General features: G+C 62.2%; 38 protein-coding genes and 1 tRNA gene (1 of these 39 only partly in view). 16 read left to right on the plus strand and 23 right to left on the minus strand.

Going from position 1 to position 45,646, the window contains the following annotated elements:
- A protein-coding gene (locus AC2VNO_RS15150; RefSeq protein ID WP_486934899.1) for a hybrid sensor histidine kinase/response regulator crosses the window boundary here: on the plus strand, positions 1 to 3,540 show its 3' portion. The gene continues 414 nt to the left of window position 1, outside the view; the window shows 3,540 of its 3,954 coding nt (coding positions 415–3,954); its start codon lies off the left edge, out of view; its stop codon occupies positions 3,538 to 3,540.
- A gap of 95 nt (positions 3,541 to 3,635) precedes the next feature.
- On the opposite strand, the gene AC2VNO_RS15155 is transcribed toward AC2VNO_RS15150, so the two are convergent.
- Entirely contained in the window at positions 3,636 to 4,298 is a 663-nt protein-coding gene (locus AC2VNO_RS15155; RefSeq protein WP_228578817.1) for a response regulator transcription factor, read from the minus strand.
- A 337-nt stretch (positions 4,299 to 4,635) separates the two neighbouring features.
- Here AC2VNO_RS15155 and AC2VNO_RS15160 point away from each other — a divergent pair, with 337 nt between their 5' ends.
- The 3 genes from AC2VNO_RS15160 (at position 4,636) to AC2VNO_RS15170 (ending at position 6,468) form a co-directional block, all read left to right on the plus strand.
- The gene (locus tag AC2VNO_RS15160) at positions 4,636 to 4,920 is read left to right on the plus strand and encodes a con-10 family general stress protein (protein WP_486934900.1); all 285 of its coding nucleotides are present in this window, start codon (positions 4,636 to 4,638) and stop codon (positions 4,918 to 4,920) included.
- 149 nt (positions 4,921 to 5,069) lie between these two features.
- Positions 5,070 to 5,906, plus strand: coding sequence for a manganese catalase family protein (locus AC2VNO_RS15165; protein ID WP_486934901.1), 837 nt, complete (start codon positions 5,070 to 5,072; stop codon positions 5,904 to 5,906).
- 43 nt (positions 5,907 to 5,949) lie between these two features.
- Positions 5,950 to 6,468: a ferritin-like domain-containing protein gene (locus AC2VNO_RS15170; protein ID WP_486934902.1), complete on the plus strand. Its 519-nt coding sequence runs from the start codon at positions 5,950 to 5,952 to the stop codon at positions 6,466 to 6,468.
- A 152-nt stretch (positions 6,469 to 6,620) separates the two neighbouring features.
- Here the strand turns inward: AC2VNO_RS15170 and AC2VNO_RS15175 are convergent, their stop codons facing one another.
- Positions 6,621 to 8,663 (minus strand): CocE/NonD family hydrolase, encoded by a 2,043-nt coding sequence (locus tag AC2VNO_RS15175; protein WP_486934903.1) that lies wholly within the window; start codon positions 8,661 to 8,663, stop codon positions 6,621 to 6,623.
- Between the two features lie 18 nt (positions 8,664 to 8,681).
- Positions 8,682 to 9,971, minus strand: a complete 1,290-nt coding sequence (locus AC2VNO_RS15180) for an ATP-grasp domain-containing protein (RefSeq protein WP_486934904.1) — start codon at positions 9,969 to 9,971, stop codon at positions 8,682 to 8,684.
- Between the two features lie 276 nt (positions 9,972 to 10,247).
- Between AC2VNO_RS15180 and ligD the strand changes: the two genes are divergently transcribed.
- Genes ligD through ku (AC2VNO_RS15200) form a run of 4 tightly spaced genes read left to right on the plus strand, consistent with a single transcriptional unit; the run spans position 10,248 to position 14,954 of the window.
- Entirely contained in the window at positions 10,248 to 12,803 is a 2,556-nt protein-coding gene (gene ligD, locus AC2VNO_RS15185) for a DNA ligase D (RefSeq protein ID WP_486934905.1), read from the plus strand.
- A gap of 27 nt (positions 12,804 to 12,830) precedes the next feature.
- Positions 12,831 to 13,034 (plus strand): hypothetical protein, encoded by a 204-nt coding sequence (locus tag AC2VNO_RS15190; RefSeq protein ID WP_486934906.1) that lies wholly within the window; start codon positions 12,831 to 12,833, stop codon positions 13,032 to 13,034.
- Positions 13,034 to 13,810, plus strand: a complete 777-nt coding sequence (gene ku / locus AC2VNO_RS15195; protein WP_486934907.1) for a non-homologous end joining protein Ku — start codon at positions 13,034 to 13,036, stop codon at positions 13,808 to 13,810. The genes AC2VNO_RS15190 and ku (AC2VNO_RS15195) overlap by 1 nt, the downstream gene beginning before the upstream one ends.
- The gene (gene ku / locus AC2VNO_RS15200) at positions 13,803 to 14,954 is read left to right on the plus strand and encodes a non-homologous end joining protein Ku (RefSeq protein WP_486934908.1); all 1,152 of its coding nucleotides are present in this window, start codon (positions 13,803 to 13,805) and stop codon (positions 14,952 to 14,954) included. The genes ku (AC2VNO_RS15195) and ku (AC2VNO_RS15200) overlap by 8 nt, the downstream gene beginning before the upstream one ends.
- Positions 14,955 to 14,989: 35 nt before the next feature.
- Here ku (AC2VNO_RS15200) and acs read toward each other — a convergent pair whose 3' ends face one another.
- Entirely contained in the window at positions 14,990 to 16,939 is a 1,950-nt protein-coding gene (gene acs, locus AC2VNO_RS15205) for an acetate--CoA ligase (RefSeq protein WP_486934909.1), read from the minus strand.
- Between the two features lie 151 nt (positions 16,940 to 17,090).
- Complete coding sequence (locus AC2VNO_RS15210) at positions 17,091 to 17,660, minus strand: SprT family zinc-dependent metalloprotease (RefSeq protein ID WP_486934910.1); 570 nt, start codon at positions 17,658 to 17,660, stop codon at positions 17,091 to 17,093.
- 83 nt (positions 17,661 to 17,743) lie between these two features.
- Between AC2VNO_RS15210 and AC2VNO_RS15215 the strand changes: the two genes are divergently transcribed.
- A complete protein-coding gene (locus AC2VNO_RS15215; RefSeq protein WP_486934911.1) occupies positions 17,744 to 18,406 on the plus strand; it encodes a YecA/YgfB family protein in 663 nt (220 codons plus the stop codon).
- A gap of 49 nt (positions 18,407 to 18,455) precedes the next feature.
- On the opposite strand, the gene AC2VNO_RS15220 is transcribed toward AC2VNO_RS15215, so the two are convergent.
- Complete coding sequence (locus AC2VNO_RS15220) at positions 18,456 to 19,577, minus strand: phospholipase D-like domain-containing protein (protein WP_486934912.1); 1,122 nt, start codon at positions 19,575 to 19,577, stop codon at positions 18,456 to 18,458.
- Between the two features lie 124 nt (positions 19,578 to 19,701).
- Here AC2VNO_RS15220 and plsB point away from each other — a divergent pair, with 124 nt between their 5' ends.
- Positions 19,702 to 22,143 (plus strand): glycerol-3-phosphate 1-O-acyltransferase PlsB, encoded by a 2,442-nt coding sequence (gene plsB, locus AC2VNO_RS15225; RefSeq protein ID WP_486934913.1) that lies wholly within the window; start codon positions 19,702 to 19,704, stop codon positions 22,141 to 22,143.
- A 68-nt stretch (positions 22,144 to 22,211) separates the two neighbouring features.
- Here plsB and AC2VNO_RS15230 read toward each other — a convergent pair whose 3' ends face one another.
- From AC2VNO_RS15230 to ampD, 6 genes are all read right to left on the minus strand, one after another.
- On the minus strand, positions 22,212 to 22,907 hold the full coding sequence (locus AC2VNO_RS15230; protein WP_486934914.1) for a class I SAM-dependent methyltransferase: 696 nt from the start codon (positions 22,905 to 22,907) through the stop codon (positions 22,212 to 22,214).
- Positions 22,904 to 23,602 (minus strand): tRNA (adenosine(37)-N6)-threonylcarbamoyltransferase complex dimerization subunit type 1 TsaB, encoded by a 699-nt coding sequence (gene tsaB / locus AC2VNO_RS15235; RefSeq protein ID WP_486934915.1) that lies wholly within the window; start codon positions 23,600 to 23,602, stop codon positions 22,904 to 22,906. The genes AC2VNO_RS15230 and tsaB overlap by 4 nt, the downstream gene beginning before the upstream one ends.
- Before the next feature lie 120 nt (positions 23,603 to 23,722).
- Positions 23,723 to 24,379 carry an adenylate kinase gene (adk, locus tag AC2VNO_RS15240; protein WP_228579659.1) on the minus strand — a complete coding sequence of 219 codons (657 nt, stop codon included), beginning with the start codon at positions 24,377 to 24,379 and terminating at the stop codon, positions 23,723 to 23,725.
- 238 nt (positions 24,380 to 24,617) lie between these two features.
- Positions 24,618 to 26,639, minus strand: coding sequence for a pyruvate dehydrogenase complex dihydrolipoyllysine-residue acetyltransferase (aceF, locus tag AC2VNO_RS15245; RefSeq protein WP_486934916.1), 2,022 nt, complete (start codon positions 26,637 to 26,639; stop codon positions 24,618 to 24,620).
- Positions 26,640 to 26,700: 61 nt separating this feature from the next.
- Positions 26,701 to 29,373: a pyruvate dehydrogenase (acetyl-transferring), homodimeric type gene (aceE, locus tag AC2VNO_RS15250; RefSeq protein ID WP_486934917.1), complete on the minus strand. Its 2,673-nt coding sequence runs from the start codon at positions 29,371 to 29,373 to the stop codon at positions 26,701 to 26,703.
- 317 nt (positions 29,374 to 29,690) lie between these two features.
- Positions 29,691 to 30,263 (minus strand): 1,6-anhydro-N-acetylmuramyl-L-alanine amidase AmpD, encoded by a 573-nt coding sequence (ampD, locus tag AC2VNO_RS15255; RefSeq protein WP_486934918.1) that lies wholly within the window; start codon positions 30,261 to 30,263, stop codon positions 29,691 to 29,693.
- Between the two features lie 77 nt (positions 30,264 to 30,340).
- On the opposite strand from ampD, the gene nadC reads away from it, so the two are divergent.
- Positions 30,341 to 31,195 carry a carboxylating nicotinate-nucleotide diphosphorylase gene (gene nadC / locus AC2VNO_RS15260; protein WP_486934936.1) on the plus strand — a complete coding sequence of 285 codons (855 nt, stop codon included), beginning with the start codon at positions 30,341 to 30,343 and terminating at the stop codon, positions 31,193 to 31,195.
- 21 nt (positions 31,196 to 31,216) lie between these two features.
- Here the strand turns inward: nadC and AC2VNO_RS15265 are convergent, their stop codons facing one another.
- Positions 31,217 to 31,753 carry a GNAT family N-acetyltransferase gene (locus AC2VNO_RS15265; RefSeq protein WP_486934937.1) on the minus strand — a complete coding sequence of 179 codons (537 nt, stop codon included), beginning with the start codon at positions 31,751 to 31,753 and terminating at the stop codon, positions 31,217 to 31,219.
- A gap of 84 nt (positions 31,754 to 31,837) precedes the next feature.
- On the opposite strand from AC2VNO_RS15265, the gene tsaA reads away from it, so the two are divergent.
- Entirely contained in the window at positions 31,838 to 32,572 is a 735-nt protein-coding gene (gene tsaA / locus AC2VNO_RS15270; protein WP_486934919.1) for a tRNA (N6-threonylcarbamoyladenosine(37)-N6)-methyltransferase TrmO, read from the plus strand.
- Positions 32,573 to 32,632: 60 nt separating this feature from the next.
- Here the strand turns inward: tsaA and purC are convergent, their stop codons facing one another.
- From purC to dapA, 4 genes are read right to left on the minus strand one after another with little or no spacing between them, the layout of a single operon-like run.
- Positions 32,633 to 33,346: a phosphoribosylaminoimidazolesuccinocarboxamide synthase gene (purC, locus tag AC2VNO_RS15275; protein ID WP_486934920.1), complete on the minus strand. Its 714-nt coding sequence runs from the start codon at positions 33,344 to 33,346 to the stop codon at positions 32,633 to 32,635.
- A gap of 44 nt (positions 33,347 to 33,390) precedes the next feature.
- The gene (locus AC2VNO_RS15280) at positions 33,391 to 34,197 is read right to left on the minus strand and encodes an MBL fold metallo-hydrolase (protein ID WP_486934921.1); all 807 of its coding nucleotides are present in this window, start codon (positions 34,195 to 34,197) and stop codon (positions 33,391 to 33,393) included.
- A complete protein-coding gene (locus AC2VNO_RS15285; RefSeq protein WP_486934922.1) occupies positions 34,197 to 35,168 on the minus strand; it encodes a lipoprotein, NlpB in 972 nt (323 codons plus the stop codon). Before AC2VNO_RS15285 ends, AC2VNO_RS15280 begins: the two co-directional genes overlap by 1 nt.
- 49 nt (positions 35,169 to 35,217) lie before the next feature.
- The gene (gene dapA, locus AC2VNO_RS15290; protein ID WP_228579645.1) at positions 35,218 to 36,102 is read right to left on the minus strand and encodes a 4-hydroxy-tetrahydrodipicolinate synthase; all 885 of its coding nucleotides are present in this window, start codon (positions 36,100 to 36,102) and stop codon (positions 35,218 to 35,220) included.
- 183 nt (positions 36,103 to 36,285) lie between these two features.
- On the opposite strand from dapA, the gene AC2VNO_RS15295 reads away from it, so the two are divergent.
- Positions 36,286 to 36,762: a peroxiredoxin gene (locus AC2VNO_RS15295; RefSeq protein WP_486934923.1), complete on the plus strand. Its 477-nt coding sequence runs from the start codon at positions 36,286 to 36,288 to the stop codon at positions 36,760 to 36,762.
- Positions 36,763 to 36,824: 62 nt separating this feature from the next.
- Here the strand turns inward: AC2VNO_RS15295 and AC2VNO_RS15300 are convergent, their stop codons facing one another.
- Positions 36,825 to 37,931 carry an AI-2E family transporter gene (locus AC2VNO_RS15300; RefSeq protein ID WP_486934924.1) on the minus strand — a complete coding sequence of 369 codons (1,107 nt, stop codon included), beginning with the start codon at positions 37,929 to 37,931 and terminating at the stop codon, positions 36,825 to 36,827.
- Positions 37,928 to 38,176, minus strand: a complete 249-nt coding sequence (locus AC2VNO_RS15305) for a sulfurtransferase TusA family protein (RefSeq protein WP_486934925.1) — start codon at positions 38,174 to 38,176, stop codon at positions 37,928 to 37,930. Before AC2VNO_RS15305 ends, AC2VNO_RS15300 begins: the two co-directional genes overlap by 4 nt.
- A gap of 146 nt (positions 38,177 to 38,322) precedes the next feature.
- Between AC2VNO_RS15305 and AC2VNO_RS15310 the strand changes: the two genes are divergently transcribed.
- Positions 38,323 to 39,777: a M48 family metalloprotease gene (locus AC2VNO_RS15310; RefSeq protein WP_486934926.1), complete on the plus strand. Its 1,455-nt coding sequence runs from the start codon at positions 38,323 to 38,325 to the stop codon at positions 39,775 to 39,777.
- A 70-nt stretch (positions 39,778 to 39,847) separates the two neighbouring features.
- Here the strand turns inward: AC2VNO_RS15310 and nadA are convergent, their stop codons facing one another.
- The 3 genes from nadA to AC2VNO_RS15325 all read right to left on the minus strand — a co-directional run bounded on the left by nadA (position 39,848) and on the right by AC2VNO_RS15325 (position 42,810).
- Complete coding sequence (nadA, locus tag AC2VNO_RS15315; protein WP_486934927.1) at positions 39,848 to 40,876, minus strand: quinolinate synthase NadA; 1,029 nt, start codon at positions 40,874 to 40,876, stop codon at positions 39,848 to 39,850.
- 182 nt (positions 40,877 to 41,058) lie between these two features.
- Entirely contained in the window at positions 41,059 to 41,790 is a 732-nt protein-coding gene (locus AC2VNO_RS15320) for a Crp/Fnr family transcriptional regulator (RefSeq protein WP_486934928.1), read from the minus strand.
- A 186-nt stretch (positions 41,791 to 41,976) separates the two neighbouring features.
- Complete coding sequence (locus AC2VNO_RS15325) at positions 41,977 to 42,810, minus strand: Crp/Fnr family transcriptional regulator (RefSeq protein ID WP_486934929.1); 834 nt, start codon at positions 42,808 to 42,810, stop codon at positions 41,977 to 41,979.
- A gap of 300 nt (positions 42,811 to 43,110) precedes the next feature.
- On the opposite strand from AC2VNO_RS15325, the gene AC2VNO_RS15330 reads away from it, so the two are divergent.
- The gene (locus tag AC2VNO_RS15330; RefSeq protein ID WP_486934930.1) at positions 43,111 to 44,535 is read left to right on the plus strand and encodes a diguanylate cyclase domain-containing protein; all 1,425 of its coding nucleotides are present in this window, start codon (positions 43,111 to 43,113) and stop codon (positions 44,533 to 44,535) included.
- 141 nt (positions 44,536 to 44,676) lie between these two features.
- Positions 44,677 to 44,901: a hypothetical protein gene (locus AC2VNO_RS15335; RefSeq protein WP_486934931.1), complete on the plus strand. Its 225-nt coding sequence runs from the start codon at positions 44,677 to 44,679 to the stop codon at positions 44,899 to 44,901.
- A 669-nt stretch (positions 44,902 to 45,570) separates the two neighbouring features.
- Here the strand turns inward: AC2VNO_RS15335 and AC2VNO_RS15340 are convergent.
- A tRNA-Lys gene (locus AC2VNO_RS15340) sits at positions 45,571 to 45,646 on the minus strand.

Here is a 45,646-nt window from a genome sequence, read left to right on the forward strand (position 1 = left end):
GTGGCAACGTCGTTCGCCGTGCTGACCGATGCCGCCGACATTACCCACACACCGGTATTTGCCGATACGGCATTCTTCGTGGCGCTGGTCATGGCAGCCTTCGCCATTCTGTTCGGCACCCGCCACACGGACGCCACCGAGCACCATGAAGGTTTGATCCATGCGGTCGCCTTCGAGTCGATGGTCAAGCTGGTGGCCTTCCTGATTCTTGGCGCCTACGTTACCTGGGGCATGTTCGATGGCCTTGGCGAACTGATGGCGCTGGCCGACACCCAGCTCGAACTGCAGCGCCAACTGGCCGATCAGGACTTCGGTCGCGGCTTCTGGGCCCAGACGCTGCTGGCCATGCTGGCGATCTTCTGCCTGCCGCGTCAATTCCATGTGGCCGTCGTGGAGAATACCCACCCCAACGATGCCGCCAAGGCACGCTGGCTGTTTCCGCTCTACCTCGTCGCATTCGCTTTCTTCATTCTGCCCATCGCGGCGGCCGGGCTGACGCTGTTCCCCGACGGCTCGGTGGAGCCCGACACCTTCGTGCTGGCACTGCCCATGGCGGCCGATCAGCAGTGGCTGACCCTGCTGGCCTATATCGGCGGCTTCTCGGCCGCCACCGGCATGGTCATCGTGGCCACCGTGGCGGTCTCGATCATGATTTCCAACGAGATCGTGATCCCGTTACTGTTCCGCCTGCGCTGGCTGGATGCCCGCCCCCGCGACTATGGCCGCCTGGTGCTCCAGGCCCGGCGTATCACCATTTGCGTGATTCTCGCCCTGGCCTATGGCTTCTACCACCTGATCGGTGAGTTCACCTCGCTGGCCTCAATCGGCATGCTCTCCTTCGCCGCGGCGGCCCAGTTCGCTCCCGCCCTGCTGGGTGGACTCTACTGGAAGCGCGGCAACCGGCTCGGGGTCATCGTCGGCATGAACGCCGGTTTCGCCATCTGGGTCTACAGCCTCCTGATGCCGGCCATGATCCAGGGCGGCGTATTGCCGGCGCACTGGCTCGCCGGCGGCCCGTTGGGTCATCCCTGGCTGACGCCCACTGCGCTGTTCGGACTCAACTTTGGCGATGCCTTCACCCACGGCGTGATGCTCTCGCTCGGGGTCAACCTGTTCTGCTACATCTTCGTCTCGCAGATCACTTCACAGCGGGTCGTCGAACGCATCCAAGCCTCGCTCTTCGTCGACAGCGTGGAGACACGCCAGACCTCGGTCAACCGCCCCTGGACCGGTGCCACCACGGTTGGCGACCTCAAGGTACTGTGCGAACGCTTCCTTGGCGCCGGCCAAGTGGCGCGTGCCTTCGACGACTACGCCCGGCGCACCGGCAAGCCGCTCGAAGACGGTAACCGCGCCTCCATCGACGTGATCCAGTTTACCGAGCGCTTCCTGGCATCCGTGCTCGGAGCTTCCTCGGCGCGCATTGTGGTCAACTCGGCGCTGCAGGGTCGCGGCATCGGCATTTCCGACGTGATCTCCATCGTCGATGAAGCCTCCCAGGTACTCGAGTTCAACCGCGCCCTGCTGCAGGCCACCATCGAGAACATCAACCAGGGCATCAGCGTGGTCGATCAGAACATGCGTCTGGTGGTGTGGAACCAGCGCTACCTGGAGCTGTTCCGCTTCCCCGACCACTTGATCCGGGTGGGCGCACCGATCGACAAGATCTTCCGCTACAACGCCCATAACGGCGAGTATGGCCCCGGCGACCCCGAAGAGCACGTGCAGCTACTGATCGACAATATTCGCGACGGCCAGCCGCACCGCTACGTGCGCTACCGCCAGGACGGCAGCGTGCTCGAGGTACAGGGCAACCCCATGCCGGGGGGAGGCTTCGTCTACACCTACCAGGACATCACCCAGCAGAAGCGCATCGAGGAGGCGCTGATACGCTCCGAGAACAACATCCGGATCTATACCGACAACGTGCCGGCGCTGATCGCCTATTTCGACAAGGAGTGCCGCTACCTCTTTACCAACCGTGCCTATGAGCAGGCCTTCCACATCGACCGCAACGAGGTGATCGGCAAGCACGTCAACTCCGTCATCAGTGACGAAATGGCACGCGAGCGTGAGCCCTGGATACATCGCACGCTTGCCGGCGAACGGGTCAGCTTCGAGGTTTCGATGCGCTTGGGCGACGACCTGCGCTACATGCTGGTGACCTATACTCCGCACTTCGGTGAAAGCGGCGCGATTCTCGGTTTCTTCTCGCTTTACCAGGACATCACCGAGCGCCGCCTGGCCGAGATTGCGCTCAAGGAGACCAACGAGACCCTGGAAGAGCGCGTACGCGAACGCACCCAGGCACTCTCGGAAGCCAACACCGCGCTGCGCCAGGAGAACCGGGTACGGGCCGAAGCAGAGCAGGCGCTGCGCCAGGCCAAGCAGGTCGCCGAAGATGCCAACGCTTCCAAGACGCGGTTTCTCGCCGCCGCCAGCCACGACCTGCTGCAGCCGCTGAATGCTGCCCGCCTGTTCACTTCTGCCCTCTCCAACGAGATGGATGCGGTCGACATGAAACGTACCATCGGCCACATCGACAATTCGCTGCAGGCCGCCGAAGAGTTGCTTGGCACTCTGCTGGACATCTCCAAGCTGGATGCGGGCGCTCTCACGCCGAGACGCACGCATTTTGCACTGGCTGACATCTTCCGTCCGCTGCGGGCCGAATTCGAGGTCATGGCCGAGGAGCGCGGCCTCGATCTGATGGTGGTGACGACCAAGGCCTGGGTGGACAGCGACCCCCAGATGCTGCGTCGAATCGTGCAGAACTTCCTCTCGAATGCGCTGCGCTACACCCAGGAAGGGCGGGTGTTGCTGGGCTGTCGACGCCGGGGTTCGCGACTCACCATCGAGGTCTGGGACTCGGGTCCGGGCATTCCCGAATCCAAGCAGGCGGAGATTTTCCAGGAGTTCCGCCGCCTGGATCAGGCTTCACGCCACAAGGAGAGCGAAAAGGGGCTGGGCCTCGGCCTATCGATAGCCGACCGCATGAGCCGGGTGCTCGATCACCCGATCAAGGTTTTCTCCCGCGAAGGGATCGGCACCATGTTCTCGGTCAGCGTGCCGGTCGTGGCGCCGCGCAGCGAGTCCGAGCGCGCCGAGGATGCCGCCTCTCCACGTCGCGTGGGTAACAAGCTGGTAGGCACCCGCATTATCTGCATCGACAACGAGACGCTCATTCTCGAAGGCATGAAGGCGATGCTTTCGGGCTGGGGCTGCGAGGTATACACCGCCACCACCATCGGCGGCGCCAAATCGGTTCTGCGTAACCTAGATGGCGAGCCTGATGCCATTCTGGCCGACTATCACCTCGACAACGAAGTGACCGGGCTCATGGCGCTCGAGGCTCTGAGCGAAAGGCTGGAAAGTGCTGTGCCGGGCATAGTGATCACCGCCGACCGCACCGAGGAGGTCGCCGAGGAGATCCGCCGCAGCGGCTATCACCTGCTGCAGAAGCCGGTACGACCCGCCGCCCTGCGCGCCTTGTTGACCCGCACTCTGCAGGCCAGCCGCGCCACACGGCAGGAAGGCTAAGTCCCCTCGCATACCGTGTGCAGATGGCAAAGAAAAACCGCCGGATGGCTGCATCCGGCGGTTTTATGTTTTCGCTCAGTCCTGACGTGCGCCGCTCAGGATTCGACCTTGGGCGGTTCCACCTCGAGCTTCTGAGCAGCGATGACCGCCTGGGTACGGGAATGAACACCCAGTTTCCGCAGAATGGCCGTCACGTGAGCCTTGATGGTGGCCTCGGAGACGTTCAACTCGTAGGCGATCTGCTTGTTGAGCAAGCCTTCGGTCAGCATGTTTAGCACGCGAAACTGCTGCGGCGTCAGCGATGCAATGGCCTCGGCGAAGCGGGTCTCTTCCTCGTTGGCATCGCCCAACGTGTCGGCCAGCTCTTTAGGCAGCCACACCTCGCCATCGAGAATTTCACCCACCGCCTCGGCAATCAACTGCAGTGAAGAGGACTTGGGAATGAACCCTGAGGCGCCGTAGTCGATGGCGCGCCGGACGACGTGGGGCTCATCGCTGCCGGAAACCACCGCCACCGGAATGTCCGGCGTCTGTCCACGCAGCTGAATCAAGCCGGAGAAGCCGTGGGCGCCGGGCATGTGCAGATCGAGCAGGATCAGGTCGGCATCGGGATGACGAGTCACTACCTCGCTGGTCGCCTCCATGGTGTCGGCTTCCACGATTTCGGCCTGAGGTGCCAGCTGGCGCAGCGCCTGGGTCAGGGCTGCGCGGAACAGCGGATGGTCATCGGCAACGATGAATTTCTGGGCAAAGGCCATGGATTCTCCTCCGGTTCCTCGAGCACGGCGCCAACGGCCGCCACACATGGGGCACTTCGATTGTTCACCGCATGTTACCCCATGCTTGAGCGCTTCCCAAGCACGGGTACGGTGTTGTCGACAATTAACCCGATCTCCCTTCCTCCGACGCTGCCGCCCCCGAGCCTGAACGGACAACTTCCGTTGCACATGGATACAGCATCGTCCTTGTAGGTAGTGAAAGGCGCCACCTATCTTCAAGACGATGGCCAACGCCAGCAGTGCCGAAGACCCGGTAAATGGAAGTACGCAAGGCACGCAAGATTGTGTGCAGGAATGGAACCCCAAGGAGATTACCATGGCACAGCAAAATCAGAATCCCGGCAATTTTGCCAACGACCCGAAAAAAGCCTCTGAAGCAGGCAAGAAAGGCGGCCAGCGCAGCAGCGGCAATTTTGCCAATGACCCCAAGAAGGCCTCGGTGGCCGGACAAAAAGGCGGTCAGCGTAGCGGCGGCAACTTTGCCAATGATCCGCAAAAAGCGTCTCAAGCCGGTCAGAAAGGCGGCCAGAACAGCGGGGGCAACTTCGCCAACGATCGTCAGAAAGCCTCAGAAGCGGGCCGTAAGGGTGGCAAGCGCTGAGCCGAGCCTTACAGGCTCAATACAGATGGCCGGGAAGCGACCCGGCAATCTGTTTCAGACTGAGGGCTGCACCACCTCGGCAATTTAGACGGTGAGGTCCGATACGCGACTGCCGGGTTTCTAGCTGCCGGTAGACGCAAGGAGGCGTCATGTTCCACCATTCATCCAAGCTTCAATATCCCGTCAAGGTCGACAAGCCGAACCCGGAATTCGCCATGCTGCTGCAACAGGCCATTGGCGGGGTCGAGGGCGAAATACGTGTCGCCATGCAGTACTTCTTTCAGGCCATGGGTGCTCGCGGCGACGATCGTATTCGCGACTTGCTGATGTCGACGGCTACCGAAGAGCTATCTCATATCGAGATGCTCGGACACGCCGTAGCGCTCAACCTGGAGGGCGCCCCGGTTTCCTATCAGGAAGCGTCCGCCAAGGACCCGATCGTCAATGCCATTCTTGGTGGCACCAACCCGCGCCACTTGCTCTCCTCCGGCCTTGCAGCGCTGCCGGAAAATGCCAATGGCGTACCGTTCGACATGAGCCATATCTATGCCACCGGCAATGTGGGGGCCGATATGCTGGCCAATGTCACTGCCGAAGCGGGTGGTCGCGTGCTGGCATCGCGCCTGTACAACTGGACCGACGATCACGGCATGAAGGATTTCCTCTCCTTTTTGATCGCCCGTGACACCATGCATCAGCAGCAATGGTTGGCCGTGATCGAAGAGTTGGGCGGCCTCGAGGCGCAGCTGCCGATTCCCAACTCCACACCGGAAAATCACGAGGCAACGGAGCACTCCTACTACTACCTCAATACCCTACTGGATAAAGAGGCCCCCCAAGGCCGCTGGGGTGAAGGGCCGTCTTTCGACGGACGCGGTGAATTCTCGGTCAAGAATCAGCCGGAGCCAGAGGGCCAGGAGCCCAAGCTGGGCCCGGCCAAGCCCCATTCCGGCGCTCAGGAAGAGCAGATCAACCCGCCGAAGTGAAGAAAGCTGGCGGAATCATGGAAGTAACTGAAGGAGATTACCGATGGGTACACAACCGCAGAGCCCCAAGCATCTTGAAGATTGGCTACGCGATGCTCATGCCATGGAGAAGCAGGCGGAAAAGATGCTCGAAACCCAGGCCGACCGTCTGGAGCACTATCCGCAGCTCAAGGCGCGCATCGAGCAGCACATTACCGAAACGCGAGGCCAGGTCGAGAAGATCGAGCAGTGCCTATCGCTGCTGGGTACCGACACTTCGGCCATGAAGGACATGGGCGGCAAGCTGGCCGCATTCGGTCAAGGCATGAGCGGCATGATGGCAAGTGACGAGGTAGTGAAAGGCAACATGGCCAGCTACGCCTTCGAACACTTCGAAATCTCCAGCTATAGGGCGTTGATCCAGGCGGCCAACATGGTGGGCAAGCCCGAAATAGCGCGTATCTGCGAGGAGATCCTCAGGGAAGAGGAAGCCATGGCAGACTGGCTGTTGCAGAACCTTGACGACACCACTCGCCAATTCCTGGAGCGTTCCGAAGACGACGACCTGCGTGCCAAGACCTGAACCTGCCGGCAATTGATGCATAGTTTTCCGTAGGCCCCTCGATTCCCCCGGCTCCGACCGGGGGCTTTTTTTACATGTAGCCGTTTTATCAAAAAAAGCGTCGCAATCGAATGGAGTTGCGACGCTCACGAGACGTTCGAACAGTATTACGATTACATATGGTCGCGAGGAATCACCTTCTCCCAGTTCTTGGAAAACACCCGATAGTCATCCTCATAGGCGTCGAGCTGTGCATGAATGAAAAAGTGGCTCTCGTCGCAGCTCAATACCGTACGTGTGTATACCTCAACGTCCCAGTCATCCCGCTTGAAAGAGCGCTCGGTATAGGTTTCACCTCGGGCAGATGTGAAGTCGTCGTTGACGGCGGTGTACCACTCGCGGGTACTGCGTCGCACTTCGGTACCGATATCCTCGATACGAAAATGCCCCTGGTCGTTGATGACTTCCAGGGTCGACTCCTTGTTCGCCAGGTCACGATGCAGCAACCAATTGTGCGTGCTGGCGGCGAAGGTATGAACCTTCAACGGCGTGGCCACCTGCGGCTCCTCGAATTCGGGGAGGTGCGAGTCTTCCACGCCAGGCGTACGCACGGGGAGTCTCAGCGCGCTACTGTCGGGGTAGATATCGACTTGCGCGGGTTCCGGCGGCAGCCAGGCGAGGGGCCAGTAGGAGGTTGAAATCGACAGCCGCAGCTGATGCCCCGCCGGGAAGCGTTGGGCAATCCCATTCATCGGGATTCGTACACGGTAGCGACGATGGGGCACGAGGGGTTCGGGCTCGGCATCGCTGTCGCGATGAGACAGGTTGAGCAAACCGTAGGTGACGCGGGTCGCCTTGCCGTCCGGCGCCACGTCGGATAGCCGGACGGCAAGCATCGCCTGAGGCTTGTCGCAAGAGATCTCGAGCTCCACTTCCGGCATGCCGAAAATATCGACCGGTTCGGTCAGGGGCGGGCTGCTGAAGACCAGTGAACCACCGTCCTCTTCCCGCTGATCGCCAGGCAGATCCGGCGTGGCCGCGTAGGAACACCACTTGCCCGCGGCCATACCGACGCTGAGTGGCGACTGCAACGCCAGGCCACTCTCCGAGCCGCCGCCCTGATGCCGGTCGCCGGTGCCCTCACCCATGTGAATATGAGAGGGGCCGAGGCCGTAGCGACGCTGCTTGATATTGTCCGATGGCCAACTGGGCTCGCCGATCCAGCGCCCCGGACGCTCATCATAGGAGGTGTCGGGGGGAACGCTGTCCTGCTGCCAAGCCCGTAGCATGGGCTCGTCCATGATTCCCGTGTCTTGGCCCTTCAACCAGTGATCCCACCAGCGTAGTGCCTCCTGGAGAAAGCCGATGGCGGGACCCGGCAGGCCCTGATGCGGGTACTTGTGTCCCCAGGGGCCGATCAGCCCCTTGCGCGGCACCTCAAGATGCTGCATCAGGCGCAGAACGGTATTGGTAAAACCGTCGGCCCAACCGCCAATGGCATAGACCGGGCACTTTATCGCGGCATAGTTCTCGTTGACCGAGCTGGTCGTCCAGTAGGCGCTGCGCCGCTGGTGCTCGAGCCAGGGTTCCAGCCATAGGCCGCTGTTCTCCATACGGTCGAACCACATGTCGCGCCAACGGCTACCGACGATCCGGGGATCCGGCGGCAAGCTGTTGAAGGCGAACATCACGGTGGCCTCGGAGAGATTGTCGCCCAGCAGACAACCGCCCATGTAGTGCATGTTGTCGGCGTAGAGATCGTCGCTCGAACAGATGCTGATGATCGCCTTCAACTCGGGCGGCTGCTTGGCCGCCACCTGCAGGCTGTTGAAGCCACCCCAGGAGATGCCCATCATGCCGACATTGCCATCACACCAGGGCTGTTCGGCAATCCAGGCGATGGCGTCGACGCCATCCTCCTGCTCCTGTTGAGTGTACTCATCGGTGACCACGCCATCGGAATCACCGCTGCCACGCATGTCGACCCGCACGCAAACATAGCCGTGCCCCGCCATGTAGGCATGATTGGCGGCATCACGAGCACGGGTGATGTCACGTTTGCGATAGGGAATGTACTCCATGATCGCCGGCATCGGTGTCTGCTCGGCCGCCACTGGCAGCCAGATCCTGGCTGCCAGCTGAGCCCCATCGCGCATGGGGATGAAGACGTTTTCTATTTCACGAACCTGATAGGGAAATGAATCAATGACGCTCACGATTCCTCCTTGCTGGGTTCATACGATGGGTTCGATCTCGAACTCAAGCGCCTCCAGGCATGCCCTGTAGCGCTCCTCGATTTGTTCATGACTCTCACCCGCCACATAGAGCGTGCCCAGGCGGTAGCTGAAGCTGTCCTGGTGCAGCAGCTCGCCCAGCCGCGTGCCCGGCTCGACGTCGATACGAACCTTGGTGCCGGGGAAGCGCTCCTTGAGAGCCTCGATCTCCGCTTCGCTGGGGACTCGCTTGACGACGCCATCCCGATGCTCATAGGGGATATAACACTTGGCGGCTACGGCTGCGATACCTTGGCGATTGGCCATGGAAGGTCGCTCGCCGAAGGCGATGTCTACGGCCACTTCATGGTTCGACATGCCGTCGACCATGATGAATATTTCACTGTGCGATTGTGAAATGCGGGTATTGAATTCGATCAGCCACAGTTTGTCCATCTCTTCTTCCCACATGAATTCGGCGTTGAAGCAGCCATTGTCATAGCCGATATGCTCGAGGAACCGGCGCGAGACATCGATCATCTCGCGATGGATACGCTCAGGAAGGTTGCTCGGATATTCCAGGCGATCGTAGGGGATGTCTTTACTGACCGAGTTGGGTTGGGCGATGATGCCGTGCACGTTGAACTCGCCGTTGAAGACCGTTCCTTCAGGGGCGCCCTGCGCTCCCGAGACGATCTGCTCGGCAATGCAGGAATTGCCGTCCATCTTCTGGATTTCTGACGGTAGTTCGACATGTCGAAGGGCTTCATTGAACGGATCGCCCAATTGGCGAATGCCCTCCCGGATTTCCTTGATGGCAGCGTTGAACTGCTCCTCGTTTTCTATCCTGAAACCCAAATGCGACGAGAATGCCTTGATCGGTTTTATCCAGAAGGGATAGTCCAGCGTCACCTGGGACAGCGGATTCTCGGCAAAGGGGTCGACGCCACAGAACTCAGGCACGACCTCCGGTATGACCTTCTGCTGTTCAAGGCGGCTCCAGTACTTGTGTTCGCACTTGAGCACGCTTTCCACCGAAGGGGCCGGGATCTGATGTTCCCGGCATAGGATGGGAACCAGGACGCTGGTCGGAAAATCCCACTGTGCCACGATGGCATCGATAGAACCCTCGAACTCATCGAGTTTGCGGCGCGCCTCGTCCAGCAAGGCATTGAAGGAAAAGCTGGGCGATTCGACGGCTTCCTTGACCGACAGCAGGCTGTGTACCTCGAACTGCTCGGCATGCCGCAACGTTTCCAGCTCTTGGCGCTGCTGGTCTTCCAGCGCCACGACGAAAATATTCCTTTTCATTCATCACTCCATGACGATTCCGTTGGAAAGCGTGGCGGCAATGCCAGCTCTCCTTATCCCCATTCCCTTACTCCATCAAGATAGAAAGAGGACCGAAAGGTTCCATGATGAAGACGATTCTTTACTCTTCAGAACTCCGGGAAACAAAGCGGAACTCACCCTCACTTTTCGCTAACTCAACCCTAACTCACCCGTCAGGAGAGTTGCGCTTGAGGCTAGCGGAGCTAGGCTGAAAATGAGACTCGAATAGAGGTTCAGCGGCCAAGGACGATGCCGATGGAAAAACTCAAGGAGTATCGCCGTAAACGGGATTTCAAGCGCACCCAAGAGCCAGCCGGTGGGGATGCCACGGCTGCGTCGAAGGGTGATGCCTACGTGATGCACAAGCACGCGGCGAGCCATGACCACTTCGACCTGCGTCTGGAGCAGGAGGGTGTGCTGCGCAGCTGGGCGCTGCCCAAGGGGCCGAGCCTCGAGCCCGGTGAGAAACGTCTGGCAGTAGAAGTGGAAGACCACCCGCTGGAGTATGGCGGATTCGAGGGCGTCATCCCCGAAAAATCCTACGGCGGTGGAACCGTGATGCTATGGGATCGCGGTACCTGGCGGATCAAGGGCCGCCCCAAACAGGATCGAATCGATATCGAGCTCGACGGCGAGCGGCTCAAGGGCAGTTGGACCCTGACTCGCATGAGCGGCAAGCGTCAGGACAAGCATGGGCGCAACTGGCTGCTGATCAAACGCCATGACGACAAGCCATGCATGGACGCCGCGCTGACGGTCGACCTCGATGAAAGTATCGTCAGCGGCCGCAGCATGCAGGAAATTGCCGAGGATCGAGACAATACCTGGGGCACGACCAAGGAGACGGTTCAGACCGATCATGTCACGCCACCCGACTCGAAGGGCCTCGAAGGCGCTCGCAAGGCCAAGCTGCCCCGCAACGTGAAGCCTCAATTGGCCACACTGGCCCGAGGGGTGCCCGATAAGGGCAAGTGGATTCACGAGATCAAGTTCGACGGCTATCGCCTGCTCGCCCGCCTGGAAAAAGGCGAAGTTCACCTGTTCACCCGCAACGGCAAGGACTGGACACACCGCTTCCCCGATATCGCCCGGTCGCTTAAGGCACTTCCAATCGACACGGGGGTGCTGGACGGCGAGGTGGTGGCCATGGGCAAGGACGGCATCAGCCGTTTCGGCGAACTCCAGGAAGCACTTTCCAACGGGCGTACCTCCGCTCTCGTCTATCAGGTCTTCGACTTGCCCTACCTCGAGGGCCATGACCTTTCGAGGGTCGAACTGCTGGAACGCAAACGCACCCTAGCATCGCTGCTCGAGGCGGCGGAAACGACATCGGACACCATCCGCTACTCCGACCATATCGACTCTCAGGGCGAAGCCTTCCACGAACGTGCCTGCCAGATGGGGCTGGAGGGAATCATCTCCAAGCGAGCCGACAGCCGCTATCAGCAGAAGCGCAGCCGTGATTGGCTAAAGGTGAAATGCGTCAGCCATGAGGAGTTCGTAGTCGGTGGCTACACCGAGCCCGGCGGCTCACGTAGCGGCTTCGGCTCGCTGCTGATGGGCGCTTACGGCAAGGAGGGGCTGATCTATGCCGGCCGTGTCGGCACCGGTTTCAGCCATCGCCTGCTCGAACGGCTCAGCGCCACTCTTGAGGAGCTCGAAGTTAAGCGTTCGCCCTTCCATGGCAACGTGCCGGACAGCCGCTCGGCACATTGGGTGCGTCCCGAGCTGGTAATCGAAGTGGAGTTCACCGAGCGTACGCGCGACGGCCGCCTGCGCCATCCCGCCTTTCGTGGCCTGCGTGAGGATCGCAACCCTGAGGAGATACGCATGACCCCGACCAAGGAGAAGGCCGCAGACATCGCGCCGGAAAAGGACAGCAAGGCGGATCAGGCACCGCCTCGCAAGCGCAAGGGCGAGACCTCGTTGCTCGGGGTGCGCATCACCAGCCCCGACCGGATTCTGTTTCCCGAGCAGGGCCTCACCAAGCTCGACCTGGCCCGCTTCTACGATCAGATTCAGGAGTGGGTCCTACCCCACCTGATCAGGCGGCCGTTGTCGCTGGTGCGATGCCCTCAAGGGCGCAACGACGAATGCTTCTTTCAGAAACACCCGCGCAGCGCCATTCCCGACAGCGTGCCGCGCATCGACGTGCCTGAGAAGAAGGGCAGCGCCGAGTATGTCTATGTCGAAACCGCCGCCGACCTCGTGGGACTGGTACAAGCCGGGGCCCTCGAGATCCACCCCTGGGGCAGCCGCATCGACCATCTCGAGCAGCCCGACAACCTGGTATTCGATCTCGACCCGGACGAAGGCATGGCGTGGAAGGAAATTCTGCGTGTCGCCGGCACCCTGCGCGAGCGTCTCGAGTCGCTGGGGCTCACACCCTTTGTGCGCACTACCGGGGGCAAGGGACTGCACCTGGTAGTGCCGATCGAGCCCGCCGCCGAATGGGACCAGGCCAAGGCCTTCGCCAAGGGCGTAGCCGAAGCCCACGCCAAGGACGACCCTCAGCGACTGACCACCAACATGTCCAAGGCCAAGCGCGAGGGGCGCATCTTCATCGACTACCTGCGCAACGGCCGTGGCGCCACGGCAGTCGCCTCCTACACGGTGCGAGCCCGCGAGAACGCCCCGGTGGCGGTACCGATTCGCTGGGACGAGCTCAATGCCGCGCTGCGTGCCGATCGCTATAACGTCGAAAACCTGCGTCGCCGGCTCTCGGCTCTCCGGCAGGACCCCTGGGCGGGCTTCGCCGAGGCGGCGCGCCCCTTGGACGCCGACCTGCTCAAGCGCGTCGGCGTGAAATAGGTCGCAGCAAGGAACGAGGGAGAGGACATGAGCGAAGCGCCCTGGTGGCTTGAATCCGGACCCGAGACCTGCCAGTTCTGCCACCGAACCTTCTATTACGAGGCGGGCTACCACTGCATTTATTGCGACAGCCCGATCTGCCCCTCGTGCGTGGCGGCGCGCTTCGAGAGCCGCGATACGGTGTGTCCCGAATGCCATGAGGATGGTAACCGTCATGAGGAGGAAGACTGATGGCGGCACGAGCGATGTGGAAGGGGGTGATCCGCTTCGGCGAGGTCCAGGTTCCGGTCAAGCTCTACTCGGCGGTCCAGGACCGCAGCGTGCATTTCCGCCTGCTGCACGAGAAGGATCGCTCGCCTGTAAAACAGGCCATGGTCAACCCCGAGACCGACGAGGTCGTGCCCTACGCCGAGACCCGGCGCGCCTATCGTACCGACGAGGGCAGCCTGGTGGTGTTCGACAAGGAGGAGCTCGAGGCACTGGAACCCGACTCGGGGCGCGACATCGAAGTGATTCGTTTCATGCCCCCCCAGATTATTGACCACCGCTGGTACGACCGCCCCTACTACCTCGGCCCCGACGGCAGCGAGTCGCTCTACTTCGCCTTGGCCGAAGCGCTGGGCAACAGCGGCAAGGAGGGACTGGCGCGCTGGGTCATGCGCAAGAAGAGCTATGTCGGCGCTCTGCGCCTGCATCGCGGCGTGCCCATGCTGATGTCGCTACGTCACGAGGAGCAAGTGGTTTCGGCTGACGCCCTGGAACCGCCCCAAGGCAAGGCGCTGGACGCCAAAGAGCTCGACATGGCGCACCAATTGATCGGCATGCTGGAGGCGGAATTCGACCCCGAGGAGTACCGCGACGAGTACCGTGAGCGGGTACTCGAGCTGATCGAAGCCAAGCAGCGCGGCAAGAGCGTCAAGGTCACTCCGATTCGCCACCGCAAACCCTCCGACGACCTCTCCAAGGCCCTCGAGGCCAGCCTGAAGAAGGAGCGCAAGCGTGCCTAGAGAGAGCAAGAGCAAGCGCCAGGGCAAGGGCGACCGGAGCCAGGGTAAGAACCAGAAGGAGCCCAAGGGCGAGACATCGCAGAGCGAGGAAAAGAAACACTTTCACTCCAGCGGCCCACGCCCTTTGTGGTCGGGCACCATTACCTTCGGACTGGTCAGCCTGCCGGTCAACCTCTACCCGGCTAACCGACCCAAACCGGTGTCGTTGCGTATGGTCGACTCGCAGGGCACGCCGCTGGCGAGGCGTTACTTCTGCGAAAAGGAGGAGCGCGTGCTCGACCACGACGAACTGGTCCGAGGCTACGAAATCGATAAAGACGAATTCGTGGTGCTGAAGGATGATGAGCTTGAGTCGCTGGCCCCGGAGAAATCACAGGAGATCGATCTCAAGCGCTTCGTCGGCCTCGACGAGATCGATCCTATGTACTTCCAGCGCGCCTATTTCATGACACCCGACAAGGGTGTGACCAAGGCCTACCGCCTGCTGGCCCAAAGCATGGAGAACGCTGCGCGTGCGGGCATTGCCACCTTCGTCATGCGCGGCAAGGAGTACCTGGTCGCGATCATTGCCGAAAAGGGTATCTTGCGCGCCGAGACGCTGCGCTTTGCCGAGGAAATACGTGCCCCCGAGGACCTCGCTCTGCCCGCACCAACCAAACCCGACAAGCAGCGGGTCAAGGCCATGCAAAAGGCCATCGAAGCTTTAGCGGAAGATGCCTTCGAGCGCGAAGAGCTTCAGGATCTGCAGAGCCAGCGAATCATCGCGCGCGCAGAGGAGAAGCTAGAGCGCGGCGAGGATGTCATCGCCTTGGGTGAGGATGAGCGCGAACCCGACGGCGAGCCGGAACAGGGCGGCGAAGTGATCGATCTCATGCAGGTACTCAAGCAGAGCCTGGCTGAAGGCCGCCCACCCGGTCAGGAGGCTCGCAGTGACACCGAGCCTGCAGGCAAGAAAGGCAAGTCGAATGAACGCAAGCCTTCACCCAAGCGCCATTCCGAGAAGAAGCCGGGCAAGCGCCGCGTCACCAAGCTGGATACCCTCTCACGTGAGGAACTCTACGAACGCGCCAAGAAGCTCGACCTTCCCGGTCGCAGCCGCATGACCAAGGCCGAACTGGCCAAGGCCATCGCCGCCGCCGGCTGAAAACGAAAAAGCCGGCCCGAGGGCCGGCGGTTTTATCACTTGCTCGCGCGATTCTCGATCAGATCATCCACCACGCTCGGATCGGCCAAGGTGCTGGTATCGCCCAGGCCGTCGGTTTCGTTGGCGGCGATCTTACGCAGGATGCGGCGCATGATCTTGCCCGAGCGGGTCTTGGGCAGACCCGGCGCCCACTGGATGACATCGGGTGAGGCGATCGGTCCGATATCCTTGCGCACCCACTGGGTCAGCTCCTTCTTGAGCTCGTCGCTGGGCTCGACGCCATCGTTCAGGGTCACGTAGATGTAGATGCCCTGGCCCTTGATGTCGTGGGGGAAGCCCACCACGGCGGCCTCGGCCACGGCCTCATGCGCCACCAGCGAGGATTCGATCTCGGCGGTACCCATGCGGTGACCGGAGACGTTGAGCACGTCGTCGACACGGCCGGTGATCCAGTAATAGCCGTCTTCGTCGCGACGGCAGCCGTCGCCGGTGAAGTAGTAGCCCTTGTAGGTGGAGAAGTAGGTCTGGATGAAACGCTCGTGATCGCCCCAGATCGAACGCGCCTGACCGGGCCAGGAGTCGCTGATTACCAGATTGCCGTCCACGGCGCCCTTCAGTTCGTTGCCCTCGCTGTCGAGCAGGGCCGGCTGTACGCCGAAGAACGGCAGCGTGGCGGAGCCCGGCTTGAGGTCGATGGCACCCGGCAGCGGCGCGATCATGATGCCGCCGGTCTCGGTCTGCCACCAGGTATCGACGATCGGGCACTTGGAGTTACCGATCACGCGGTGGTACCACTCCCACGCCTCGGGGTTGATCGGCTCGCCCACCGAGCCGAGCAGGCGCAGGCTGTCGCGCTTGCTGGAATCCATCACGCCGTCGCCATGGGCCATCAGGGCACGAATGGCGGTCGGCGCGGTGTAGAGGATGGCGACCTTGTGCTTGTCGACGATGTCGCCCATGCGGCCATGGCTGGGGTAGCTCGGCACCCCCTCGAACATCAGCGTGGTGGCTCCGTTGGCCAGCGGCCCGTAAACGATGTAGCTGTGACCGGTGACCCAGCCCACGTCGGCGGTACACCAGTAAACCTCGCCGTCCTGATAGTCGAAGATGTACTGGTGGGTGAGGCTGGCATAGACCAGATAGCCGCCGGTGGTGTGCTTGAGTCCCTTGGGCGCGCCGGTGGAACCGGAGGTGTAGAGGATGAACAGCGGATCCTCGGCGTTCATCTCCTCGGCCGGGCAGTCGGTTGCCTGCTTGTCGACCAGATCGTGATACCAGACGTCACGGCTCTCGTTCCACTCGATCTCGCCGCCGGTGCGCTTGACCACCAGCACATTCTTGCACACCTCGGTGCCCTGGCGGGTGAGGGCGGCATCGACGTTGTCCTTGAGCGGCACGTGCTTGCCGCCGCGCACCGACTCGTCGGCGGTGATCACGAGCTTGGAATCGGCACCGATGACCCGCTGGGCCAGAGCATCGGGGGAGAAGCCGCCGAACACGACAGAGTGCACCGCACCGATACGGGCACAGGCCAGCATGGCAACGGCCGCTTCGGGGATCATCGGCATGTAGAGGGTCACGACGTCGCCCTTGCCGATGCCGAGCTCCTTGAGCGCATTGGCGAGCTGGCAGGTCTTGGCGTGCAGTTCACGGTACGTGACGTGCTTGGAATCCTGGGGGTCGTCGCCTTCCCAGATGATGGCGGTCTGGTCGCCACGTGTCTCCAGGTGGCGGTCGAGGCAGCTGACGCTGGCGTTCAGGGTGCCATCCTCGAACCAGCGGATATCGACATTGTGCGTGTCGAACTGCGTATGCTTGATCTTGGTCGGCGCCTTGAACCAGTCGATACGCTTGGCCTGCTCCGCCCAGAAGCCCTCGGGGTCGTCGACGGACTGCTGGTACATGGCCTGATACTTCTCGCGATCGATCCAGGCGTTGGCGGCGACGTCATCGCGTACCGGATAGACTTTTTGCTGCTCGGTCATTGGCTGGCCTCTTCCAGGAGATACACCCTCTCGGTGGATGTTACCGGCTGCCTTGTTATTGAATGCGCCGGCATCAGATTCGCCCCACAGCATATACCCTCAGGACAGGCCTTCCCCTTAGACCTTGGTATCACGATTTTTTCTTTTGTAATCATGCATTTGTAGCACTCTCCTCATGCGCTACAAAGGGCTGATAGACCAAGGTCTGAGCGCATGTAAGACAGCGATAGCGGCGCCCGTTGCGGGCCAGGGAATGGCGTCGGGACGTGAAGAAATGCACCTGGCAGCTGCAGTGGTAACGATGCGGCCTGGGGCTCGCCCGGGCGGTATCGAAGCTGTGGGTTACATTGGCAGCGAGGCCGAACAGTCGCTCCATCACGGTACGCCATTCGTGCCCATGGGGCCTGGCCTTGGGGCCGTCGCTCAGGTGACGGACCAGCCAGTGCGCCATTTCCTGCGGTACGACTTCGCTCAGAAATGCACAGCGATTCTCGCGAAAGAGCACCGGGTTGAAGCGCAGCCCACCCCGGCCATAGTGCGCCTGGCCGGCGCTCTTGCCACGCAGGTCGCACCAGACCTTGGGCTTGGGCAGCTCGGGATGGTAGCCGCGACACAGCTTCCAGGCGGCCTCCACCCGCTCCAGCAGGGCCTGGTGAAGAGCTGCGTCGTCGAGGCCGGCCAGCCATTCGGGCGAGGGTTCGGGAAGCACGGGTCGTCTCATGGGTGCTAAAATGACGTCCCGCCCCGGCGGTGTCCAGCCCCTGAGCGGCCACACTGCCTTCACGATGCCATGCGAGAGTCCCGATGTCCGATACTCCCCTGCCCCAGCCCCTGCTCGAGGACGAAGAGCTCGATCGCCTCGACGAGTTCCTCGACTCCGAGAGCGTCGACGCCGATGCACTGGATCTGATCTCGGCCCATGGCTTTCTCGTCGCGCTGGCCGTGGCGCCCCGCGAGATGGAATCCGCCACCTGGGTGGCCGAGCTGTTTCACGGCGAACCGGCGTTTACAGATGCCGGCGAACGCGAAGAAATCCTGGGTTTATTGGAAAAGCTGCGTCGCAACGGTATCGACACGCTGGAGCAGGGTGGGCTGCCTGAACTTCCCTTCGACCTGACGCTGGAAGGGCTGCCGCCCGAGGAGACGCCGGTCGGCGACTGGTGCGCCGGCTTCATGGAGGGCGTCTTTCTCGATGAGGCGGCCTGGTTCGAGCAGGACGAAGAGACCGTAGCCACGCTGCTGCTACCGTTCATGGCGCTATCCGGGCTGTTCGACGACGAACCGGACATGGCCGAGATGGCGGCGGACACGGCGCGCCTGGAGTCGCTGGTCGCCCAACTGCCGGACCTGGTGTTGGATCTCTATCTGCATTACCGCGTGCCGCCCGAGACCCCCAAACCCATGCCGCGCAAGAAAAAGCCTGCCGGCCGCGGCCCCGGGAAGGGCAAGCCCGGTGGCAAGCGGTAGTCTGTTGGCCAGCGACATCGAGGTGGGGTGCCATGCTCGCCATAGCCCCTCACCTCAGCCGTGTCAGCCAGGCATCTAAACTGCCGAACAGCCACTCCTTGAAACGCTGCCAGCGCGGGCGCTGCAACCACTCCCGATAGGTGATCTCGCTGCTGGCGGCAAAGTTGCGCTCGAACAGGGACGCTACTTCACCGGCGAATCGGGCATCGTCCACTTCCTGGTTGGCCTCCAGGTTCCAGTGCAGGCTCCAGTGATCGAAGTTGCACGAACCCAGGCTCGACCATTGGTCCACCAACGAGAACTTGGCGTGAATGAAGGTGGGCTGGAATTCGAAGATTCGCACCCCGGCGCGCAGCAAACGTCGATAGAAACGCTGGCCGGCATAGCGCACCCAGGGGTGGTCGTGGTCCCGGCCGGGCAACAGCAGCCGCACGTCGACACCGCGCTGGGCAGCCCGAGCCAGACGCATGCGCAGCCTTAACGTGGGAACGAAGTAGGGTGTGCAAAGCCAGATCCGGCGCTGCGCCGACGACACCCGCTCATAAAGGGAATGGCGAATGGCCTGATAGCGATAGCCCTGTCCCCACACCACCCGGCCGCGCATGCTCTGATAGTCGTGGCGAGGAGCGACTTCGAGTTCCAGATGGCGCACCAGAGCCGCCTCGCCGGCGCCCCGCGTCAGCGGCGAATCCCACAGTCGCGAGAACAACCGCACCCAGTCGGCCACCACGGGCCCCTCGATGCGTATCGCCACCTCGTACCAGGCCTCGAGAAACTCGTCGACTGCGCCGAAACCGCCGGTGAAGGCCACCCCGCCGTCGATCACCATCAGCTTGCGGTGATCCCGGGTCAGGTTACGCGTCAGCGAGCGTATACCCAGCGGATTGAACAAGCGCAGTGCCACGCCGGCCTGCTCCAGGCGACGCCGGTCCTCCCCGGAAAGCCCCATGGCACCGTAAGCATCGAGCATCAGCGCCACCGATACACCGCGCCCGGTGGCGCGGCACAGCGCATCGATCAGCGCCGTGGTCAGCCGCCCCGACTCCATCAGGTAAAGCTCGATGAGGATTGAGCGGCGTGCCTCCTCGATGGCAACGAACATTGCCGGCAGGAAGCGCGACGACTCCGCCAGCAGCTCGAACCGGTTACCATCCCGCCATACCCCATGCATGGCATGCCTCCCTCTCCCTGTCTGGCTCGATTGACGCACGTTTACTGCGCCAGGGAAAGCCGCACCTGACCCGAGCCGGGGGGCACGGCTATACTGGGGCCTGATTCGATATCGAGGCAATCGGATGGCCCTGGCCCAATCTCTGCTCAACGTGCTACGCGCTCCGCTCAAGGGCTTTCTCAAGGCCTGGGTCGAGCCCAGGATGATCGAACCCGATCCCGCGGAACTGGCCCTCGATCCTTCGCGGCCCACGCTCTACGTATTTCCTCACCCTGCACTCTCCGACGCTCTGCTGCTCGAAATTCTGTGCCAGCGTCATGGTTTGCCGCCGGCACAGGCCAGAGTCTGCCTGCCTGGCCTGGAACTGCCTGCCAGCGTGGCGCTGCCTGTCAGGCCACGGCGATTGTGGCGTCGTGGGCGTGCCTTCGAAGCGCCCTTCCGCCAGGCGCTGGAATACCTCGCCGAGCATGACGAAGCCGCGATTCAGGTCCTCCCGGTGAGCGTGTTCTGGGGGCGCGCGCCCGGCAAGCGCTTTGGCTTCTGGCGGCTGTTGGCAGCCGACAGCTGGCAACTCACCGGGCGGCTACGCCGGGGGCTTGCGGTGCTGATAAACGGCAAGAGCGTCGAGGTACATTTCGGTGCCCCGCTGCAGCTGCGCGACCTGCTCGACGAACGTGGGCCCGCCGTGGCCAACCGCAAGGGGGCCAGGCTGCTGCGCATTCACTTTCGGCGCATGCGCACGCGTGTACTCGGCCCCGACCTCTCCCACCGTCGCACTCTCATCGAGGGGGTGGCCGCAAGCCCTGAGGTACGCCGGGTGATCGGCGAGCTGGCGGTGAGCGAGAAGCGCTCTGTCGAACGGCTGGAACGACGCGCCCTGCGCTATGGGCGTGAAATCGCTTCGAACATGACCTTCCCGGTGCTGCGCTTCATGGACGGTTTGCTGAGGCGGCTGTGGAACCGTCTCTATGATGGCGTCGAAGTACGGGGCCTGGACCGGGTCAAGGCCCTGGCCGGCGACCACACGCTGGTCTACGTGCCTTGCCATCGCAGCCATATCGATTATCTGCTGCTCTCCTACGTGCTGTATCGCGACGGCCTGATGCCGCCCCATGTCGCCGCCGGACGCAATCTCAACATGCTGCTGGTCGGCCCTCTTTTGCGCCGCGGCGGTGCCTTCTTCATGCGCCGGAGCTTTCGCGACAAGCCGTTGTATGCGGCCGTCTTCAACGAGTACCTGCACCGCCTGCTCGAGCGTGGCCACCCGCTGGAATATTTCATCGAAGGCGGCCGTTCACGCAGTGGGCGCATGCTGTCGCCCCGCCCCGGCATGCTATCGATGACGCTACGCTCCTACCTGCGCAGTGCCGCCGGCACCAGCCCGCCCCGACTCGCGTTCATCCCCGTCTACATCGGCTATGAACGCATCATCGAGAACGCCAGCTATCAGCGTGAAATGCGCGGTGGGAAGAAGCGCAAGGAGAGCCCCTGGGCCCTGCTGCGGGTTATCGGTCAACTGCGCCAGCCGTTCGGCAAGGTAGCGGTCAACATCGGTGAACCGCTGTCCCTGGGCGCCTTCCTCGACGACACCACCACGGGCTGGCGTGATGATGCCAGCCAGGCAATGCCGCCCTGGCTCAACCGGGCAGTTCCGGCACTCGGCGACGAACTTGCCAGACGTATCAACGGCGCGGCGGCACTCAATCCGGTCAACCTGGTGGCGCTGGCGCTGCTGGCGACACCTCATCACGCCATTGAGGTGAGCCTGATGAAGCGCCAGCTCGCGCTGCTGGCCGCCCTGCAACGCCACTGCCCGGGCGGGGAACATACCAGCCTGCCCCAGGGCGACCCCTCGACGTGGATCGATCAGGTGGTGTCGCTGGGCATGATCGAGCGTCGTCCACATGCGCTGGGCGATATCCTGGTCGCCACGAAAGAGCAGTCCAATCTGCTGGTATGGTATCGCAACAACGTGCTGCACCTCTTCGCCCTGGCCGGCCTGACCGCCTTTGCCTTTCGCCACGCCCCACGTCATGACCTCGACAGCCTGCATGCCCAGCTCGGACCGGCCTGGCCGATACTGGCCCGCGAGCTGTTCCTCTCACCGGTGAAGCTTTCCGAGTCGCTGCCGGTAATGCTCGAATCGCTATGCCAGGAAGGCTTGCTGGAGTACGTTGACGATAACTGGCAGCGCCCCAGCGAGCTGGAAGCAGGCGAACAGCTGCGGCTGTTGGCGAGGTTGATGCAGCCTTCGCTGGAGCGCGGCTACCTACTACTGGCCATTCTGTTGGCCCAGCCTCCCGGCACGCTGGGGCGCGATGCCCTGGCCGAACGCAGCCAGCAGCTGACCGAACGTCTGGCGCTGCTATCTGGCCGCGACGCACCGGAGTTTTTCGACCGCACGCTGTTCGCCAGCCTCATCGTCAGCCTGGAAGGCGAAGGCTGGATCTGGGAGCGAGAGGAGAAGCTGTGGTTCGATGAGCGGCTGCGTAGTGCCGCCCAGCGCACCGGCGAGCTTTACGATCCGGCGCTAAGGCACAGGCTGCAGTTGGTCAGCCACGGGTAGAGGACAATGCCTGCACGTGCGAATCGTTTCCCGCTAATGCTGAAATGGCCCTGCCGCGCTGAGGGTTTTCAGGCCTTGAGGGAGCGATGAACGTACAGGTCGTAACGGCTGGTCTTGCCTTCGATGACGTGCTGCGGCGCCGGACCCGCGATGGGCGGCGCCTTGCGCGGCCGTTTCACCACCACCCGGTGGGTAGCGACGTCCAGCGCCGCCTCCAGCAGTCGTGGCGCATCGTCGTCGTCTCCGGCGAGCTCACGAAACAGCCGCATCTCCTTCTTCACCAGCGCCGACTTCTCGCGATGTGGGAACATCGGATCGAGGTGCACCACCTGGGGTGCAACGCCGCTGTCTGCGACCAGGGCCGAGAGTTCGTGAGTGGCGTCGCCGTGGGCAAGCCGCATACGAGCGACGATCGCGGCCGCCTCAGGGTCGCGGGCGGCACGCATCAGGCCGTCTTCCAGCAGCGCATGGATATGTGCCACGCGCTCGACCAGCAGGACTTCGGCGCCCAGGCTGGCCAGCACGAAGGCATCTCGGCCCAGGCCGGCGGTGGCATCGATTACGCTTGGTGTGACGCCTGACGCAAGGCCGCAGGCCCGGGCGATCAACTGCCCGCGCCCCCCACCGAAGCGACGCCGATGCGCGGCGCGACCCTCAGCGAAGTCGACCCTTAGCGGCTTGCCGTAAAGTGCCGGATCGCCGGCCAGCACCAGCGCGCCCTCTTCACGTCGCAGGACGAGCGCACCGCCATGCGTGGCGTTCATCCGCCCTTCTGCCACGCGACCTGATCGCGCAGGTATATGGGTTGCGCCTCATGGGGAGCAGTACGCTGCCCAGCGGCATAGTGGCGCGCCGCCAGCAGTACCAGCTCCTCGGCGGCCGGCTCCGATTCGACGTCGCGCCGGGTTAGCGCTGCCTGCACCTCGGGCGCCATCGACTCCCATAACGCCCAGCCTGAGCCGATGCCATACCAGCCCGGCTCAGCGGCCGGAAGCTGCAGCCGCTGCGGCGCGATGACGGCCTCTTCCAGCAGCGATTCGACCGTGCCGTCGCAACAGCGCCAGGCGGCGGCGTAGACCTCGCCCATGCGAGCGTCCATTGCCGTGGCGACGTATTCGACCCCATGGCGTCGATGCGCCGCCAGGGCCAACGCCTCGAGCGTCGAGACCCCGAGCAGCGGGCAGCCCAGCCCGTAGGCCAACCCCTGGGCCGTACCGGCGGCGATACGCAGCCCGGTAAAGGAACCCGGACCGCGCCCGTAGGCCACGGCGTCCAGCTCGGCGGGCGTGATACCCGCCTCGGCCAGCACTTCATCGACCATGGGCAACAACCGGCGAGTATGCTCGCGCGGAGTCAGGGCAAACCGGGAAACGAGCCGCGGTTCACTATCGGCGCGCTGGAGCAACACGGCGGCAGAGCAGGCGCTGGAGGAGGCATCGAGGGCCAGCAGGATCGGCATAGGAACAGTTCGCTTCGAAGCATGAACGCGTGATTATACGCCGCCGCAGGACGCGGGACGATGGCTCCAACGAGAAAGGCCCGCCAGGCGGGCCTTTCTCGAATCATTGCGGAATGCCGATCAGGCGTCGAGCGCCTCGGTCACTTTCCGGGTGATATCGTCGACACTACCCACGCCTTCCACGCGATGATAGGCCGGCGCCGCCTCAGGCGCCTCCTCGGCCCACTGCTGGTAATAATCTACCAGCGGTGCGGTCTGCTCGTGGTAGACGGCCAGGCGGTTGCGCACCGTGGATTCACGGTCGTCGTCACGCTGGATCAGCGCTTCGCCGGTGACATCGTCCTTACCCTCTTCCTTCGGCGGATTGTACTCAACGTGATAGACCCGCCCCGAACCCGGATGTACGCGGCGCCCCGCTAGACGCTTGACGATCTCCTCGTCCTCGACGGCGATCTCGAGCACGTGATCGATCTTGACCCCGGCTTCCTTCATGGCATCGGCCTGAGGAATGGTGCGCGGGAAACCGTCGAAGAGGAAGCCGTTCTCGCAGTCGGGCTGAGCGATACGCTCCTTGACCAGTGCAATGATCAGGTCGTCGGACACCAAACCACCGCTGGTCATGATCTCCTTGACCTTGAGACCCAGCTCGCTGCCTTCCTTGACCGCCGCGCGAAGCATGTCGCCGGTGGAGATCTGCGGAATCTTGTAGCGTTCGCAGATGAACTGAGCCTGGGTGCCCTTGCCGGCCCCCGGGGCGCCCAACAGGATCAAACGCATCTAGCTGCTCCTTGGAGAGTAAATAAATCGAGTGGGTAAAGGGAATGTCATGAACCATAACCGCGGCGACGACGGCAGACAACCGCGCACTGTCGCCACACCGCACCAACCTGACAAAAGCTGTTTCATTTTCAGCCAATTAAGCCCGGGTTGCACTTTGGTATTCCCATCCTAAAGTGAAGCGCCCAAACACCGACGGCGCCCCGAAGGACGCCGTCGGCACAGCTTCAGGCAGCGTTCACAACAGCATGCGCCGGATGTCGCTCAGCGCCGCCGCCAGGAAGGCGGTGAAGCGCGCCGCATCGGCGCCGTTCACGGCGCGATGATCGTAGGAGAGTGACAGCGGCATCATCAGCCTCGATTCGAAATCGGCGCCGTTCCATACCGGTTTCATCTGCGCCTTGGAGACGCCGAGAATGGCAACCTCCGGCGCGTTGACGATCGGCGTGAAGGCGGTGCCGCCGATGGAGCCCAGGCTGGAGATGGTGAAGCAGCCGCCGGTCATCTCTTCACGCTTGAGCTTCTTCGACTGCGCCTTGCCTGCCAACTCAACGCTCTCCTTGGCCAGCTCGATCAGCGACTTGCGGTCGGCGTCGCGGATCACCGGCACCATCAGGCCATCGGGAGTATCGACGGCGATGCCGATGTGGACATACTTCTTCCACACCATGGTCTCGCCGTCGCTCTTCAGGCTGACGTTGAACTGCGGGTACTTGCGCAGGGCAAAGGCGCACGCCTTGATCAGGAACGGCAATGGCGTGAGCTTGGCACCCTGAGCTTCCGCTTCCGCCTTCATCGACTTGCGGAAGGTCTCGAGCTCGGTGATGTCCGCCTCGTCGAACTGAGTGACGTGGGGCACGTTGAGCCAGCTGCGATGCAGGTTTGTCGCCCCCATCTTGAGCAGGCGGCCCATGGCCTTCTCTTCCACCTCACCGAACTGGCTGAAGTCCTGATCGGGTACCGGCGGAATGCCGGCGCCACCGGCCACCGGTGCCGAAGTCGCGGCCTGGCTCTTGCCTGCCATGACCTGCTTGACGTAGGCGTGCACGTCCTCCTTGAGCACCCGGTCCTTGGGCCCGCTGGGCTTGACCAGGCCCAGGTCGACGCCTAGCTCCCGGGCCAGCATGCGTACCGCAGGACCGGCGTGTACCAGTTTGCCGTCGCGCGGCTTATGAGCCGCCATCTGCGCCTCGGGGCTCGGTGTGCCGGCCGGGGTCGATGCCGGCTTTTCGGCCTTGGTCGAAGATGACGGCTTTTTCTGCTCGTCGGACTTGTCGGCCTTCTTGGCTGCCGGCTTGCTGCCTGCCACCTCGATATAGCCGATCAGGTCACCCTCGGAGACGGTATCGCCCTCCTTGACGGTGAGCTCGATCAGCTTGCCCTTGTAGGGACTCGGCACGTCCATGGAGGCCTTGTCGGACTCCAGGGTGATCAGCGGGTCTTCCTCATCGATCTCGTCGCCGGCACTGACACCGATCTCGATGATCGGCACGTCGCTCGAGCCGGAGAGATCGGGAACGCGAATCTCCTTGCGCTCGGGCTCGCCGCTCGCCGCTTCTTCCTCGGCCGGCGCTTCGGCCTGCTCCGCAGGCTCAGCGGTGGCTTCGTCGGCTGCGGACTCGGTCTCGCCTGAATCGTCGTCACCTTCGCCGGCAATCTCCATGGTGCCGATCACATCGCCTTCGGAGACGGTATCGCCCTCCTTGACGGTGAGTTCGATCAGCTTGCCGCTGTACGGGCTCGGAACATCCATGGAGGCCTTGTCCGACTCCAGCGTGATGAGGGTGTCCTCTTCCGATACCTCATCCCCCTTGGCGACCGGCACTTCGATCACCTCGACATCGCTGGAGCCCCCCAGATCGGGCACCTTGATCTCGACGGTGCGCTTGCCGCCGCCGCTGGCCTTCTTCGCCGCCGGCTTCTCCTCGGCGGCACGGGCTGCCTGCGGGGCCGCTTCCTCGCGCCTGGGCTCGGGCTTCTCGCTCTTCTTCTCTTCGCTATCGGCATCGGCGCTGCTGTCGCCTTCCAGCTCGAGCTCGACGATCTCGTCACCCTCGGAGACGGTATCGCCCTCTTTCACCAGCACCCGGACCACCTTGCCGCCCTTGGGCGACGGCACGTCCATGCTGGCCTTGTCGGACTCCAGCGTGATCAGGGTGTCCTCGGGCTTGATGACGTCCCCTTCGGATACCGCGATTTCGATGATCTCGACGTCTTCGCTGCCGCCGATGTCTGGAACTTTTATGATTTCGCTACTCAAGGTCGCGCTCCTTCCAAATCATGCCTGGAACAGGCGGGCCGCTGCCCGCCTGGCCACCGGATCAGCTCGTCAGCGGATTGGGCTTGTTGGGATCGATGCCGTACTTCTTGATCGCCTCGGCGACCACCTTGCGATCCAGCTCACCGCGGTCGGCAAGTGCCTTGAGCGAGGCCACGGTCACGAAGTAGCGATCGACCTCGAAGAAGTGGCGCAGCTTCTCGCGGGTATCGGAACGACCGTAGCCGTCGGTCCCCAGTACATGGTAGTCGGTCGGCACCCAGGCACGTACCTGGTCGGCGAACAGACGCATGTAGTCGGTGGAAGCGATGGCCGGGCCCTTGCGTCCTTCCAGACAGCGAGTCACGTGGGGCTTGACCGGTTCGTCGGCGGCGTTGATGAACGCTTCGCGCTCGAGCATCAGCGCCTCGCGACGCAGCTCATTGAAACTGGTAACGCTCCATACGTCCGAGCCGACGCCCCACTCTTCTTCCAGCATCCGCGCCGCTTCTTCCACTTCGCGCAGGATGGTGCCGGAACCGAGCAGCTGAACGTGCCCCTTGTCGCCCTTGTGCTCCCGCAGTTGGTACATGCCCTTGATGATGTCGTCGACGGGAACGTTCTCGAGCTCGGGATGCTCGTAGTTCTCGTTCATCACCGTCAGGTAGTAGAAGCAGTTCTCCTTGTCGGCGAACATGCGCTTCAGGCCGTCCTGGACGATGACCGCGACCTCGTGCCCGTAGGTGGGGTCATAGCTGCGGCAGTTCGGAATCGTGGCCGCCTGCAAGTGGCTGTGGCCGTCTTGGTGCTGAAGACCTTCACCGTTGAGCGTGGTGCGCCCGGCGGTGCCGCCGACCAGGAAGCCACGCGCCTGCAGATCGCCTGCCGCCCAGGCCAGGTCGCCGATCCGCTGGAAACCGAACATCGAGTAGTAGATGTAAAACGGCAGCAGCGGCAGGTTGTGATTGCTGTACGAGGTTGCCGCGGCGATCCAGGCCGACATGGCACCCGCTTCGGTGATGCCCTCCTCGAGGATCTGCCCTTTCTTGTCCTCGCGGTAGAACATGATCTGGCCCTTGTCGACGGGCTCGTATTTCTGTCCTTCGGAGGTGTAGATGCCGAGCTGGCGGAACATGCCCTCCATACCGAAGGTCCGCGCTTCGTCGGGCACGATCGGCACGACCTGCTGGCCGATCTTCTTGTCCTTCACCAGGCCGTTGAGGATGCGTACGAACGACATGGTGGTGGAGACTTCGCGCCCCTTGGAACCCGCCAGCTGGGTGGCAAAGGTCTTGTCCTCGAGCGACGGGATCGTCAGCGCCTCGAAGTCGTTGCGACGCTGCGGCAGGTAGCCGCCCAGGCGCTCACGCTGCAGGTGCATGTACTTCAGCTCGGGGGAGTCGTCCTCGGGCTTGTAGTACGGCACCTCCTTGAGCTGCTCGTCGGAGAGCGGAATGCCGAAGCGATCGCGGAATTTCCGCAGCGCCTCGTACTCCATGGTCTTGACCTGGTGGGCCTCCATGGAGGCCTCGCCCTCGCCGCTGCCCATGCCGTAGCCCTTGACGGTGTGCGCCAGGATCACGGTGGGGCGGCCGTTGGCGTTGTTCACCGCCTCGTGATAGGCCGCATAGACTTTGAACGGGTCGTGGCCGCCGCGGTTGAGGCGCCAGATGTCCTCATCGGACATGTCCTTGACCATTTCGGCGGTTTCCGGGTACTTGCCGAAGAAGTGCTCACGGGTATAGCCGCCGTCGATGGCCTTGTAGTTCTGATATTCGCCGTCGACCGCCTCATCCATGCGCTTCTGCAGAATGCCCTTCTTGTCCTTCTCGAACAGCGGATCCCACAGCCGCCCCCAGACCACCTTGAGCACGTTCCAGCCGGCGCCGCGGAAGACGCCCTCGAGCTCGTCGATGATGCGCCCGTTGCCACGTACAGGACCGTCGAGGCGCTGCAGGTTGCAGTTGATGACGAAGATCAGGTTGTCGAGCTTCTCGCGGCTGGCCAGGTGAATGGCACCGAGGGATTCCGGCTCGTCGCACTCGCCGTCGCCCATGAAACACCAGATCTTGCGGTCCTGCATGTCGCGCAGCTCACGTGAATCGAGATACTTCATCACGTGGGCCTGATAGATCGCCTGGATCGGCCCCAACCCCATGGAAACGGTGGGGAACTGCCAGAAATCCGGCATCAGCCATGGATGGGGGTAGGAAGAGAGACCGTCGCCATCGACTTCCTGGCGGTACTTGTCCATCTGCTCTTCGGTAAGACGCCCTTCCAGATAGGCGCGTGCATAGACCCCCGGTGCCACGTGTCCCTGGATGTAGACCAGGTCGCCTTCGAAATCGCCGTTGGGGGCACGGAAGAAATGGTTGAAGCCGACGTCGTAGAGCGTGGCGGCAGACATGAAGCTCGCGATGTGGCCACCGAGCCCAGGATTGGCACGGTTGTTGCGAATGACCTGGGCAATCGCGTTGTAGCGGATCAGCGAGCGGATACGACGCTCCATGAACAGGTCGCCCGGCATAGGCGCTTCGCGATGCACCGGAATGGTGTTGCGATGCGGTGTAGTCACCGAGAAGGGTGCCTGCATGCCGTCACGGCGCAGCCGGTCGGCCAGGCGTGACAGCAGGAACCGGGCGCGTTCCTCGCCCTCACGATCCAGGACCGACTCCAGGGAATCCAGCCATTCCGTGGTTTCGACCGGATCGAAATCTTCTCTTGCCTCCAGACTCATAGACGTCTCTCCGAGTGACAATGTGATGTCAGGCTAGCCCCTGGCGATACATCCTGGGGCGGGTTGCACTACTGACGATCAGGGGAATGTCAGGCCGCGACGCGGCTGTTGTAGTCATTTTACAGAAGCGTATACAACGAATGGCGTAGAACATACCGTAAAGCGCCTCTTCTGCCAATCGGAATAGAATGGAATTTTTTTCCACAATTCCATTATTGCATTGCAACACAAGCTGTTACGGCACTCCCCAATAGTTTCAGTCGAAAATGCATCGTATGTAATAAAACTACCGTATGATTAACCGCAACGCTCAGAAATCACTCGACTCTCGGGGACAAGCGCTCCCAACACTGCGCGAAATAGGCCCAGTCGAAAGCGGGCCCCGGGTCGCTCTTGCGCAGTGGTGCCACCCTTGCGTGGCTGGTGACACGCGCGGGTTTCATCTCAGCGTAGTTCACCATCAGCGCCTGCGTGACCGAGGCCAGAGCTCGGTACTGCGCGTCACGGTAGGCATGGACCTCATCGCCTTCCAGCTCTATGCCAACGGTGAAATCGTTGAGCGCACGCCGCACCCGCCCCCTGTCGATCCAGCAGGAACGACCGGCATGCCAGGCGCGCCGATCGAAGGGCACGAACTGCACGCACTCGCCGTTGCGGCGAATCAATAGATGGGCCGATACCCGCAGCTGAGCGATGTCGGCGAAATAGGGATGGGCCGCGGGATCCAGCGTGTTGGTGAACAGCCGCTCGATGTGCTCTCCGCCGAACTCGCCGGGCGGCAGGCTGATCGAATGCAGCACCAGGGCCGAGACCTCACCTTGCGGACGCGCGTCCTGGTTGGGCGATGGCACGCGCCGCGCCCCTTCAAGCCAGCCATCCTCGATTCTCATCTCGCTCCCCTGACGTGGTGGACATGGATTCCCTATAATGACGGTCCCGACGCTCCATGAACATGAAAAGGCCCGCCATGCACTATCAGGACGCCCTAGTCGAAGCGATTCGCGAAGCTGCCGCCCACCTGCTGGCCGAGGACGTCGGCCCCAGCGACATCACCGCGCAGCTGATCCCCGAGTCGCAGTGGGCCACGGCCCGGGTCATCACCCGTGAACCCGCCATCTTGTGCGGCATGGCCTGGGTGGAGGAGATCTACCGCCGCCTGGATCCCAGCATCCAGCTGCGCTGGAGCGCCGCCGATGGCGATCGTCTCGAAGCCAACCAATGCTTCCTCGAAATCGAGGGGCCTGCGCGCCGTTTACTGACGGGGGAACGCGCAGCGCTCAACCTGCTGCAGACGCTCTCCGCCACCGCCACCCGCACGCGCCACTACGTCGACTTGCTCGAGGGCACCGGCGTGCGCCTGCTCGATACCCGCAAGACCTTGCCCGGCCTGCGCCTGGCGCAAAAATACGCGGTCACCTGCGGTGGCGGCCACAATCACCGCATCGGGCTCTACGACGCTTTCCTGATCAAGGAAAACCACATTGCCGCTTGCGGCAGCATCGCCGCCGCCGTCAAAGAGGCACGCAGCATCGCCAGCGATCTGCCGGTGGAAGTCGAGGTGGAGAATTTCGATGAGCTCGAACAGGCGCTGCAGGCAAAGGCCGACATCGTCATGCTGGATAACTTCACGCTGGATGACATGCGTGAAGCAGTAAGGCGCACTGCCGGTCGTGCCACGCTGGAGGCCTCGGGCAACGTCGATGAGACTACCCTGCGCCAGATCGCCGAGACCGGCGTCGACTGCATCTCCAGCGGCGCCCTGACCAAGGACGTCAAGGCGATCGACCTCTCGATGCGCATCAGCGGTTTAGCAGGCGCCTAAACGTATCGCGGCGCCGGACGCTCACGTCTCGATGGCGTTCAAACGCCGCTCCAGACGGCGGCGCTCGAGTTTCACACCGTCGCGGTTCACCCACTCCACGCCCAGATCTTGCCAGCCGCGGCGCAGCAGACTCTCGGTCAGCATGCGGCTGGCATCGATGGTGACCCGGCCGTGGCCGTGCTCCAACAGCATCCGCTCGGCGTGCACCAGCAGCGTAGTGCCGATGCCGCGGCGTGCCAGGGACGGCCAGACGTAAAGCGTCGCTACATGACTACGGGGAATATCGACTTCGAGAAACCCCACGCAGCGGCCATCGCAGGTGGCCACCAGCGTCGTGTATAACGATTGGCGAGCCACCCAGACGCTGCCCTCCCGCGGCATGGTGGCTGCCCACGCCTCGCGCTCCGCGACGCTGTAGTGTGCAGCGGCGCCCTGCATCACGGCGTGATGGAAGACCTCGGCCTGGTCGGCGCCATCGCGCGCCTTGGCCTGACGATAAAGGATCCGCGGCGAGCGGGCCGCCGGGGATGGCGAAGGGTTTGGAATCGTGGTTGCCATCATTTCTGCTTGCCTCACGTCACTGTCACGGCAAGCAGAGTACACAAGCTCGCCGCTGCGGCCAATGGCAGGCATAATCGCCGCATGATCAGTCAGACCTCTTGCTCCAATGGCTACCGGCTCGACCCCATCGGTCATATCGAGAGCGATTTCCCCGACAAGTTCGGCGTGCCCCGCCAACCCGGCCTGGCACCGGCCGCTCGTGCCACGCTGGTGCTCCGCCCGCCCTACGACGACCCCCTGGCGGTGCGCGGTCTCGAGGCGTTCAGCCATCTGTGGCTGACCTTCGTCTTTCATCAAAGTCCCGAGCGCTGGACGCCGCTGGTACGCCCGCCACGGCTTGGCGGCAACGCCAAGGTCGGTGTCTTCGCCAGCCGCAGCACCCACAGGCCCAACCGGCTGGGGCTATCGCTGGTGCAACTGCGTGACGTCGATACCCGAGGCGGCGTGAGCCTGCTGCTCGAGGGGTGCGATCTGATCAGCGGCACTCCGGTGCTCGACATCAAGCCCTACCTGCCCTGGGTAGAGGCGCGGCCCGATGCCCGTGCCGGTTATGCACCCGAGCCGCCTTCACCGCTGCCAGTGCGCTTCTCGGACGAGGCCGAAGCGGCGCTGGCCACGCGCGAGGATGCCGCCTCGCTGCGCGAGCTGATCATCCAGGTCCTGGCCCAGGACCCACGCCCCGCCTACCGCCAGGGGGCCGAGGAGAGAGTCTACGGTGTGCGCCTGCGCGACGTGGATGTGCGTTTTCGCGCTATCGAAGCGTCCACGTCCACTCTGATGGAAGTGGTGGACATCGTACCGCTCACAGGCCAGTGACGACGAAGGGCCCCGTAGGGCCCTTCCAGCTTCATATCGCACTGCGCACCGACCGCGCTGTCAGGCGAATTCGACGCCGATCCGCCGCCCCACTTCCTCGTAGGCCTCGATGACGCCACCGAGGCCCTGACGGAAGCGGTCCTTATCCATCTTGTCCCGCGTCTTGGCGTCCCACAGGCGACAGCCATCCGGTGAGAACTCGTCGCCCAGCACGATCTGTCCCTTGAACAGGCCGAACTCCAGCTTGTAGTCCACCAGCAGCAGGCCACCGTCGGCGAAGAGCTGCTTGAGCACCGAGTTGACCTTGAAGGTCAAGGTTTTCATTTCGGCCAGCTGCTCCGGCGTGGCCCAGCCGAAGGTTTCGGCCAGCGACTCGTTGATCATCGGATCGTGAAGAGCGTCGTTCTTGAGGAACAGCTCGAAGGTGGGCGGCGTGAGTTCGCGGCCTTCTTCGACGCCGAGGCGCTTGACCAGGCCACCGGCAGCGATATTGCGCACCACACACTCTACCGGAATCATCTCGAGCTTCTTGACCAGGCTCTCGGTATCGGAAAGGCGCTTTTCGAAATGGGTGGGAATGCCCGCCGCGGCGAGCTTCTCCATGATGAACGCATTGAAGCGGTTGTTGACCATGCCCTTGCGCGCCAGCGACTCCATGCGCTCGCCGTCGAATGCGCTGGTATCGTCACGGAAGTGGAGGACGAGAAGATCGGGATCATCGGTGGCGTACACCGATTTGGCCTTGCCGGCGTAGAGTTCTTGGCGCTTTTCCATGGGGGTCTCCAGAAAGGATGAAGGCATGACCTGAGAGTGGCAATTCAGTTGATCGTCTGCCAGTGCATCCCGCTGTCCTGGGCAGCGATGGTCAGACGTGAGCCGTCGCCGTCGAGCAGCGGCGTCAGGGCCTCGAGAGCCAGCTCGGGGCGGTTGTTGTGTTCCGAAAGATGTGAACAGACGATGCGCTGAAGGCGATCCAGCCCCAGGCGCTGCAGCAGGGCCGCCGCCTGCACGTTGGCCAGGTGCCCCCAGTTACCGCCGACGCGCCGCTTGAGCCGTGGCGGATAGGGGCCGATCTCGAGCATGTGGCGATCGTGATTGCACTCGAGCACCAGCGCGTCGCAACCTCGAAAGGTTTCGACGACGTGGTCGGTGGGATGGCCAAGATCGGTCAGCACACCGAGGTGGCGCCCACGGGACTCGAAGCGGAACTGTACCGGCTCACGGGCATCGTGGGGCACGGTGATCGGATCGATCGTCAAGCTCTTCACCGCAAAGCGCGACTGCGGCGTGATCCAGTGGCGCTGCGGCACCTCGCCGAGACGACCTGAGAGCCAGGTGCCCGGGGTAATATAGACCGGCACTGCATGGCGACGCGCCAGCGGCCCTACTCCACGCAGATGGTCGCCGTGCTCATGGGTGACCAGCACGGCATCGAGCTGACGAGGATGCAAGCCCAGCCGAGCCAACCGGCGTTCGGCTTCGCGCAGCCCGAAGCCACAGTCGACCAATAGCGTGGTCTCGCCATCGCTGACCAGGGTCGCATTGCCCTTGCTGCCGCTGCCGAGTGACGCAAAGCAGATCCTGCCTCGCTCCGGCAGCGGCTCGATGACTTGCCCCTTCGGCATCAGCGCAGCAGGCCCGCCACGCGCTCGAGCAGCTCACGGGCATCCTCGGCCTCGAAGCGGCGCTCGCTCTCGTTGACGGCGCGCAGGGTCGTGCGCTCGGCGCCCTGGGGCTCCAGTACCAAACGAATTTCCTGAGGCGTCTGGCGCACGTCGGCACTGAAGGCGATCTGCAGGAAGCCGCGCCCCCGCTCCGAGAGGGTCATGTAGTTGACCAGGAAGTCATGCTGCTGCGGATTCTGCTCCAGCAGCTCACGGCGTCCCTCGACGGTGAAGTCGGACTGCAGCTGATGGTTCAGCTCGGCCCAGACGCGGTCGATATCCAGCGGAATGTGCACGACCCACTCGCCGCCGGCAAGCTGCTCCAGCCTCAGGCGATCTTCACTGGCGATCTGCTGGCCGGCCAGGGAGGCGGCGCTGGCAGTGGCGCTACGCGCGCTGAAGTGCTGCTCCAGCGCATCGAGACAGGCAGCCACCGGACGCCCGTTCTGATCGCAGCGAACTTCACTGTCTCCGGCACGCAGCCCCTGACGTACGCTCAGACGACCCTGCGTCGTCTCCATGACGCCGCGAGCATCGTCGCTAGACTGAACCTGCAAGCCGCGAGCACGAGTGAAGTCCTGCAGCTGGGGCCATACCATGCCCGGGTCGGCCGCCACCACCAGCCAGCGATCGCTGCCGATCTCACGCCGTTCGACGAAGTCCCGATCCACCGCACTGCCCGATGCCAGGCGGGTCGGGCTAGGGGCGCGGAAACGCTCATCGCTGCGATGCAGGCTGCCTTGCGCCTGGGGTACCGGCATGGCATCCCGATAGCGCTGCTGGTTGCGGCCTTCCGGAAGTACCAGGGGCGCACTGCGCTCGGCACTCACGTAATCGATGTTGCGGTCGTCATAGAAGCCTTCGCGGGCGCAGCCGGCAGTGGCCAGGGCAGCCACGGCCACCAGCGGCATCCATTTCAGCGCAGAATTCATGCAGTCACCTTGCAGTCAGGTTCTCGGGGCGGCGAGCTCTTCGTCCGCCTCAATCTTCGATCACGCCAGCCAGTTGCAGGGCCTCGTCAACCGTCGCGTGGTACTTGCTGGAGAGCCAGGTGAGCGGCAGGCGAATCCCCTGGTCGATCATGCCCATACGCTGCAACGCCCACTTGACCGGAATCGGGTTGGACTCGATGCCGAGATTGGTATGCAGCGGCATCAGGCGGGTATTGATCTGATGCGCCCGATCGGCGTCACCCGCGATGGCCGCTGCGCAAAGCTCGTGCATGGCCTTGGGCGCCACGTTGGCGGTGACCGAAATGTCGCCGTTGCCGCCCATCAGCATGTACTCGCAGGCGGTGCCGTCATCGCCGGAGTAGAGCATGAAGCCGCTGCCTTTGAGCCGTGAGATGAGATCCTCGGCGCGCTCCAGATTGCCGGTGGCATCCTTCAAGCCGATGATGTTGTCGATCTCGGCCAGGCGCATCACGGTTTCGTTGTAGAGATCGGAGCAGGTGCGACCGGGTACGTTGTAGAGAATCACCGGCAGGCGGCTGCCTTCTGCCACGGCCTTGAAATGGCGATACAGCCCTTCCTGGGTGGGTTTGTTGTAGTACGGACAAACCGAAAGGCAGTAGTCGGCGCCCACTTCGCTGGCATAGCGAGCGAGTTCCACGGCCTCGGAGGTGGCGTTGGCCCCGGTGCCGGCGATTACCGGGATGCGGCCGTCGACCTCTTCCACCACAGCGCGGATCACATCGAAATGCTCCGCGAACGACATGGTGGTGGGCTCCCCGGTGGTGCCGGCTGCCACGATCCCGTCGGTACCGTTCTCCAGGTGAAAGTTCACCAAGCGGCGCAACGCCTCCCAGTCGATATCGCCATTTGTCTTCATCGGCGTCGCCAGGGCGACGATACTGCCAGTGATCATCCTCTCTTTCCTCTACGCAATAGCGCTCATGCCGCCTTCGTGTGCCATACATCGACAGGGTCACGAACAAAGGGTAAATGGTACTCAGGCCACACAGGCCTGTACAGCACGCTGTCGGGCTCTTTGACAGTGGGCCACGGTCTGCGTGTAATGAAGCGCCTTACATGGATCACAGGAGCCCCCATGACGCTTGCCATCGGACAGCCCGTTCCGCACTTCACCGCTGCCGCCACCGGCGACACCAGCGTTTCCCTCGATCGGCTCGCGGGCCGCCAGGTAGTGATCTACTTCTACCCCAAGGCCAGCACGCCCGGCTGTACCACCGAGGGCGGCGACTTTCGCGACCGCATGAACGAATTCGTGGCAGCCAATACGGTCATTCTCGGCGTCTCACGGGACGGCATTCGCGCTCAGGAGAACTTCAAGGCCAAGCAGGCCTTCAACTTCGAGCTGATCTCCGACAAGGACGAAGAGCTCTGCAAGCTGTTCGACGTCATCAAACTGAAGAAGCTGTATGGCAAGGAGCACCTCGGTATCGAGCGCAGTACCTTCCTGATCGATGCTGAGGGCAGGCTCGCCCGCGAATGGCGCGGCGTCAAGGTCAACGGTCACGCCCAGGAAGTCCTCGAAGCTGCACAGGCACTTCACGCCAGCCACTAAGACCCCGGGAAACCACTTTTGCTCCGTCCGGCTCGGTCAGCCGGACGGATGCCAATGGCGCCTCACTCTTCGCGCTGCTCCAGCTCGGCGATCAACTGTGAGTCCTGATGCTGCCTGATGCCACGCGGCCAGGCATATACCAGCGCCTTTAGCAGCGTGGCCAGGGGGATGGCAAAGAAGATACCCCAGAATCCCCACACCCCGCCGAAGAACAGCACTGCCACGATGATCGACACCGGATGCAGGTTGACCGCCTCGGAGAACAGGATCGGCACCAGCACGTTGCCATCCAAGGCCTGGATCACACCATAGGCGATCAGTACGTAGAGAAACTGCTCGCTCATGCCGAAGTGAAAACCCGCCACCGCCGCCACCGGTAGAGTCGCCACCGCGGCGCCGATATAAGGCACCAACACCGAGAACCCTACCAGTACCGCCAGCAGCGCCGAGTAGGGCAAGCCGAAAATGGCGAAAGTGAAGAACGACACCGTGCCGACGATGATGATCTCGACGAACTTGCCGCGCACGTAGTTGGCTATCTGCGTATCCATCTCCTGCCAGATACGCGTCATGAGCGAACGCTGCTGCGGCAGCAGCGACAGGGTGAAGCCCACCAGCTGCTCGCGATCCTTGAGCAGGAAGAACACCAGAATCGGCACCAGCACCAGATAGATGATCAGCGCCAGCACGTTGCCCAACGAGGCCAGCGAGAGCGTCAGGGCGCGCTGGCCGAACTGGGTCAGCTCGCGACCCGCCACGGCAATCCACTCCTGGACTTGATCCGGCGTCACCAGATTGGGATAGCGTTCCTGGACGTCATCCAGCCAGCGCTGTCCGCTGGCCACGATGCGTGGCGTTTCTTGAACCAGGCCCACCAGCTGGTTCCATATCAAGGGCATGAGGATGAACGCCAACGTCAGCAGCACGCCGATAAAGGCGAGAAATATCAGGATCACGGCCATCAAATGCGGCACGCCCCGGCGCGTGAGGGCATTCACTCCACCCTGCAGCAGGAAAGCGATCACCAGGGCGGTGAGGAAGGGTGCCAGCATACGGCCGAAAAGAATCACCACGGCGAAGCCCAGCACCAGCAGCACCAGCATGATCACCGCTTCCTCATCGGAGAAGTAGTGCTCGACCCAGCCCTTGAATACCTCTCGCAGCGTCATGCGGCGGGCACCTCGCCCTTCCGCAGCCAGTAGTGATAGACCTCGTCCCGCTCCTCACGCGCCATCAGGTGATGAATGCTGTGTTCGGCGAAAGTTTCGAAATCGCGCCAGGAGCCGGCGTCGGTCGACCTGATCTCGAGCACCTGACCGGCCTGGAGCCTGGCCAATGCCTGCTTTGCCTTGAGCAGTGGCAGGGGGCAAGGCAGGCCGCAGGCATCGAGTACATCATCTGGTTGCACAGCCATGTCGTCTCCCGAGAGAATGCCAGAACGCCTGCTGCAAGACGCGGGGCCTTGCAGGAAAGCGTAAAACCCTTGAGATTTAAAGGCACTTTGCTGGACGAATCAATGTCGGATAGAAACTGACCTGCCGCTTAACACGAGACTGGCACATGCTGCGCAAGACCCGAACCTGCCTGACCGCTACCGTTGCTGCCTCGATGCTGGCCTTGGCCGTGCCCGCTCCGGTAAGCGCCTCGGACGACTACGGACTACCCAGCTTGACCGGCACCAGCCAGGCGATGACGGGTGAAGAGTTTCGCCTGGGCCGCGCCTGGCTACGCCAGTTCCGTGCCCGAGCCCCCATATGGCACGACGCCATCGCCCAGGATTACGTCGAGACGCTATTGGCGCGCCTGCTGCCGCACAGCGGACTGGCAGACACTCGTACCGTGGTGACGATGGTGGACAGCCGCACGCTCAATGCCTTTGCCGTACCCGGCGGGGTCATCGGCATCAATGCCGGCTTGTTCGCCTTTGCCGATGAAGAGGATGCGGTTGCCTCGGTACTGGCCCACGAATTGGGCCACCTCTCTCAGCGCCACTATGCTCGTGGCCAGGCCCGTGCCGAGCAGACTCAGTTGCCCGCCATGGCGGCCATGCTGGCTGGAATGTTGATTGCCGCCAGCGGCGGCGGCGACGCTGGCATTGCCGCCGCCATGGGCTCCCAGGCCGCTTTCATCCAGGACCGGCTGGCCTATTCTCGGCGCTTCGAGCAGGAGGCCGACCGCCTCGGCCTGCAAACCATGGCCCAGGCAGGCTTCGACCCCCAGGCCATGGTCAGGATGTTTCGCGACATGCAGCGTCAGGTGAGCCTGCAGGGCGGCAATCCGCCGGAATTCCTGCTCACTCACCCCCTCACCGAGTCGCGCATCAGCGATGCCGAGTCGCGCGCGTCGCAGCTCGAGGCCATCCGTCCACGCCAGGACGATCCGAGTTATCACCTGATCCGCGCGCGAGCCCTGCTGACGGTGAATCAGCGCGACCCCCAGCAAGCAGCGACTCGCTTTGCCCAGAGCGACGCCCCCCAAACCGCCAGGCGCTATCTGGATGCCCTGATCGCCGCCCATCGAGGCCAGACCGACAGCGCGCTCAGCCAGCTCGACGCCTTGGCCCGGGAGCTGCCCGATCTGGCGCTCTTGCCGGTCAGCGCCGCCGACGTGGCCTTCCAGGCCGGCCGCTATGACGATGCCATCGAGCGCAGCCGGCGCATTCTGCGCCTGATGCCTGGCCATATGCCGGCCACACGAACCCTGGGCGAAGCACTGCTGCAGCGCGACCCCAACGAAGCCTATCGCATATTGCGCGACCTCTCCGAACGCCGCCCCGAGGACCCTCAGGTCTTCACCCTGCTCGCCGAAGCCGCCGGTCGTAGCGGCCGTGAAGCCTGGGGCCACCTGGCCCGGGCCGAGAACATGCAGCTCACCGGCGATATCCAGCGTGCGATTCGTCAGCTCGACGTCGCCCGCCAGGTCGCCGAGCAGAGCGGCGATGGCAATGCCCTGGCGCGCATCGAACAGCGGCGCGAGGCCTTCGTGGGCTATCGGGAGACAATGGAGAAGTTTTGATGAAAAAGGCCCGCGCCGGGTGGCGCGGGCCTTGAAGTCGTCAAACCGGAAGCGGCCTGGCCGCCCCCTTCTACTTCTGGAAGTTGAGCATCCGCTCCAGCGGCTTGAGCGCCCGCTGGCGTAGCCCGGCGTCGACGAAGATCTCGCCGCTGCCCTCGCGCAGGGCGCCTGCCAGGTTGTCCAGCGCGTTCATGGCCATCCAAGGGCAGTGAGCGCAGCTGCGACAGGTAGCGCCGTTGCCGGCAGTAGGCGCCTCGAACAGGGTCTTCTCGGGCACCATCTGCTGCATCTTGAAGAAGATGCCACGGTCGGTGGCCACGATCAGCTTGTCGTGGGGCAGCTCCTTGGCCGCCTTGATCAACTGCGAGGTCGAGCCGGCCACGTCGGCCAATGCCACTACCGCAGCCGGCGACTCCGGGTGCACCAGCACGGCCGCCTCGGGGTAGAGCCCCTTGAGGTCTTCGATACCCTTGGCCTTGAACTCCTCGTGCACGATGCAGGCACCGTCCCACATCAGCATGTCGGCACCGGTCTTCTGCTGGATATAGCCGCCAAGGTGCTTGTCGGGGGCCCACAGGATCTTCTCACCGCGTGCCTGCAGGTGTTCGATGACATCCACCGCGATGGAGGAGGTCACTACCCAGTCGGCACGCGCCTTCACCGCTGCCGAGGTATTGGCATAGACCACCACGGTACGGTCGGGATGTTGATCGCAGAAGGCACTGAACTGGTCTGCCGGGCAGCCGATATCCAACGAGCAGGTCGCTTCCAGGGTGGGCATCAGCACACGCTTCTCGGGAGACAGGATCTTGGCCGTCTCGCCCATGAAGCGCACGCCGGCCACCACCAGGGTCTCGGCCTCGTGGCGCGCTCCGAAGCGGGCCATCTCCAGCGAGTCGGCAACGCAGCCGCCGGTCTCTTCGGCCAGCTGCTGAATGGCGTCATCGGTGTAATAGTGAGCGACCAGCACCGCGTTGTGCAGCTCGAGTAGACGCTTGATCTCGTCGATGCGAGCCTCGTCTTCGGCCGGGATACGGGTTGGGCAGTAGGCGCGGGCCAGGTGCTCGCGCACTTCGATTCGGGAAGTCATGATCGTCATCGTGTCTACCACTGTGACTGGCAGGGGCTCCCCCCGCATGTATCAGGCGCACCGTTACGGACTCTCTGTCGGTCGGCACGCGCCAAGCAGCTTCGCGGCGGCTCCCGCCGCTGCTGCCTTACTATATTGTAGACCACATCCCAGTACAATTTCTCCCCGCCTAACTCGCCTATACCCTCATGTCATGAAGAGACCAGGGGGGAGCGGGAGCCCAGGATATTGTCATACAGCAAGCAATCATGGGCATAACAGTCGCAGGAGGCCTCGATAAGGCCCGCCCGGTCGAGGACCGTGATACTGCCGCGACGATAACTGATCAACCCACGAGCTTGCAGAGCCGTGGCCGCATGGGTGATACCGGCACGCCTGACTCCCAACATTACCGCAAGGAATTCATGGGTCAGCTGCAGACTGTTGGAGCCGGCGCGATCATTGGTCATTAGCAGCCAGCGTGCCAGCCGCGCTTCAATCTGGTGGAAATGCGTGCAGGCGGCAGTTTGCGCCAGTTGATTCATCAGCACATAAAGGTAGCGGTGCACCCGCCGTTGCAACACGGGACAGCCAGGCGCCAGAAGTCGAAACGCAGCGGCCTCAATGCGCAGTGCCGTGCCACCCCCCTGCACCAGGGCACACAAGGAAGACGTTTCAACGCCTAGAAGCAGCGACGCTCCCAGCATCCCTTCGTTTCCGGCCATCGCCACTTCCAATCGCTCGCCCCCGTTCAGACAAGTCATCAAGGAGATGAAGCCGTGCAGCGGAAAATAGGCATGTTTGAAATTCGCCCCCGGCTCGACCAGCACCTCACCAAACACCAAGGGGACAGGCTCGCAAGCCGCCATGAAAGTCGCTTCTTCCGCTGGCGGCAATGTTTGTAGCAGCCGATTCGAGGCAAGAGTTGAGTGGCAGGGGATCATGGTTGCTCCGGCGTCGACGTACCTGGCAAGCGGCATGAAAACTAAGCGATAATTTCAATGTCGACTGCATATCGAGATCCTGAAACCTATCCATCAGGCAATATATTTCAGGATACCATGATATAAAGGACAAGTCGGGACGCTAGCGTACACAGGAAATAAAAAGGTACGAATTATAATTACCGTTCAGAATTTGGCTCGGGGGTCCAGTAGCCGGTCATATTCACTTTTAACGACTGCGTAACACTCGCAAACCCTTGATTCGAGGCCCGGGCGGTCTGTTACCGTAATGCGTCCCCGATGATAAGCGATCAACCCTGCTCGCTGAAGCTTGCCTGCCGACTCGGTCACGCCTTCCCGACGCACTCCGAGCATATTGGCAATCAATTCCTGGGTCATGATCAACTGGTCACTCGGCAGCCTGTCCAGGCTCAGCAAAAGCCAACGACAGAGCTGCTGGTCTACCGAATGGTGCCGATTGCATACCGCCGTTTGAGCCATTTGCGTCAACAGGGCCTGAGTATAGCGAAGCAGCAGTTTCTGCATCACGCCCGCACGATAGAACTCATCTTTGATTCGTTGCCCCCTGAGCCGGTAAGCCTCGCCGGCGCTCTGCACGATGGCTCGGCTCGGCGTGGTCTCACCGCCCATGAACAGTGACACGCCCACTATCCCTTCATTTCCCACTACCGCAATTTCCGTCGATGCTCCATTTTCCATGACGCACAACAGCGACACGATCGCATCCAACGGAAAGTAGACATACTCCATGATGCCGCCGGACTCACACAGCGTTTTGCCAAGCGGCAACGTTACCCGTTCGAGGTGGGGAAGCATTCGCTCAAGCTCCTCCTCGGGCAACAGACCTAGCAGATGGTTTTGCGGACCATCTTTCGTTGAATACATCCGCTTTACGCTCCCTATCCCATCATGACGCTTCGTCGGTTGACCATGTGCGATACCGGACGGACCCGCCATGAAGTGACGTCTAAACTGATGATGGAATTGTGCTTTTATCATGGCATTTGCTTCTCACCGCCTGCTCGGGCATGTCGAAACACGATTGCAGCACTTCGGTCCGCGCGGGCGTTGGCCCGCCGTTGGGCAATAATCACCGGCAGCATGAAGAGCGCCGTTCCGCACTGACGCTTTTTCAAATCATGGCATCCACGGATCAGTATAGAGGGCTAGCCGGCGCTCTCTGTACGTTACCGCACAGAGGGATGCAGCGAGCATAACTAGATTGTTCGGTGATCTTGATTCTCTGCTTGTCGTCCTGCCCCGATGCCAGTCATCAGCCATGAACCGACGGAGTGAGCCATGCGTCAAAGGATGACGACAGTACCTGAGCCCGCCCCAGCACCTGACGGGAATGGCCAGGCGATTTTTCCAAAGCAGCCTCCGGCCCTCATCGATCGATCGCTCACGCTGTACGAGACAACCCTGGAAAGCCTCCCGATCGGTGCCCTGATCGTCAACATGAAGGGCATCTATCAGTATGGGAACCCTGTATACCTGACCATGAGTGGACGGGCGTCCGATTGGCTACATGCCAAACACTGGTCGAGCGTATTGGTGGCAGACGACCGTCAACGAGTTGATGACGAATGGAAGCAGGCGTTCGTTTGCGACACCCACTGCCAAATCGAAGCCCGCATCGCGAATGTAGACCGCCGAACCGCGTGGTTCAGCATCAATGCAGCGCGCCTACCCGACAGGCGGGGCTTCATCCTGACACTGGAGAAGATCACCTCAAGGCATCACGATGGCTACAAGCTTCGTGCTGCCGAGGCGGCTCTCCACATGGAGAGGGAACGCGCCCGAGTGGCCCTCAACTCCAAAGGCGATGCCGTCATCTCTATCGACATCGAGTGCCGTGTTACGTACCTAAACCGGGCGGCCGAATCATTGACCGGCTGGTCCAAGGCAAATGCAGTGGGCAAACCCGTATCGACGGTCTTCCATGTGGTCGACAGCGAGACGCGCCAGCTGGTCAGCGATCCCGCTCAACGGGCCATAGAAGAGAATCGCATCGTCGGTTTGGCGATGGGCTCAGTTCTCATTCGGTGCGATGGCAGCGAAGTTGCCATCGAGGATTCCGCAGCCCCCATCCGCGACCACGACGGCCAAGTCACCGGCGCCGTAATCGTCTTCCACCATATAAATCAGTCACACGTCCTTTCCAACCGAATGTCGTACTTGGCCCAACACGACGCTCTTACGGACCTGCCCAATCGGGTCCTGCTGGAGGAACGACTGTCACGCGCCATTGGTTTGGCCCAACGCCATCGTTGGCAAGTAGCGCTACTGTTCCTCGATCTCGACGGTTTCAAGGCTGTCAATGATCGCCTAGGCCATGCTGCCGGGGATTCACTGTTGCAATCCATCGCCAGCCGTCTGAAAAGCTGCGTTCGAGATACCGATACGGTCAGCCGCATAGGCGGTGATGAGTTCGTGATTCTATTGACCGAGGTACATGGGGCCGATGACGCCCGCCAAGTAGCTGACATCATTCTTCAATCATTGCAGGCATCACATCATGTGAGTAACCAGAAAATCGATATTACCGGCAGTTTAGGAATCAGTCTTTTTCCAGAGAGCGGTGGCACACCGGAGGAACTGATACACCTTGCCGATACCGCCATGTACCATGCCAAACGCAAAGGACGTAATGGCTACCAGTTCTTTAAATTCGATATGCTTTGCGCTCTCAGGAGGTGCGGTGAAACGCCTTCATTCTCATGACTTCACCAGCCCGCAGGCAACTCGGCAACATAAACGATATTAGACCTCCGTTTGTTAGCGCACCGACAGGCAATTATCGGCAAACCATTATTGTGCTATCGGCACTTCTTTCTGAAGGCCGCGCAACAAGATGAGGTCAACATGTCAACTTCCACTCCTCCAAGCACACCTGCGCCGACAGCATTCAAGAAATTCTCGCGCGCTCCCGAGCGTGAGCCAGGAGAGCAACAGCATGGTTTCCCCTTCAAGCCGCCACGTTTACCCGAAGCCGCGCTCACCGGCACCTCAGTCAGGCGGGCAGCGAAAGGTGACGACGACTTGATGAGCATGGATATCAATGCGACTGAAACCAAGTCACCGACATGACGATCCACTAACCCTCTAGTCAACGTGCGTCAGCGCACAGTCTTCACTCTCATCATCCTCTATCATTACTCTAGGTGTGGCGAAGGAAGTGCCTAAACAGGATGTTGCACTAAGCGCCGCAAGGAATGCGGCGCCTCTCAAGAGTCAGAGTCGAATCGACACAGGAGTAGAAATCTCATAAAAATGATTAGAAATGCAGCGATCTCATTTTCTATAATTGCCACATTCATTGCATTGATGTTACTGGCCAATCTCTGATCAACCACAAGGCATATCGATTGCCCTATCACAGCCTCTACCAACAATAAAACCAGAATCCTCACGAACGGTAACAAGATTGGACAGCTCTCGATCACTGTCACTATAGGAAGGTCTTCATGAACAATATCGTTTGGATTGTCGGCGCTGTCGTCATCGTGCTGGTGGTGCTGTCTGTCCTAGGCCTGCGCTAGGCACTCCCCTCGCTGCCATTTACTACTTACCGTCAGCGTTGCTATCGCCTGACGGCGCCTCCCTACCGAAGCCGTGCGTGCGATCGCCAAGTGGCGGATTCGTTCCAGGCGAGGGTGGGCGCGTGGCTGTGAGCCTGGGGGCTCCAACCCTGCACAGCGTAGCGAATACAACGAAAAACGCCCCAACCGAAGAACGGCTAGGGCGTTTTTGCGTATCTGGTGGGTCGTGTAGGATTCGAACCTACGACCAATTGGTTAAAAGCCAACTGCTCTACCAACTGAGCTAACGACCC

The sequence above is a fragment of the Halomonas sp. TH-94 genome, from assembly GCF_057473365.1.

Bases quoted from the DNA above. Each gene is read 5' to 3' on its own strand.
- ampD (WP_486934918.1), bottom strand. From the start codon at position 30,263: ATGAGAATCGAGGATGGCTGGCTTGAAGGGGCGCGGCGCGTGCCATCG.
- nadC (WP_486934936.1), top strand. From the start codon at position 30,341: ATGCACTATCAGGACGCCCTAGTCGAAGCGATTCGCGAAGCTGCCGCC.
- purC (WP_486934920.1), bottom strand. From the start codon at position 33,346: ATGGAAAAGCGCCAAGAACTCTACGCCGGCAAGGCCAAATCGGTGTAC.
- tsaB (WP_486934915.1), bottom strand. From the start codon at position 23,602: ATGCCGATCCTGCTGGCCCTCGATGCCTCCTCCAGCGCCTGCTCTGCC.
- AC2VNO_RS15220 (WP_486934912.1), bottom strand. From the start codon at position 19,577: ATGCATGGGGTATGGCGGGATGGTAACCGGTTCGAGCTGCTGGCGGAG.
- AC2VNO_RS15160 (WP_486934900.1), top strand. From the start codon at position 4,636: ATGGCACAGCAAAATCAGAATCCCGGCAATTTTGCCAACGACCCGAAA.
- tsaA (WP_486934919.1), top strand. From the start codon at position 31,838: ATGATCAGTCAGACCTCTTGCTCCAATGGCTACCGGCTCGACCCCATC.
- AC2VNO_RS15305 (WP_486934925.1), bottom strand. From the start codon at position 38,176: ATGGCTGTGCAACCAGATGATGTACTCGATGCCTGCGGCCTGCCTTGC.
- ligD (WP_486934905.1), top strand. From the start codon at position 10,248: ATGGAAAAACTCAAGGAGTATCGCCGTAAACGGGATTTCAAGCGCACC.
- plsB (WP_486934913.1), top strand. From the start codon at position 19,702: ATGGCCCTGGCCCAATCTCTGCTCAACGTGCTACGCGCTCCGCTCAAG.
- AC2VNO_RS15335 (WP_486934931.1), top strand. From the start codon at position 44,677: ATGTCAACTTCCACTCCTCCAAGCACACCTGCGCCGACAGCATTCAAG.
- adk (WP_228579659.1), bottom strand. From the start codon at position 24,379: ATGCGTTTGATCCTGTTGGGCGCCCCGGGGGCCGGCAAGGGCACCCAG.
- ku (WP_486934907.1), top strand. From the start codon at position 13,034: ATGGCGGCACGAGCGATGTGGAAGGGGGTGATCCGCTTCGGCGAGGTC.
- AC2VNO_RS15210 (WP_486934910.1), bottom strand. From the start codon at position 17,660: ATGAGACGACCCGTGCTTCCCGAACCCTCGCCCGAATGGCTGGCCGGC.
- AC2VNO_RS15155 (WP_228578817.1), bottom strand. From the start codon at position 4,298: ATGGCCTTTGCCCAGAAATTCATCGTTGCCGATGACCATCCGCTGTTC.
- acs (WP_486934909.1), bottom strand. From the start codon at position 16,939: ATGACCGAGCAGCAAAAAGTCTATCCGGTACGCGATGACGTCGCCGCC.
- AC2VNO_RS15180 (WP_486934904.1), bottom strand. From the start codon at position 9,971: ATGAAAAGGAATATTTTCGTCGTGGCGCTGGAAGACCAGCAGCGCCAA.
- nadA (WP_486934927.1), bottom strand. From the start codon at position 40,876: ATGACGATCATGACTTCCCGAATCGAAGTGCGCGAGCACCTGGCCCGC.
- AC2VNO_RS15165 (WP_486934901.1), top strand. From the start codon at position 5,070: ATGTTCCACCATTCATCCAAGCTTCAATATCCCGTCAAGGTCGACAAG.
- AC2VNO_RS15280 (WP_486934921.1), bottom strand. From the start codon at position 34,197: ATGCCGAAGGGGCAAGTCATCGAGCCGCTGCCGGAGCGAGGCAGGATC.
- AC2VNO_RS15310 (WP_486934926.1), top strand. From the start codon at position 38,323: ATGCTGCGCAAGACCCGAACCTGCCTGACCGCTACCGTTGCTGCCTCG.
- AC2VNO_RS15190 (WP_486934906.1), top strand. From the start codon at position 12,831: ATGAGCGAAGCGCCCTGGTGGCTTGAATCCGGACCCGAGACCTGCCAG.
- dapA (WP_228579645.1), bottom strand. From the start codon at position 36,102: ATGATCACTGGCAGTATCGTCGCCCTGGCGACGCCGATGAAGACAAAT.
- AC2VNO_RS15330 (WP_486934930.1), top strand. From the start codon at position 43,111: ATGCGTCAAAGGATGACGACAGTACCTGAGCCCGCCCCAGCACCTGAC.
- AC2VNO_RS15215 (WP_486934911.1), top strand. From the start codon at position 17,744: ATGTCCGATACTCCCCTGCCCCAGCCCCTGCTCGAGGACGAAGAGCTC.
- AC2VNO_RS15265 (WP_486934937.1), bottom strand. From the start codon at position 31,753: ATGGCAACCACGATTCCAAACCCTTCGCCATCCCCGGCGGCCCGCTCG.
- AC2VNO_RS15285 (WP_486934922.1), bottom strand. From the start codon at position 35,168: ATGAATTCTGCGCTGAAATGGATGCCGCTGGTGGCCGTGGCTGCCCTG.
- AC2VNO_RS15170 (WP_486934902.1), top strand. From the start codon at position 5,950: ATGGGTACACAACCGCAGAGCCCCAAGCATCTTGAAGATTGGCTACGC.
- AC2VNO_RS15295 (WP_486934923.1), top strand. From the start codon at position 36,286: ATGACGCTTGCCATCGGACAGCCCGTTCCGCACTTCACCGCTGCCGCC.
- AC2VNO_RS15325 (WP_486934929.1), bottom strand. From the start codon at position 42,810: ATGATAAAAGCACAATTCCATCATCAGTTTAGACGTCACTTCATGGCG.
- aceE (WP_486934917.1), bottom strand. From the start codon at position 29,373: ATGAGTCTGGAGGCAAGAGAAGATTTCGATCCGGTCGAAACCACGGAA.
- AC2VNO_RS15300 (WP_486934924.1), bottom strand. From the start codon at position 37,931: ATGACGCTGCGAGAGGTATTCAAGGGCTGGGTCGAGCACTACTTCTCC.
- AC2VNO_RS15320 (WP_486934928.1), bottom strand. From the start codon at position 41,790: ATGATCCCCTGCCACTCAACTCTTGCCTCGAATCGGCTGCTACAAACA.
- AC2VNO_RS15230 (WP_486934914.1), bottom strand. From the start codon at position 22,907: ATGAACGCCACGCATGGCGGTGCGCTCGTCCTGCGACGTGAAGAGGGC.